Below are 55692 nucleotides of genomic sequence, written 5' to 3' on the forward strand. Positions count from 1 at the left end.
TATTTGCCTTGTCGAATACCTGGAGAGGTCGCGGGAAAAGTGAGAATCCGCGCAGAAGTTCCGCTCGAGCCATGGCATCATTCCGGGACTTCGACGCTTGCCGCGCACCGTCGTCTTCCGACCCTTCCGCACGGCGGGGCGGGACATCTCCTCATTGAAAGGATACTGATGAAACCTGTAGTCCAGGCCGCACTGGGTCTAACGCTGGTCTTTACCGCCCCTGCATTCGCCGCCGCCCCGGCGCCCGCGGCGCCAACGGCGGCGCCAAGCCCTGCACACGTCAAGGCCGCGCAGGATCTCCTTGCAGCGATGCAGGCCGAGAAGTTGATGCGCGGCGTCGCCGCACGCAGCCGCTACCAGAGTGAAGCGCAGCGGCAGGCGGTGTCCGCAAGGCTCGAGAAAACGCCGCCAACGGAGATCTATCGACGCCTTGCGGCGCCGGTAGCGCAGCTGGTTTCCGTGGATACCGCGACCGAAATGACCCGTTTCTACACGACATCCTATGGCAAGCAGGTCATCCACAAGAAGTACAACAGCGGCACCGAGATCATGATGCCGGGAATGAAGCCGGTCGTCCCGCCGGAAGAAAAGAAAGAGCGCAAGCGCGCCGCCTATGTCAAGGCGAGCAAGGAACTTGCGGATGCGGAACTTGCCATCGAGCGCGAGGCGTTCAAGCTCCTGCAAGAGATCAACAAGGAAAAGCGCTGAGACCTACGGCGCTCTTTCCAGGGCCACGACGATGAAGCGAGCACTGTGCATTTGCAGCCGGAGCCGCTTGCCTTGTCACACTGCCGGAAGCAAGGGCCGCCCGATTCCTGCGCGCCGCCGCGCAGGCGGCGCCAGGCAGCCGGCAGGGTCAGGACTGCGGCGCCATCCAGACCAGGTTCCACAGATGGCCGTCGATGTCCTCGAAGCCCTGGTCGTACATGAAGCCGTGATCCTCCGGCGGATGCGGCGTGCGTCCGCCGGCCGCCACCGCCTTGGCGATCAGGCTGTCCACTTCTTCCCGGCTCTCGCAACTCAGGCAGATGATGACCTCGTTGGCCTCCCTGGCTTGCACGAGGGGCTTGTCGATCAGCGACTTGAAGAAGGCTTCGGTCATCAGCATGACGTGGATGCTGTCCGGCACGACGTCCATGAAGGCCGCGTTCTCGTTGCTGAATCGTGGATTCATACGGAAACCGAGCGCGGAAAAGAAGGCCTTGGATTTGTCCAGGTCCTTGACGGCCAGGTTGAAAATGATCTGCTTGTTCATGACGTCCTCTCGTCGAGCGGTGGATGGGTAGGGGCCTGCAACTTGACGACGAATGAAGACGCATAAAATCGACAAGGAGGCGAAAAAATAACGCAGACCGGTTTGATCTACGTTAAACCATCCGTCCGCCCTTGACCCAGAATGGCCGAGTTCGCCACGCCTTCAGGAGCGCAGACGGGAATGCTGATGAGATGGATAGGTGCCTGCCTGCTGGCGCTCGGCCTCCTGCAGGGATGCTCGGACTACACCGTCGAGGCGCAGATCCACTCGCTCGGCGACGAGTTCTTCACGCCGCAAGCATGGGCCAGCGCCGACCAGGCCGGCCGCGGCCGCATGGTCGCCTCCTTCCTCAGCCAGTACCCGCCGCAGCGGCTCACCAGCGATGACGTCAGGGACCTGCTCGGCGCACCGACCGGCGCCGCCGACCATCCGGAAGACCTGGCTTACTTCGTCGGTCCCACCACCGTCGAAAGCCGCTACGGCAAGGGCTACCTGCTGATCTTCGTGATCGACCGGGAAACCGGACGGGTCGCGCAGGTGCGCATCTTCCCGCCGGTGACGATCGCCTGACGCCAGCGCATTGCCGCTATAGCCACTGCCCGGTTTTTCGTGCACACTATGTACCGCGCCTCCAGCGCATTCGTGCCGAACCGGGAATTTGATGAAACGCCTGCTGATCGTCCTGCTGCTCGTGATAATGCCGTTCCAGTCCGTCTGGGCGGCTGCGTGCGCCTGCTGCGTCGGCGGCGACGGCAAGGCCGTCCAGCAGACCAGCCAGTCGCTCGGCCAGCAGCAAGCCGACGATGGCGACGACGCCGCCGCCAAGCCCTGCTGCGACAACGGCTGCGACATCTGCCATCACTTGTCGGCCAGCGCGATCCCGTCCGCCAATCCCGACTTGCCCCTGCCGAAAGGCGCCCCGCACCTGCGCGGCGAACTGCGGCGCTACGTCTCGCACATCCCCGACCTGATCCCGCCGCCCGACCGGCCGCTCCGCGCCTGACCCGGCGGGAGACCCGATCCATCACGCCGCTTCGCGCGGCGCACGGTGCCCGCCGAACCTTGACCTGTTCGGAGCCACACCATGACATCCCTGTTGAAGCCGCTCACCCTGGCGGCAATCCTGTTCGCGGCCATCCTGGCGCCCGCCGCGGCACAGCATGACGCGCCCCTCACGCTGGCGGAGGCCATCGAGCTGGCCCTGCGCGCCAATCCCGCGCTGCGCGCCGCCGCCAGCGAAGTCGCCGCCAAGGACGGCGCGCTGGCGCAGGCGAAGGCCCTGCCCAATCCCGAGCTGGAAGTGCTGCGCGAAGGCCAGCGGCGCGAACGCCGCGCCACCACGGCCCAGCTGAGCATTCCCTTCGAACTGGGCGGCAAGCGCGCCGCCCGCGCCGACGCCGCGCGCGAAGAACGCGGCCTGGCGGCGCTCGCGCTGGCGGACTTGCGGGTCCAGGTGCGCGCGGATACCAGCGCCGCCTTTTATGAGCTGGCCGCCGCCATCGAACGCCACCGCATGGACCAGGAACTGGCTGCGCTCGCCGCCCGCGCCGCCGAGGCGGCGGCCAAGCGCGTCGAGGCGGGCAAGGTGTCGCCGGTCGACGAGACCCGCGCCCGCGTGGCCCAGGCCGGCGCACGGATCGAGGTCATCCAGGCGGCGCGCAACCTCGAGAGTGCGCGCATCCGCCTGGCGGCCCTGTGGGGCGGGGAGGGAGCCAGTTTGCAGATCGCCCTCCCGGCCGGCGACCTCCCGCCGGCCGTGCCCTTGCCGCAGCTCGCCGCCCGGCTCGACCAGGCGCCTGCCATGCAGCGCGCACGCGCCCAGCTCCGCCACCGCGAAGCGCTGGCGCAGGTGGAGCGCACGCGCCGCATCCCCGATGTCACGCTGATCGTCGGCGCCCGCCGCGAGGGCCTGGACGAACGCGACCAGGCCGTGGTCGGCGTCTCGCTGCCGCTCCCGCTGTTCAATCGCAACCAGGGCGCGCTGCTTGAGGCGCTGCGGCGCGTCGACAAGGCGCGGGACGAAGAGGAGGCCGAGCGTGTGCGCCTGCAGTCCGAGCTGGCCCAGGCCCACGCCCGCCTCAGGGCCGCCCTGGAAGAATCCGCGCTGATCGCGGCCGAGATCCTGCCGGGCGCGGAAAGCGCCTACCGCGCCGCCAGCCGCGGCGCCGAGCTCGGGAAGTTCGGCATCCTCGACGTGCTCGACGCCCAGCGCACCCTGTTCCAATCGAAGACCCAGTATCTGAACGCCGCCGCGGAGAGCCACCGCGCGGCGGCCGACATCGCTCGGCTGACCGGCACGTCCGCCGTCCAGGAGACCCCATGAACAAGCAGCAAATGAAAGTGGTGGCCGTCATGCTGGCGGTGGCCCTGGCCATCGCGGCCCTGGTGCTGGTGCGCGGCCGCGCGCCTGCCGCGCAGGACGAACACGCCGTTGAAAGCGAGCAGGAAGAACACAAGGACGACGGCGTGATCCGCTTCACCGACGCACAGGTAAAAGCCGCCGGCATCACGCTGCAGGACGCCGGTCCCATGCAGATGGAAACCTTCATCCGCATGCCGGGCCAGATCGCCCTCAACGAAGACCGCACCGCCCACGTCACGCCGCGCGCTGCGGGCGCTGTGGAAGCGGTGCCCGCCAACCTGGGTGACCGGGTGCGCCAGGGCGAGGTGCTGGCGGTGATCGCCAGCGCCGACGTGGCGGCCCAGCGCGGCGCGCTGGCGGCGGCGCAGCAGCGCCTGGCCTACGCCCGCAAGCTGCACGCGTCCGAGAAGCAGCTGTGGGAAGAACGGATCTCCGCCCGCCAGGACTACCTCAAGGCCGAGCAGGAACTGCACGAAGCGGAAATCGCCCTGCAGGGCGCGCGCCAGCAATTGCAAGCCCTCGGCACCAGCGCGGCGGGCAACTCCAACCGCCTGCAGATCCGCGCGCCGTTCGACGGGGTCATCGTCGAGAAGCACATCACCTTGGGCGAAATGGTGGGCGCCGACACCCGCGTGTTCACCCTGACCGACCTGTCCACCGTATGGGCCGACGTGGTGGTCCCGGCGAAGGACCTCGACATCGTGCGCGTCGGCACCGACGCCGTGATCCGCTCGATCGCCTCCAGCACCTCGGCGCCGGGCAAGGTGAGCTTCGTCAGTTCGCTGGTGGGCGAGGCCTCGCGCTCGGCCACCGCGCGCGTGGTGCTGGCCAATCCCGGCGCCGCCTGGCGGCCCGGCCTGGCGGTGAACGTCGACGTGGTCACCGGCGCCAGCCAGGTGGCGGTGGCGGTGCCGCGCGAAGCCATCCAGACCGACGACGGGCGCCAGGTGGTCTACAAGCGCGTGCCGGAGGGCTTCGTGGCCCAGCCGGTCGCCACCAGCCGCTCGGACGGGCGTTTCGTCGAAATCAGCTCCGGCCTGCGCGCCGGAGAGCGCATCGCCGCCGCCGGCAGTTTCGCCATCAAGGCGCAACAGGGTATAACCGCAGGCAAGGGCGCGGACGATCATCACTGACGGGAAGGCGAGCATGTTCAACCGCATCATCCGGGCATCCATCGCCCACCGCTGGCTGGTCATGCTGGCGGTGCTCGCCATGGCCATCCTCGGCATCTACAACTACCAGCGCCTGCCGATCGACGCCGTCCCCGACGTCACCAACGTCCAGGTGCAGATCAACACCCATGCGCCGGGCTACTCGCCGCTGGAGACCGAGCAGCGCATCACCTATCCGATCGAGGCCGTGCTGTCCGGCCTGCCGGGGCTGGAGCAGTTCCGCTCCCTGTCGCGCTACGGCCTGTCGCAGGTGACGGTGGTGTTCAAGGAAGGCACCGACATCCACTTCGCGCGCCAGCTGGTCAGCCAGCGCCTGCAGGACGCCAGCGGCCAGCTGCCGCCGGGCGCGGTGCCGGCCATGGGGCCGATCGCCACCGGCCTGTCCGAGATCTACCTGTGGACCGTGGAGACGGAGAAGGGCGCGCAGAAGCCGGACGGCACGCCCTACACGCCGACCGACCTGCGCGAGATCCAGGACTGGATCATCAAGCCCCAGCTGCGCACCGTGCCGGGCGTCACCGAGATCAATTCGATCGGCGGCTTCGACAAGGAATACCTGGTGGCGCCGGATACCGCCACCCTGTCGTCCTATGGCCTGGAACTGGCCGACATTGTGAGCGCGCTGGAGAAGAACAACAGCAATGTCGGCGCCGGCTACATCGAGCGCGAAGGGGAACAGTACCTGGTGCGGGCGCCCGGCCAGGCCGCCTCCACGAGCGACATCGGCAACATCGTGGTCACCACGGTCAACGGCATCCCGGTGCGGGTGCGCGACGTGGCCGAGGTGTCGGTGGGGCGCGAGCTGCGCACCGGGGCGGCCACCGAGAACGGGCAGGAAGTGGTGCTGGGCACGGTGTTCATGCTGCTGGGCGAGAACAGCCGGGCCGTCTCGCGCGCCGTCGACCAGCGCATGGCCGAGATCAACCGCAGCCTGCCCAAGGGCGTGAAGGCGGTCACGGTGTACGACCGCACCAACCTGGTGGAGCGCGCCATCGAGACCGTGCGCACCAACCTGCTGGAGGGCGCGGTGCTGGTGGTGGCCGTGCTGTTCCTGTTCCTCGGGAATATCCGCGCCGCGCTGCTGACCGCCATGGTGATTCCGCTGGCGATGCTGTTCACCTTTTCCGGCATGGTCGGCAACCGGGTCAGCGCCAACCTGCTCAGCCTGGGCGCCCTCGACTTCGGCATCATCGTCGATGGGGCGGTGGTCATCGTCGAAAACTGCGTGCGCCGCATCGCCCAGGCCCAGGCGAGGATGGGCCGGGTGCTTCAGCGCGAGGAACGCTTCGAGGAAGTGTTCCAGGCGGCCCAAGAGGCACGCCGCCCGCTCGTCTACGGCCAGCTGATCATCATGATCGTCTACCTGCCGATCTTCGCGCTCACCGGCATCGAGGGCAAGATGTTCCACCCGATGGCCTTCACGGTGGTGATCGCGCTGCTGGGCGCGATGATCCTGTCGCTGACCTTCGTGCCGGCCGCGGTGGCCCTGTTCATCGGCCGCAACGTGGTCGAGAAGGAAAGCCGCGCCATGCATGCCGCGCGCCGCTGGTACGCGCCCTGCCTGCGCTATGCGATGGCCAACCGCCCCGTGGCGCTGGCTTTCGCCGCCATCGTGCTGGCCATCTCGAGCCTGATGGCCACGCGACTGGGCATGGAATTCGCCCCCACCATGAACGAAGGCGACCTGGCCGTGCTCACGGTGCGCGTGCCGGGCACCAGCCTGAGCCAGTCCGTGAAGATGCAGCAGCAGATCGAGACCAGCCTGATGCGCGGCTATCCGGAGATCGAGCGCGTGTTCGCGCGCATCGGGACGGCGGAGATCGCGTCGGACCCGATGCCGCCCAGCGTGGCCGACGGCATCATCATGCTCAAGCCGGAACAGGACTGGCCGCGGCCGAAGAAGACGCGCGAGGAACTGCTGGCGGCGATCCGCCACACCCTCGATCAGCTGCCCGGCAACAGCTACGAATTCAGCCAGCCGATCCAGCTGCGCGTCAACGAACTGGTTTCCGGTGTGCGCAGCGACGTGGCGGTGAAGGTGTTCGGCGACGACTTGTCGGTGCTGAACGCCACCGCCATGCGCGTTGCGGCCGAACTGCGGAAGGTGAGCGGGGCGAGCGAAGTGCAGGTCGAGCAGACCACCGGCCTGCCGATGCTGCAAATCGAGGTCGACCGCGAACGCGCAGCGCGCATGGGCCTGAACATCGGCGACGTGCAGGAGATGATCGCCACCGCCACGGCGGGGCGCGCGGCCGGCATCGTGTTCGAGGGCGACCGCCGCTTCGACATCGTGGTGCGCCTGCCGGAAGCGGTGCGCGGCGATATCGACGCGCTCAAGCGGCTGCCGGTGGCGCTGCCAGCGAAAGAGGGGACGCCGCACAGCTTCATCACCCTTGGCGAGATCGCCAGCTTCGACCTGGCGCCCAGCCCCAACCAGTTCAGCCGCGAGCAGGGCAAGCGCCGCGTGGTGGTGACCGCCAACGTGCGCGGGCGCGACATCGGCTCTTTCGTCGCCGAGGCGCAGGAGCGCGTCGCGCAGAAGGTCGGCGTCCCGCCCGGCTACTGGACCAGCTGGGGCGGGCAGTTCGAGCACCTGGAGGCGGCCGCCAGGCGCCTCCAGCTGGTGGTGCCGGCCGCCCTGGCGCTGGTGTTCGCGCTCCTCTACCTGGTCTTCAACAACGCCAGGGACGGCCTGCTGGTCTTCACCGGCATCCCGTTCGCGCTCACCGGCGGACTGTGCGCCCTGTGGCTGCGCGGCATCCCGATGTCGATCTCGGCGGCGGTCGGCTTCATCGCCCTGAGCGGGGTGGCGGTGCTCAACGGCCTGGTGATGGTGTCCTTCATCCGCAGCTTGCGCGAGGGCGGCATGCCGCTGGCCCGGGCGGTGGAGGAGGGGGCGATGGCGCGCCTGCGCCCGGTCCTGATGACGGCGCTGGTGGCCTCGCTGGGCTTCGTGCCGATGGCGCTGGCGACCGGCACCGGAGCCGAGGTGCAGCGGCCGCTGGCGACGGTGGTCATCGGCGGGATCGTGTCGTCCACCGTATTGACGCTGTTGTTGTTGCCGGTCCTGTATGAATACGCGCATCGCAGGGCCGAAGGTGGGTCGCCAAAAGGTTAAAATGCACTGTCTTTCAAGTCATATTTCGGCGGCATTTTTTGTGTCGCGGCGTTTTGCCATCATTGCAGCAAAAATATCCGTCAGACAACTCAACCGTGCCATGTCCCTGATGGCATAAGTGGTATAGTTGGCCGTTTATCTCATTCGTGTAGCTACACGTGCACGAGAGACGCCGCGTACCCACCCGACAAATCAAAAAAAGGATAGTCCGATGACCACTAAGGATGACGCAACCCGTATCAGCCAGATGTTGCAGGAGAACCAGGCGGCGATCGGCGCCGATTGGCTGGCCCAGCTGGAAGCGCTGGCCGTGCGCGGCACCAGCGCGTCCCGCGAGCAGTTGCGTAACCACACCCAGCAATTCCTGGCCGCGTTCAGCGCCGCCACCCGTGCTGGCGAACTGGACAACATCGACCACCGCTCCTGGGACGAGGTGCGCGACCTGCTGGGCGAGATCTCATCCACCCGCGCCAAGTCGGGCTCCACGCCGAGCGAAACCGCGACCTTCGTGTTCTCGCTCAAGCAAGCCCTGTTCGCGCGCCTGCGCGCGGTCTTCGCGGCCGAGCCGGAAGCGCTGGCCACGGCCTCGTGGACCATCAACACCCTGCTGGACAAGCTGGGCCTGTACACCATCGAAGTGTTCCAGAAGACCAAGGACCTGATCATCGTGCGCCAGCAGCAGGAACTGCTGGAGCTCTCGACCCCGGTCGTCAAGCTGTGGAACGGCATCCTGGCGCTGCCCCTGATCGGCACCCTGGACTCGGCCCGCACCCAGGTGGTGATGGAAAACATCCTGCAAAAGATCGTTGACACCGGCGCCATGATCGCCATCATCGATATCACCGGCGTGCCGACCGTGGACACCCTGGTGGCCCAGCACCTGATGAAGACCATCGCCGCGGCGCGTCTGATGGGCGCGGACTGCATCATCAGCGGCATCCGCCCGCAGATCGCACAGACCATCGTGCACCTCGGCGTGAACCTGGAAGACGTGATGACCAAGGCCACCCTGGCCGACGCCTTCCTGGTCGCGCTCGAGCGCACCGGCACCGCCCTCATCGCCAAGCAGGCCGCCTGAGAGCCGCACCATGGAACGGATTCCTATCCTGCGCATGGGCGACCTGCTGCTCGTGACGATCCAGGTCGACATGCATGACCGTCTCGCCATGACCCTGCAGGACGACCTGACCGAACGGATCGTGCGCGACAACGCCAAGGGCGTCCTGATCGACATCTCCGCGCTCGACCTGGTCGATTCCTTCATTGGGCGTATGATCAGCAACACCGCCGCGATGGCCCGCGTGCTGGACGCCCAGACGGTCGTCGTGGGCATGCAGCCCGCGGTCGCGATCACGCTCGTCGAGCTGGGCCTGACCCTGCACGGCGTGAAGACCGCGCTCAACGTCGAAAAGGGCATGGCCCTGCTAGGAAAGAGCTACAAGTGATGGGTGACGCGCATACCAATGCAGTCCTGTTCGAGTCCGAGTTGCTGGATCGCCACCGCCAGCAGCGCACGGGGCGGGTGATCCTGCCGCTGCGTTCGGACGAGGACGTGGTCGGGCTGCGCAAGCAGGTGCGCGAACGTGCGGTGGCGATCGCTTTGTCCCTGGTCGACCAGACCAAGCTGGTCACCGCGGCCAGCGAGCTGGCCCGCAACACGCTCAAGTATGGCGGCGGCGGCGAAGTCTGCCTCGACGCCCTGTCGGACGGCGTGCGCCAGGGCATCGGACTGGTGTTCGTCGACGCCGGACCGGGCATTTCCGATCTCGACAGCGCACTGCGCGACGGTTTCACGACCGGCGGCGGCCTGGGCCTGGGCCTGGGCGGTTCCAAGCGCCTGGTCGACGAATTCGATATCGACAGCCGTCCGGGCGAGGGTACAGCCGTCTCGGTGGTCAAATGGAAACGCTGATCAGTTCACGGACGCCGCAGACCGTCTTCGCCATCCTGCATGCCAGCGACGTCTCGGCCGCGCGCCGCGCGGGCCAGCGGCTGGCCGATTCGCTCGGCTATACCGAAACGCGCGCCGGCCAGCTGGCGCTGATCATCACCGAGGCCGCCACCAACATCCTCAAGCATGCGGGCGAGGGCGAGGTCCACATCGGGCCCGCCCAGTCGGCGTCGGGCATCGGGATCGACGTGCTGGCCATGGACAAGGGACCGGGCATCGCCGACCTGGGCTACAGCCTGATCGACGGCGTCTCGACCGCCGGCACCGCAGGCACCGGCCTGGGGGCGCTGCGCCGCCTCTCCGACGAATTCGACGTCTACTCGGAACATGGCAAGGGCGCGGTTTTCTTCATGCGCCTGTGGCGCGACGTGCCGCCGCCGGAACACTGCGGGCTCGATGTCGGCGCGCTGTGGGTGCCGATGGCGGGCGAGGAGGACTGCGGCGACGGCTGGGCGGTCAGCTGCGGACGCCATGGCGCCAGCTTGCTGGCGGCGGACGGACTGGGGCATGGTCCGGAAGCGGCCAAGGCCGCCAACGCCGCGATCGGCGCGCTGGAAGCGCGTCCCGGCATCGAGGCGGGTGAGCTGATGCACGCCGCCAACGACGCCTTGCGCATCACGCGCGGGGCGGCGCTCGCCACCGCGCGCATCGATTACCGGAGCGACGAGCTGCGCTTCGCCGGCGTGGGCAACATCGCCGGCATCGTGACGGACGGCGTGCGCCGCGCCCTGGTCTCGCACAACGGCATCGTCGGCCACAACATGCGCAAGGTGCAGGAATTCACCCTGCCGTTCCCGGTCGGGGCCCTGTGCATCCTGCATTCGGACGGCATCCAGACCCAGTGGGACCTGGGCCGCTATCCGGGACTGGAAGGGCGCAGCCCGGCCCTGATCGCGGCGGTCCTGATGCGCGACTACATCCGCCGCCGCGACGACGCACTGGTGCTGGTCGTCAGGCGCCATGGCGCGCACCGCGGGATGGACCGATGAACGTCCAGCGCATCCTCAGCGTCGGCCTGGACAGCGACCAGGATGTGGTCCTGGTGCGCCAGCGCGCGCGCCAGATCTCGGCGCTGCTGGGCTTTTCGCAGCAGGACCAGGTGCGCGTCGCCACCGCCGTGTCGGAAGTGGCGCGCGGCGCCTGCCACCACGGCTCGGGCGGGCGCGCCCAGTTCCAGCTGCGCGACATGGCCGGCCGCCAGCACCTCGAAGTGCTGGTCAGCGCCGGCAACGGGCCGCCGGCCGCCGTCCTGCCGCCCGATGCCGAGGCCAATCCGCAGTCGCTGCACGAACTCGCCATCATCACCGCGCACCGCCTGATGGATGCCTGCGAGGTCGACCCCGGCGTGAAGGGCGCCACCACCGTCACGGTGCGCAAGGTGCTGCCGCCGCAAGAGCGCGTCACGCCCGCGCGCCTGGCCGAGATCGGCGCGCGCCTGGCCGACAGCCCGGTGTCCAACACTCTGCACGAACTGCAGCTGCAGAACCAGGAACTGCTGTCCACCCTGTCCGAGCTGCGCGAGCGCCAGGAAGACCTGCTCTCGCTCACGCGCGAGCTGGAAGACACCAACCGCGGCATCGTGGCGCTGTACGCCGAGATCGAGGACAAGGCCGAGCGCCTGCGCCGCGCCGACGAAATGAAGTCGCGCTTCCTGTCCAACACCAGCCACGAGCTGCGCACGCCGCTTTCCTCGATCCGCGCGCTGGCCCAGCTGCTGCTGGACCGCATGGATGGGGACCTCACCGTGGAACAGGAGCGCCAGGTGAAGTTCATCGCGAAGGCCGCCGGCGACCTGTCGGAATTGGTCAACGACCTGCTCGACCTGGCCAAGATCGAGGCCGGGCGGGTGCAGCTGGCGATCGAGCCGGTGGTGGTCGAGAACCTGTTCCGCACGCTGAAGGGCATGATGCGCCCGCTGGTGGACGAGGGCCGCGTGGAACTGATCTTCGAACCCTCCGGCATCGAAGAGCCTTTCTTCTCGGACGAAGGCAAGATCCAGCAGATCCTGCGCAACTTCATCTCGAACGCGCTCAAGTTCACCGAGCACGGCTCGGTGCTGGTGTTCGCGAGCTTCGACCAGGAAGCGGATAGCATTTCCTTCGGGGTGGCCGACACCGGCATCGGCATCAGCCCGGACAATTTGCAGTTGATTTTTGAAGAGTTCAGCCAGATCGAGCACCCGCTGCAGCGGCGCAGCAAGGGGACCGGGCTTGGACTGCCGTTGTGCCGCAAGCTCGCCGAGCTGCTCGGCGGCAGGGTCGACGTCGCCAGTACACCGGGCGTCGGCTCGACATTCACGCTCACCTTGCCGCGCCGGCCGCCGCAGCCGCCGGCGGAGAACGACGGAAACGAACCATGAACGCCAATTCGACCCTGATCCTCAACGTCGACGACAACGACGGCGCCCGCTACGCCAAGACCCGCATCCTGCAAAGCGCGGGGTTCGAGGTCACCGAGGCGGCCAACGGCACCGACGCGCTCGACATCGTCAAGCGCCGCGCGCCCGCCCTGGTGCTGCTCGACGTCAAGCTCCCCGATATCAACGGCATCGAAGTGTGCCGCCGCATCAAGGCCGATTCCGATACCAGCAAGGTGCTGGTGCTGCAGACTTCGGCTGCGCTGACCGGGCGCGCCGACAAGATCCGCGGCCTGGAAGGCGGCGCCGACAACTACCTGGCGGCGCCGATCGAAGCGGACGAACTGATCGCCAACGTCAACGCGCTGCTGCGCATGCGCCAGGCCCAGGTCGACCTGCGCGACAGCGAAGAGCGCTTCCGCCAGCTGACCGACAACATCGACGACGTGTTCTGGATGTTCTCCGTGCCCGGCCGCGAGCTGGTGTACGTGAGCCCGGCCTATGCCGACATCTGGGGCCGCAGCGCCGAGACCCTGGGCGAACAGCCGGGCGGCTGGCTGGACGCCGTCCACCCGGACGACCGCGCCGCCGCCGCGCGCCGCTGGGAAGCGCTGGCCACCGAGCACCACTATGACGAGGAATTCCGCATCACCGTGCCCGACGGCCAGACGCGCTGGGTGCGCGACCGCATGTTCCCGGTGCGGAATGCGCGCGGCCAGGTCTACCGCGTGGCGCGCGTGACCAGCGACATCACGGCGCGCAAGGAAATGGAAGCGCTGCTGCGCGCGGCCGACAGCAACAAGAACCAGTTCCTGGCCACCCTGGCGCACGAGCTGCGCAACCCGCTGAGCCCGATCCGCAACGCGGCCGCGCTGCTGGGCGCGACGGGCGAGATCGCGGGCGAGCGCCAGGCGCGCGCGCGCGAAGTGATCACCCGCCAGGTCGACCACCTGGCGCACCTGGTGGACGACCTGCTTGACGTGGCCCGCATCTCGGAAGGCAAGATCGTGCTGCGCACCGAGGAGGTGGACCTGGGCGGCGTGATCGGCCAGGCGATCGAGACCGCAGCCCCCCTGATTACCGCGCGCGGCCACCACCTGGAGGTCGTCCAGCCGGTCGAACAGGTGTGGGTGTCGGGCGATCCGGTGCGCCTGGCGCAGTCGATCGGCAACCTGCTGCACAACGCCGCCAAGTTCACTCCGCAGGGCGGCGAGATCACGCTCAGCGTGACGCTGGCGGGGGAGTGGGTGCGCATCGCCGTGCGCGACAACGGCATCGGCATCGCCGAGGACAACCTGCCGCGCATCTTCGGCATGTTCGCCCAGGTGGAAGTGCCGCCGGACCGCGCGCCGGAAGGCCTGGGCATCGGCCTGTCGCTGGTTTCGCACCTGATCGAACTGCACGGCGGCCGCCTGTCGGCCGATAGCCCGGGCATTGGCCTGGGCAGCACCTTCACCGTCGAACTCCCGGTGCTGCGCGTGACCCAGTCCGCGCAGCCGGACGGGAATGTCCAATGCACGCACAAGGAGGGCGCGGGTATGCGCGTACTGCTGGTCGACGACAACGTCGACGCCATGGAAATGATGGGCTTCCTGCTCGGCGAAATGGGCTACGAAACCTGCACCACCGCCGACGCCGGCCAGATCGAGGCGCTGGCGCTGCACCACAAGCCGGATGTGATCGTGCTCGATATCGGCCTGCCGGGCGTGGATGGCTACGAGGTGGCGCGCCGCATCAAGCGCAATCCGGTGCTGGCCAACATCCGCCTGGTGGCGCATACGGGTTACGGTTCGCCGGAAGACCGCCGCCGCGCGCAGGAGGCGGGCTTCGATGCCCACTTGGTCAAGCCGGCGGAGCTGGACGACCTCGAGAAGGCGCTGCGCGGCGACTAGGACGGGCTGCCGTATCGCCGGCCTGGCACCAGCAGGTGAGTGCAGGAAGGACGCGATGACGCCAAGCGCGCCGTCCTGGGCGCATCCGCGGGTTTTTTTTTGACAAGGTCCCCCTTCAACGATTCCGAGACAGTCGATGGCGACGCAAGGCGAATACGACTACTTCAAGAATATCGGCGCCGCCGGCATGCGGCACGCCAAGCACAAGCCGTGGTCGGACGAGCAGTGCGGCCTGTACCTGATGGAGCTGGGCGCGATGATGGGGCTGATGCCGCAAGGCGGCCGCCTGCTCGATATGGGCTGCGGCACCGGCTGGACCAGCGTGCTGTTCGCCAAGCGCGGCTACGACGTGGTGGGCGCCGAGCTGGTCCCGGAGGCGGTCGAGGCCGGCCGCCGCCTGCAGCAGGAGAACGGCCTGCGCAACCTGGATTTCGTCGTCGGCGATTACGAGTCGCTCGGGTTCAATGAAGAATTCGATGTCGTCGTGTTCTTCGACTGCCTGCACCACGCCGTCGACGAAGTGGCGGCGCTGCGCAGCGCCTACCGCGCATTGAAGCCGGACGGGATCTGCATCACGTCCGAGCCGGGTCGCGGCCACGAGCGCCGTTCGCGCGCCGTCGTGGAGGAGTACGGCGTGACCGAGCGCGACATGCATCCGGCCAAGATCATCCGGGCCGGCAGGCGGGTGGGATTTCGCGGCTTCAGCGTGCACCCGCACGCCTCGTATCTGTATATCGCCTTGTATCGCAAGGATTTGCGGGGCGCGGTCGGCAAGCTGCTGCGCTTTCCCGGCATGCGCCTTCTGGTCGGCATCGCCACGCTGCTGTTCTCGAAACACCAGGCCGGGATTACGGTGCTGCGCAAGTGAACGGCATTACCGTCACCGCAGGCGGTTTTAGTAAAAAGGTCTAAACTGCGCCGCTGTTCGCCATTTGACGCAACATGGGCTGCGGAATGTGCTTAACTCGCTCCTGAGCGCGCAGGCGTATTTTCAGAGCCACCACCATGAAGACCATCTTATCTCCCCTGGCGACTATGTTCGCATACGCCATGCTGCTTGCCGTGGCATGGACGCCGGCCGCATCGGCGGCGGGCAACCCAGCGGCGCCAATCAACGTGGCCACCTACAACCTGCGCTATGACAATCCCGATGATGGCCCGAACGCCTGGTCCGCCCGCAAGGACATGGTGAAGGCGCTGATCCGCTATCACGAATTCGACATCGTCGGCACGCAGGAAGGACTCGCCGACCAGATCGCCGACCTGGCCCAGATGGACGAATTCGACCATGTTGGCGTCGGCCGCGACGATGGCAATCGTGCGGGAGAGCATTCGGCGATCTTCTTCCGCAAGAGTCGTTTTGCGCTGCTGGCCAAGGGCGATTTCTGGCTCAGCGAAACGCCCGACCGTCCCTCGTTCGGCTGGGACGCCACATGCTGCCGCCGCCTCGCGTCCTGGGCGCGCCTGCGCGACCGCGTTACCGGCCGCGCGCTGTTCGTGTTCTCGGTCCATTTCGACCATGAGGGCGAAGTGGCCCGCCGCGCCTCCGCCGACCTGGTGTTACGCAAGATCGCCGAGATCGCCCGCGGCGAACCCGCCATTTGCGTGGGCGACTTCAATTCGACGCCAGGAACGGTGCAGATGCAGACCATGGCAAAGGCGATGCGCGATGCGGCCAAGGTCAGCAAGGCGCCGCCGTATGGGCCGGAGGGCACGTTCAACGCCTTCCGCCTGGATGCGGCCATGCTTGACCGGATCGACTATATCTTCGTCGACCGGCATTTCGACGTGCTCAAATATGCGGTGCTGAGCGACTCGCGCGACCGGCGTTATCCATCCGATCATCATCCGGTCGTCGCGCGGGTGATCCTGAAGTAGATGACGGACCGGCGGGGGCAAAGGCGCAGGTATCGCCAATTGCCCCTCGATGGACCAGGCGACGGTACCTCATCCGTTTTACGTGCTTCCACGCGCCTGTGAGGGTAATATCTGCCGCGAATCGACCTTCCCGCCCACCAGGGAGGGCGTTTCGCTTGCCGACCAACTCACGTTTATCCTCATGAATTCATCGTTCCGGCCTTTCGCCCAGCCATCCGGGCGGATTTTTCCAGCCCGCCTCCCTGCATGCCGCTTTGCGCTGGCCGCCGCGCTGCTGTTCGCCGCGGGCCCAGCCCCCGCGTCCATCGTGCCGGAGCTGCCGGACGTCCCGGACATCAAGGCCATCACCGACTACCAGCCCAAGATTCCGCTGCGGGTCTACTCGGCCGACAAGGTCCTGATCGGCGAATTCGGCGTCGAGCGCCGCGAGTTCGTGCCGATCGCGAAGATCCCGCCGCTGATGAAGGCGGCCGTGCTGGCCATCGAGGATGCGCGCTTCTACGACCATGGCGGCATCGACTGGATCCGCGTGCTGGGCGCGGCCAAGGCCAATCTCAGCGGTGGATCCCTGCAGGGCGGGTCGACGATCACGATGCAGGTGGCGCGCAACTTCTTCCTCACGCGCGACAAGACCCTGCCGCGCAAGCTGACCGAGGCGGCGCTGGCCTACAAGATCGAACGCGCGCTGAGCAAGGACCAGATCCTCGAGGTCTACATGAACCAGATCTACCTCGGCCAGCGTTCCTACGGGTTTTCCAGCGCCGCGCGCACCTATTTCGGCAAGCCGCTCGAGCAGCTGTCGCTGGCCGAATTCGCCATGCTGGCCGGCCTGCCGCAGAATCCCTCGCGCCACAATCCGGTCGCCAATCCCGAGCGCGCGCAGCTGCGCCAGCGCCTGGTCCTCAAGCGCATGTTCGAGCTGAAGAACATCACCGAGGCGCAGTACCGCCGCGCGCTGGCCGAGCCGCTGCACGTCAGGCGCGATGGTGCGGGACCGAGCGCCAAGGCGGAATACGTCGCCGAACTGGCGCGCCAGGCGGCCTACGCCCGCTTCGGCCAGGCGGCCTATGAGCGCGGCGTCACGGTCACCACCACCATCGTCGCGGCGGAGCAGGAGGCGGCCTACGACGCCGTGCGCCGCAACGTGCTGGCCTATGACCGGCGCCACGGCTACCGCGGCCCGGAAGCGCGCGTCAAGCTGCCCAAGGACGCCGAGGCGCGCGAGGAAGCGATCGCCGAGGCGCTGCAGAAGCGCCCGGCCATCGACGACCTGCTGCCGGCCGTCGTGACGTCGGCCTCGCCCAAGCGGGTGCGCGCCGTCGCCCAGGGCGGCGAGGACATCGAGATCGCCGGCGCCGGCCTGGGCTTCGCCGCCCCGGCCCTGGCTTCCAGCGCCAAGGCCGCCTTGCGGCTGACACCGGGCGCCGTCATCCGCGTCAGCAAGTCGGGCCAGGGCGGCTGGGCGATCACCCAGGTGCCCGAAGTCGCCTCCGCCTTCGTCGCCCTCGACGCCAACACCGGCGCCTACCGCGCGCTGGTCGGCGGCTTCGACTACCAGCTGCAGAAGTTCAACCACGTGACCCAGGCCTGGCGCCAGCCCGGGTCGAGCATCAAGCCCTTCGTCTACTCGGCGGCGCTGGAGCGCGGCTTCTTCCCCGGCACCCAGATCCTGGACGAGCCGCTCGAGGTGGCGAACGAGGGAGACTGGTCGCCGCGCAACGACGACGGCGTCTTCGAAGGCCCGATTACGGTGCGGCGCGCGCTCACGCATTCGCGCAACGTGCCCACCGTGCGCATGCTGCGCACCCTTGACGTCGACTACACGCGCGACTTCCTGCAGCGCTTCGGCTTCGACCCCGCGCGCCATCCGCGCAACCTGACCATGGCCCTGGGCACCGGTGCGGTGACGCCGCTGCAGATGGCGGGCGCCTATGCCGTCATCGCCAACGGCGGCTACCGCGTCGAGCCCTGGCTGATCGCGAAGATCCAGGACAAGGACGGCAGCGTGGTCGTGGACAATGCCCGCACCCGGGCGGGGCAGGAGCGGGTGCGCGTGCTCGATGCGCGCAACGCCTTCATCACCGACAGCATGCTGCGCGACGTGGCGCGCTTCGGCACCGGCGCCCAGTCCTCGGTGCAGCTCAAGCGCCTTGATCTCGCCGGCAAGACCGGCACCACCAGCAATGCCTTCGACGGCTGGTTCGCCGGCTACAGCGGCAGCGTGGTGGGCGTGGCGTGGATGGGCTACGACGAGCCGCGCTCGCTCGGCGGACGCGAGTTCGGCGCCACGCTGGCGCTGCCGATCTGGGTCGACTACATGCGGGTCGCGCTGGCCAAGACGCCGCCGCGCGCGCCCGTGGTGCCGGAAGGCGTGGTGCGCGCGGGCGAGGACTGGGTCTACGCGGAGTTCGCCGAGCCGCAGCCGGCGCCGGAAGGGGCGGCGACGGAGCCAGTGCTGTCCAACTGAACCCGCGGCGCGCTCAGGGCTGGACGGCGCTGTCCAGCCGGGAGCCCACGGCCGCCGCGGCCAGGATGCGGTCCAGCGCCTCGATGTCGATCGGCTTGACGAAATGGTGGTCGAAACCGGCCGCGTAGGCCTTGTGGATGTCCTGGGCCTGGCCATAGCCCGTGAGCGCGACCAGCACCACCCGGCCGCCGGCGGCGCTGCGCAGGCGGCGCGCCAGCTCGTAGCCGTCCATGCCCGGCAAGCCGATATCCAGGATATACACGGCGAAGGCTTCCGCGCCGCCGTGGCCGAGCGCGGCCTGGGCGTCGCCGGCGATGGCCACGCTGTGGCCCTTGGCTTCGAGCAGGTTGGCCAGCGCGCGCGCCGCATCCAGGTTGTCGTCGACGATCATCAGGCGTACCGGCGCCGGCGGGGCCGTGGCCGCTACGGCGGCATTGCCGGCCTGGCCGGGCCCTTGCGCGAGCAAGGGCAGGAACAGCGTGAAACGGGCCCCTTGCCCCAGACCTTCGCTATGGGCCTCCACGCGGCCTCCGTGCAGGGCCATGATGCTGCGCACCAGCGCCAGTCCCAAGCCCAGGCCGCCCTGCGAGCGTTCGGAGCTGCGCGAGGCCTGCCTGAACAGGTCGAACACATGGGGAAGCAGCTCGGCGTCGATGCCCATGCCGTTGTCCGCGACCTCGATCACCGCCTCGGATCCCAGCGTATCCACAGTGAGCGTGATGGCGCCGCCGGAAGGCGTGTATTTCGCGGCATTGTTCAGCAGGTTGCTCAATACCTGGATGAGGCGCACGCGGTCGCCGCGCACCCGCGCCTGCGGGCAGCGCACCTGTACCTCGAGCCGGTGGCCGCGGGCCTGGATCAGGGGCTGCGCCTGTTCGACGGCGCTGCCGGCGATGGCGCCGATCTCGACCTCGTCCTGCTCGATGGACACCAGTCCCCGGGTGACGCGCGAGACGTCGAGCAGGTCGTTGATCAGGGACTTCAGGTGGTCCACCTGGCGCACGATGACGTCGCCGGCGCGCCGCACGGCACGCTCGTTGTTGATCTGCAGCCCCAGGGTCTGCGCGGCGGCGGAGATGGGCGCGAGCGGATTGCGCAGTTCGTGCGCCAGCATCGCCAGGAATTCGTCCTTGGCGTGGTTCTGGTTCTCCGCCTCGCGCCGCGCATCGCGTTCGCTGACGAGCAGGGTTTCGCGCTCGCGCTCGAGGGCTTGCCGCGCTTCGTTCTCGCGCGCCAGCTTGACGCCGGCGTCGTGCAGGGCGGTCTGCAGCAGGTCGGCTTCCAGCACGCCTGAGCGCACCGGCGCGGGGATGCCGCCGACTTCGAGGGTCTTCGCCGCCGCCAGGGTCAGCTGGTAGGAACCGGTGATGCGGCGGGCGAACACGACGATGCCGGCGCCGGCGCAGCCGAGGGCGATCAGGAGGACCACGGCCGCGAACCAGGTCGCGTTACGCGCCGGGCTGTTGATCTCGTCGCGCGGCGCCGCGATCGCGACCGTCCACGCGGCGCGCGAGGTGTGCGTGAAGCTGTTGTAGGCCATGAAGCCGTCGCGCGTGCGGTTGATGATCCGTCCGCTGAACTGGCGCTGCGCCGCCTGGAACAGCTCCGGCCGGACAGGAGTGCCGACGAACTGGTGCTCGCGCACGTTGCGGGCGATGGAAATGCCGTCCGCGCCGAACACGCCGATCACCCAGGTGTCGGGCAGGTCCTTGTGCCGCAGCAGGGCGGTGATGTGCGTGTTGTTAAAGGTATAGGCGAGCAAATAGGTGCGGCCGCTCGGGGTTTTCACCGGAAGCTGGACCGATACCACCTTCGATTTCCCGGCGCGCCCAGGGCGCAGATTCGAAACGCTCGGTTCGCCACGAGCGATGGCCTCCAGCACCCAGGGATTCGGCCCCTGGTCGATAGGCTTACCGTAAGAAAGGTGAGTGTGGAGCAGCATGCGGCCCGCGTCGTCGAACAGGACGCCCCACGAATTCTCGGAGGTGATGGTCTTGCGCATCAGCGCGTGGAGCGATGCGTAGTCTTCGCTGGCCATCGCGTCGGTCTGGGCGATCACGCGCAAGGCGCCTTCCGCCTTGGCGAACTCCTTGTCGATCGACAGCGCGACCGAGTTCGCTTTCTCCGCGACGGCCTGCAGGCGCGCTTCCTTCTCGTCTTGCAACAGGAGCGACAAGCCCCACGCGGACAAGGCGAGAAGAGGGAGGAGGACGATCAGAATGATCGCAGTGAGGTAGCTACGCGTCTTCATCGGGGAATCGGGTTGTCTGCCGGCGAGTGAACCCTACACAGAATCTTGCAATTTTAACAGGGACGGCGTGAGAGGCTCACGCCAGCAGCGCGACCGCCTTCACCTGGGCCCAGACATGGGTTCCGGGGACGATGCCGAGCTCGCGCCGCGAGCGTTCGCTGATGCGCGCGAGCAGCGCGATCTCGCCGGTCTGCAGCCGCACCATCACCTGGCCCGCCGGGCCCGCGGGAGCCAGCTCGCGCACTTCGGCCGGCAGGATGTTGGCGATGCTGGTGGCGCGTGGACGCTCGAGCGCCAGGCTGACGTCGCGCGCCTGGATGCGGCAGCGCACCCGGCTGCCGGGCACGGCCTCGCGGCGGGCGGCGTAGAGCATCCCGCCGGGGAAGGACAGGCGCGCCATGCCGTCCTCGTCGTGGCCGGTGAGCACCGCGTCGACCACCACGCCCGCGTCCTCGTCGAAGGCGCCGGCCAGGTCGATGCGGGCCAGCAGTTCGCCCAGCGGGCCGCTGGCGCTCACCCGGCCGGCATCGAGCAGCACCAGGTGGTCGGCCAGGCGCGCCACCTCGTCCGCCGCGTGGCTGACGTAGACGATCGGCAGGGACAGCTCGTCGTGCAGGCGTTCCAGGTAGGGCAGGATTTCCAGCTTGCGCTTGAGGTCGAGCGCGGCCAGGGGTTCGTCCATCAGCAGCAGGCGCGGCGCGGCCAGCAGGGTGCGGGCGATGGCCACGCGCTGGCGCTCGCCGCCGGACAGGCGCGCCGGGTCCTGGCCGAGCAGGGGCAGGATGCCCAGCAGTTCGGCGACGGCGCCCAGCGAAGGCTGGCCTTCCTTGCGCCTGGCGCGCTTCTGTCCGAATTCGAGGTTGCCGCGCACGCTCAGGTGGGGGAACAGACTGGCCTCCTGGAACACATAGCCGACCGCGCGCTGCCAGGTGGGAACGAAGATTCCGCGCGCCTCGTCCTGCCAGATCTCGCCGCCCAGCGCCATATAGCCGCCCGGCGCGCGTTCAAGTCCGGCGATGGCCCGCAGCAGGGTGGTCTTGCCGGAGCCGGAATGGCCGAACAGGGCGCTCACGCCTTGCGCGGGCAGGTCCAGGTCGACGTCGAGCGCAAAGCCGCCGCGGTCGATATGAAAGCGCGCACGGATGCTCATCGGCGTACCCCGCGCATCGACTGCGGATAGAAGGTGTACAGCGCCAGCAGCACGATGAAGCTGAAGGCCAGCATGCCGCCGGCCAGCCAGTGGGCCTGGGCGTATTCCATCGCCTCGACGTGGTCGTAGATCTGGACCGAGACCACGCGCGTCTTGTCGGGGATGTTCCCGCCGATCATGAGCACCACGCCGAATTCGCCGATGGTGTGCGCGAAGCCGAGGATGGCGCCGGTCACGAAGCCGGGGCGGGCCAGCGGCAGGACCACCGACCAGAAGGTGTCCCAGGGCCCGGCGCGCAGGGTGGCCGCCACTTCCAGCGGACGCTCGCCGATGACCTCGAAGGCGTTCTGCAGCGGCTGCACCACGAAAGGCATCGAATACAGCAGCGAGGCGATCACCAGGCCGGGGAAGGTGAAGGCCAGGGTGCCAAGGCCGAGCAGGGCACTCAGGCGTCCCAGCGGCCCCTCCGGGCCCATGGCCAGCAGCAGGTAGAAACCCAGCACGGTGGGCGGCAGCACCAAGGGCAGGGCGACGATCGCGACCACCGCGTTCTTCAGGCGCGAGCGGGTGCGCGCCAGCCACCAGGCCAGCGGGGTGCCGAGCGCCAGCAGCAGGATGGTGACCAGGGAGGCGAGCTTGAGGGTCAGCCAGACGGCGGAAAAGTCAGCGGCGTCCGGCATCAGATCTCGTAGCCGAAAGAGCGGATCAGGGCTTGCGCCTTGTTGGAACGCAGGTAGTCGAGCAGGGCCTTCGCGGCCGGGTTGGCGCGTCCCTTGGCCAGCAGCACGGCGTCCTGGCGGATCGGTGCGTGCAGGTGGGCGGGCACGATCCATCCGGAGCCGGACGTGAATTGGCCGTCGCGCCAGACCTGGGACAGGGCGACGAAGCCGAGTTCCGCATTGCCGGTGCTGGCGAACTGGTAGGCCTGGGCGATGCTCTCGCCCTGCACGATGCGCGGCTGAACTGCCGCGCGCAGTCCCAGCTTGTCGAGCACCGTCATCGCGGCCGCGCCGTAGGGGGCGGTCTTGGGATTGGCGATGGCCAGGTGGCGGTAGTCCGCGCTCTTGAGGATGTCGCCGCTGCTCACCAGGCCCGCCTGCGCAGACCACAGCACCAGGCGGCCGACCGCATAGGTGTAACGGGTGCCTGCCACGGCCTGTCCCTCGGCTTCCAGCCTGGCCGGGGTCTCGTCGTCGGCGGCCAGCAGCACCTCGAAGGGCGCGCCGTTGCGGACCTGGGCGTAGAACTTGCCGGTGGCGCCGAAGGCGAGCAGGGCCTTGTGGCCGGTGTCCTTCTGGAACTGGGCGGCGATGGCCTGCATCGGCGCGGTGAAGTTCGCGGCTACCGCGACCTGGACTTCGCCGGCATGGGCGGAGAGGGCGCAAACGAGACCGGCAAGCAGGCTGGCAAGACGTTTCATGGCAAGGTGAGGGTGACGATCCAGGCGTGAGTGTATAACGGATGGGCGATTCGTGAAGGGGCAAAAAAAAGCCCCGCAGATCGTGCGGGGCCGTTCGGTCAGACCAGCTTACTTGTCGGTGACGGTGAACTCGCCGAAGGCCTTGAGCTGCTCGCCCACCGCCTTGGCGTCGCCCACCACGACGATCGACTGGTTCTCCGGCGCGAAGTACTTCTTCGACACCGCATTCACCTGTTCCGGCGTGACCTTCTGGATCAGCGGCACGTACTGGCCGAGGAACTCGGCCGGCAGGCCCACCAGCCAGTTGTTGGCCAGGGTTGTCGCCACGCCGCGCTGCAGCTGGTTGGTCAGCAGGTAGCCGCCCGCCAGGTAGCGCTTGTTCATCTCCATTTCCCTGGCCGGCACCGGCTCGGCGCCGATGCGCTTGTACTCGCTGAAGTACTCGTTCAGCGCCGCCGTGGTTACGTCGTTGCGCACTTCGGCGCCGCCCACGATTGCGCCGCCGGCGCGGTTCATGCGCGCACCGGCCGAGGCGCCGTAGGTATAGCCCTTCTCCTCGCGCAGGTTCATGTTGACGCGGCTCGAGAAGCCGCCGCCCAGGATGGTGCTGGCCAGGCGCAGCGGGATCTGGTCCTCGGCGCTGGCAGCGATGCCCGGGCTGCCCAGGCGCAGCGCCGACTGCACGCTGCCGTCGCGCTGCACCAGGATGCGGGCCGGCTTGGCGGCCACCGGCGCGCTGGCGGTTTCAGGGAGGGCTTCGCCGGAAGCCTTCCAGTCGCCGAAAGCCTTCTGCGCCAGTTTCATCGCTTCGGCTTCGCCGATGCGGCCGGTGATCACCAGCAGCGCGCGGTCCGGACGGAAGCGCTTGGCGTGCTCGGCGCGCAGCATCTCCTGGGTCACGGCGTTGATCGATTCCACGGTCGGGGTGGTGCGGCCGTAGGGATGGTCGCCGTAGACGGCGCGGTTGATGGCGCGTTCGGCGCGGAAGGCAGGCTGGGTCTCGGACACGCGCAGCGCCTGCAGCGCGTTGGCCTTGGCCAGCTGGATCTCGCTTTCCGGGAAGGACGGGGTACGCGCCACTTCGGCCAGCAGCTGCATCATGGCGCCGGCGTGCGAGGTGAGGGCGTTGGCCTGGATCACGATGCCGTCCGAGGTCGGGTTGGCGCCGACTTCGCCGCCCATGCCCTGGGCCGCTTCGGCGATGGCGCGCGAATCGCGCTTGGCGGTGCCTTCGTTGAGCATGCCGGACAGCATGGAGGCGAAGGCCGGGCGGGCCGGATTATCGGCCGCGTAGCCCGCGCCGCGGATGGCCAGCACGTAGTCCACGCGCGGCAGACCCTTGCGCGGCACGACCCAGACGGTCAGGCCGTTGGACAGGGTTTTCTTGGTGATCTTCGGCACCGGGACCGGCTTGTCGGCGCCATAGGCGGGCATGTCGGCCGGGGCGGTCGCCGGCGCTGCGAATGCGGCCGGGGCGAAGGCGAGCGAAACGGCAAATGCGAGCATCAGTTTCTTCATGATGCGCTCCTTATTTCGAAGCGCCGGCAGGCGCAGGGGTGGTCGGGGCGGCCGGCTGGCCGGCGGCGGCCATCATGGCGGCCGGCTTGCGGTCGATGACGGTGCGGTTGGCCGGCACCAGGTAGGTGCGCACCGCGCGCTGGATGTCGGCGGAGGTCACGCCTTCGATCCAGCCCGGGATCTTGTTGACCACGTTGGCGTCGCCCCACAGGGTCTGCAGCTTGGCCAGGGTGTCGGCGCGGTTGATGAAGCTTTCCAGCTTGTTGTTCCAGTCGGCGATCATGCGGGTCTTGACGCGCTTGAGGGTGGCGTCGTCCACGCCTTTCTCGGCGACCTTGGCGATTTCTTCGTCCATGGCCTTGAGCAGGGCGTCGGCGCTGCTGTTCGGCTTGTACAGCGCGAACACGGTCAGCAGGGTGGGGCCGTCGTATTCCCATGGGCTGGTGAGGCCGAACAGGGTGTCGACGTTGAGCGCGATTTCGCGGCCCTTGACCAGGCCCTGGTAGAACAGCGAGGCGTCGCCGCCGGCCAGCAGTTCGGCCAGCACGGCGATCGCGGCCTGGTCCTTGCTGCCGCGCTCAGGGACTTTCCATGCTGCGGCGATCGCCGGCACCTGGGCCAGGGCGTCGCTCTGCACCACGCGCTTCTCGACGGTGTTCAGCGGCTCGCTAAAGTCGCCCGGCTTCGGAGTGGGACGGGCCGGGATCTTGCCGAAGTATTTCTGCGCCAGCTCGAAGCCCTGCTGCGGGGTGATGTCGCCGGCGATCGCCAGCACCGCGTTGTTCGGGCCGTAGTAGTCGCGGTGGAAGGCGCGCACGTCGTCCAGGTTGGCGTTCTCGAGATCCTGGAAGCTGCCGTAGCCGTCGTGGTTGTTCTCCCACTTCTGGAACGCCTGCTGGCTGATGTCGATCCACATGAAGCCGCCGTAAGGCTGGTTCTTCACGTTGACGCGGATCTCTTCCTTGACCACGTCCTGCTGGTTCTTCAGGGTCTTCTCGTTGAAGTCCAGGGTCTTCATCCGGTCGGCTTCCAGCCACAGGATCGGCTCCAGCGCCGACACCGGCGCGGTTTCGATGTAGTTGGTGAAGTCCGGACGGGTCGAGCCATTGTTGCGGCCGCCGCCTGCGGTGATGGTGGTGTCGAACACGCCCTTCGGCGCATTCGGGGTGCCCTGGAACATCAGGTGTTCGAACAGGTGGGCGAAGCCGGTGCGGTTCTTCGGCTCCAGGCGCATGCCCACGTGGTAGACCACGGAGACGCCGACGGTCGGCGAAGTGCGGTCTTCCGAGACGATGACGGTCAGGCCGTTATCGAGTTTCTTGACGTTGACCGGAAGGGTCCACTGGTCTTTCGGTGCGGCGGCTGCCGACAGCGAAAGGGTGAGCCCGGCCAGCAAAACAGGTAATTGGCGCATGCGCATTGGTGACCTCGAATAGGAACTCTGGGAAGTGAGCTGTTGACGGCCGTTTTGCGGACCATCAGGCTCCGCATCTTAGCGCAATGTCATGTCAACAAGTAATGTTTTTATAGCATATGCATGTGAGATTATTCCGTTCATCCATAGTGCATCCGTCTCCGCCATGCGCGCCCTGTTCCGCGTTTTATGCAGTTCGTCGCAAGCCGCTGCGCAGCGGCCTGGTCCCGCGATATAGTTGCAACATGCTAAGGTATGATGCCGGGCAGGCCACGAGCGGCCCAGGCAAGAACGAGACGAGAAAGGACGCTGGATGAATCACCTGATCAAGCTGGGCGTGGCGCTGGCCAGCCTGTGCGCCACATTCGGGATCGCGCATGCCGCGCCGGAGGTGGTCACGGAAATGCGCCCGGTCGATGCGCGCGTGGTGCGCGTCAAGCTCGACGGCGTGGTCGACATGAAGATCCGCCAGGGCAGCAACGCCACCCTGGTGCTCACCGGCGATCCGCGCCTGCTGGGCAAGACCACCACCTTGCAGAGCGGCGATACGCTCAACATCGACACCGAGACCCGTGGCGTCGGCCTGAACATCGGACGCGGTTCCGGCCTGCGCGCGGAGCTGGTGCTGCCGAGCCTGCGCGAAGTGTCGTCCGAAAGCGTCGGCTCCACCGAGGTGAGCGGGTTCTCCGGCGACGAACTCGAGCTGACGCTCGATGGGGCCGGCTCGATGAATGTATCATCGAACTACCGCGTGGTGACGGCCAACCTGGGCGGTGTCGGCAGCATGCGCGTGCACGGCATCAACAGCGAGAGCATCGACCTGAACCTGCACGGCGCCGGCTTCGTGACCCTGTCGGGCCGCAGCAAGAGCCTCAAGGCCGAGCTCGGTGGACTGGGCGGCCTCGATGCCCAGCAGTGTACGGCCGAGAACGTCACGCTGGACCTGTCCGGCCTGGGCAATGCGACCGTGACCGCCAACCACAACGCCAAGCTGACCCTGTCGGGGATGGGCTCGGTGACGGTGTACGGCAAGCCGCAGAACCGCAAGGTCGAGGTCGAAGGGCTGGGCAAGGTCAGCTGGAAGTAGTAAAAAACAAGAACAAGAAAACAAGAACAAAACAACGGGAGTCCTGAACAAGGACCAAGGATACGCAGAGATCCCGATTCCATGCACGAGACATGAAAAAACACATCGTAGCGTTCGCAGTCGCGTTCGGCCTGCACCTCAGTGCCCAGGCCGGCTTCGCGGAAGGCGCGAGCGCCTATAACGCCCGCAACTACGCGCTGGCGCTGAAGGAGATCAGTCCGCTTGCCAGGGCCGGCAACGCGGACGCCCAGCATTTGCTGGGCCTGATGTATTACATGGGCCGCGGCGTCACGCGCGATTACAAGCAAGCCTTTTCCTGGCATCACAAAGCAGCGCTGCAGGGCAAGGCCGACGCGCAGTACGTGGTGGGGGCGATGTACTACACCGGCAACTCGGTGCCGCAGGACCAGAAGCATGCGGTGACCTGGTTCCGCCGGGCGGCGGAGCAGGGACATGCCGAGGCCCAGCACGCGCTGGGGCTCATGTACCGCTATCACCAGGCCGGGATGCCGCAGGACATGGTGCTGGCCTACATGCTGTGGAACCTGGCGGCGGCCGGCGGCAACCGCAATGCGGTCGACCAGCGCGCGGCGATCTCGCGCCAGATGACCCAGGAACAGATCGAGGAAGCCCAGGCGCTGTCGCGTACCTGGCGGCCGGGGACGCCGCTGCCGACGGCCTCGCGGACGGGAGTCGGGTCCTGAGAATCGCAGCCGGCGGTTCCGGCCGGCATCCTAGCGCCGGTCGGCTTTCGCCCGCTCCAGGTAGGCGCGCAGCTCGTCGAAGGTGACGGCGCCGCGGCGCCTGGTGTCGATGGCGTCGAAATGGCTGGCGACGAAACCGAAGCTTTTCGCCTCTTCGGCAGTCAGGCTGCCGTTGCCGTCATGGTCGGCCGCCTTGAACTGAGCCTTCAGCTTGGCCAGCGCCTGCGCGCGCAGCTCGGCGCCCGCCGCCGGCGATTCGGCCGGCCGGACCCGCAGTGCCGGCGGGACCTGGGCGTCGTTGCCCAGCGGCGCCTGCGCGGCAGCGGCCCCCGCCGCACTCGCAAGCAGGATAAAAAGGTGCATGGTCTTCATGGTGCCACCGATACGCTGTTGTAGAAGGCGCGCAAGTCGGCCTTCTGGAGGCGGCGCACGCTGTCGTCGAGATAGCTCATGTGCCCGCTGTTGTAGTTGCGAATCTGAATGCCGGCGCCGGCGCCCAGCCGCGCCAAGTCCAGCTCGGTCTGGTAAAACGGCGTCGCAAGATCATGATAGCCGCTCATGGCGATCACTTTCAATGCGGGATTGAGGGTCATGGCCGCGGCCAGGTCCGGTATCGTATCCGGCAGCGGCTTGCCGTCGTGCGTGAAGCTCCAGAGGTTGAGGACATTGTTGGAGCTGAGGTAGGGCGTCGTCGCCGTATAGCGCAGTTCGTCCTTGAGATAGGTGCTGATCGTGCTGACGAAAGCGTTGCCCACCAGGTTGATCGAGGGGTCGCCGTTTCCCAGCGCGCTGCCGACGGGCGCCTTCACCCGCGCGTCGTAGCGTCCGATCACCTGGCCCGGCAGCAGGCGCGCGCGGTAGGCGCCCGGCGCCATCGACAGATCCTGGCGCCAGCTTAGCGCCGGCACCCCGGTATAGGCGGCCAGCTGGGTCACGGTGGCGTCGCTCGGCGGCGTGCCGCTGGCGAGGAAGGCGCCGACCTCGCTGCGGTAGGCGCCTGCGGCGAAGTCGCGCACCTGCTGCAGCACCGACGAGAAGTCGGTCGGCAGGCTGCCGTTCTGGTGGTAGGCGGACACGGCCGCATAGCTCGGGAGATAGCCTTCGCAGCTGAGCTGGCCCGGGTCGAACACGCCGCAGTTCGAGTTGTAGTTCATGGCGGCCGACTGCAGCATCACGCCGGCCACGCGCACGCCGGCGCTCTCGAGCAGGTTGGACAGCACCGCCGTGCGCGGCGCGCCGTAGGATTCGCCGAACAGGTAGACCGGCGACGCTTGCCGGTTGTTGGCGGCGAGGTAGCGGCGCACGAAGTCGCGGAAGGCCGCCGCGTCCTGGTCCACGCCCCAGAACTGGGCGTTGGTGCGCGGCGAGATCGCCTGCGAGTAGCCGGTGCCGATGGCGTCGACGAAGACCAGGTCGGAATGGTCCAGCAGGGTTTCCTGGTTGTCGACCAGCTGAGGCGGAGCAGGGGGAGGCTCGGTGGACGGGAAGCCGGTCGCCAGCCTGCGCGGCCCGAAGGCGCCGAGGTGCAGCCAGATCGAGGCCGAACCCGGGCCGCCGTTGTAGAAGAAGGTGAGCGGGCGCTGCGCCGCCGGCTGGGCGCCGGCGGTGTAGGCGACATAAAAGAAGGATGCTGCCGGCTGTCCGGTGGCGAGGTCGGTGGCTGTCAGGTGCCCGGTGGTGGCGGTGTAGTCGAGCGGGCGGTCGTCGAGAGTGATGCGGGCCGCGACCGTGGCGGCGCGCTCTTCCGCAGCTGTCAGCGACGCCGTTGCCGCGCCAGAGTAGACCACCGGATCGGCGTAGCTGCCGGGCAGCGTCGCGACCGGTGGCGGCTGAGGCGCCGGGGCAGCCGCCGGGGCGCTGTCGCCACCCCCGCCGCACGCGGCCAGGGTGGCCGCGAGCAGGGCGCTGGCCAGGCTGGATAGGGAGCCGGCGCGGCGCGGCGCTTGCGCGGAAGGGGGAGTGGCCATGATCGTCCTCGAGGGAAACTGGCGGGCATGATGTCAATTATGCACCTGATGAGAAAGAACTCAACAGTAATTACAACGATGCAGGTTCGTGTCCGGGTCGATGTTCAAGATGGGCATCCGATCACGTGGAGAAGCTGGCTGCGGCAGTGTATGGATGAAAAGGCAAACATGGCGGTGTTTCTGGACGACGAGCGCGTAACCCCGGAAGGCTGGGTCCGTACCTACTGGCCCGACGAGGTCATTGCCCTGCTCAAGACCGGACAAGTGACCGAGCTGTCGCTCGACCACGATCTGGGTGACGACGAGCGCGGTACGGGCTATACGGTGCTGTTATGGCTGGAGGAGCAGGTAGTCACTGTCGGCATGGCGCCGCCGGCAATCAGCGTGCACTCAGCGAATGCGTCGGCAAGATTGAAAATGGAAGCAGCGATCGCGTCGATCAAGCGGCATGCGAGAGAGTGAAGTGCTCGCGGCGCGGGTCATGTGTCGAGCTGGTGTCAAAGCTCAAGCCGACGCATGGCAAGAACCTGTTTGCCGCTTGTCAAGGGGGTGAGCAGCCGCTTCTCCCCGGATGACGTGAAGTGCACCATTAGTGTTGCTGTTAAGGCAAGCCAAGCGGGTTCCCGGCGACGCCCACGCCCCGCGTGCCGTACAATTGCGCTTTTTTCAATATGGAGCCGTCCATGCGCGCCATCGAAATCACGCAGCCCGGCAAGCCGGAGGTCCTCCAACTGTGCGAGCGTCCGCTGCCGCAGCTGAAGGAAGGCGAAGTCCTGATCAAAGTGCATGCGGCCGGCATCAACCGGCCCGACGTGCTGCAGCGCCTCGGCCACTATCCGGTGCCGCCCGGCGCATCAAGCCTGCCGGGCCTGGAAGTGGCGGGCGAGATCGTCGACGGCGAACTCGGCGCCAGCGGCTTCAGGAAAGGCGACATGGTCTGTGCCCTGGTGCAGGGCGGCGGCTATGCCGAATTCTGCGCCGCGCCGCTGGAACAGTGCCTGCCGCTGCCGCCCGGCCTCACGCCGCTGGAGGCCGCCACGCTGCCGGAAACATTCTTTACCGTCTGGAGCAATGTGTTCGACCGCGCCCGCCTGGTCGAGGGCGAGACCCTGCTGGTGCAGGGCGGCAGCTCGGGCATCGGCGTGACCGCGATCCAGCTGGCCAGGGCCCTCGGCCACCGCGTGTTCGCCACCGCGGGTTCCGACGACAAGTGCCGCGCCTGCGAGGAGCTCGGCGCCGAACGCGCCATCAATTACAAGACCGAAGATTTCACGGCCGTTGTCAAGGAACTCACGGCTGGGCGCGGTGTCGATGTGATACTGGACATGGTGGCCGGCGACTACGTGGCCCGTGAAATCAATTGCCTGGCCGACGATGGCCGCCTGGTCGTGATCGCGCTGCTGGGCGGCGCCAAGGCCAGCCTGGACATGGGCCAGGTGCTGCGCCGCCGCTTGACCATCACCGGCTCGACCCTGCGTCCGCGCCCGGTGGCCTTCAAGGCGGCCATCGCGCGCCAGCTGCGCGAGCGGGTCTGGCCGCTGTTCGGCGAAGGCAAGCTGAAGCCGGTGATCTACCGCAGCTTCCCGCTGGAACAGGCGGCCGAGGCGCATGCGCTGATGGAGTCCAGCACCCACGTCGGCAAGATCGTATTGCAAGTGTTGTAAGCCAGCACTTGTATGGGAAGGCGGCGCAGGGCAGGGGCTATCAGCTCAGCCATTGTTTGACCGCCACATTTTCGACCGCTAAAATAGCGGGTTATTTGACCGTGGGGTACTATGCGTCCCAAACTCGTTGTAGGCAACTGGAAGATGAACGGCAGCCGCGAAGCCAACACCGCGCTGCTTACCGGTATTCTCGAAGGCCTTGATGGCAAGGCCGCCGCGTGCGCGGTCTGTGTTCCCTCGCCCTATCTGTTCCAGTGCGAACAACTGCTCCAGGGTAGCAAGCTGGCCTGGGGCGCCCAGGATGTCTCGGCCCAGCCGTCCGGCGCCTTCACGGGCGAAGTGGCGGCCTCGATGCTGCTCGATTTCCATTGCCGTTACGTGATCGTCGGCCACTCGGAGCGCCGCGCCTACCACGGCGAGTCGAACGGGCTGGTGGCGCGCAAGGCCCAGGCGGCCCTGGCTGCCGGCCTGACCCCGATCGTCTGCGTCGGCGAAACCCTGGCCGAGCGCGAAGCAGGGCAGACCGCCTCCGTGGTCGGCGCCCAGCTCGACGCCGTGCTGGAACTGCTGGGCAAGGATGCGGTCGCCAGGATCGTCGTCGCCTACGAGCCGGTCTGGGCGATCGGCACCGGCAAGACCGCCACGCCGGAGATGGCGCAGGAAGTGCATGCGCAATTGCGCGCCCAGCTGCGTGCCTGCAACGCCGGCGCGGCCGACAGCGTCGCCATCCTTTACGGCGGCAGCATGAAGCCGGACAATGCAGCCGACCTGATGGCGCAGCCGGACATCGACGGCGGCCTGATCGGCGGCGCGGCCCTGAAGGCGGCGGACTTCCTGGCGATCATCCGCGCAGCCAGCTGAAGAATTTATACACGTAGTTAAACTTTGCCTTGAAATGGAATTGCAATGAACACCTTGTTCAATCTGATTATTGTCGTGCAGGTCATCTCGGCCCTGGCCATCATCGGCCTGGTGCTGGTCCAGCACGGTAAGGGCGCCGACATGGGCGCGGCCTTCGGCTCGGGCGCCTCGGGCAGCCTGTTCGGCGCATCGGGCTCGTCGAACTTCCTGTCGAAGTCGACCGCGGTGGCCGCTGCGGTCTTTTTCGCCTCGACCCTGGCGCTGGCCTATGCCGGCAACAACCGCACCAGCACCGAAGACGAAGGCGTGATGGGCCGCGTGACCGTGCCGTCGACCCAGGCCCCGGCCACCGGCGTGCCGGCCAACGCGGGCGCCAATGTGCCGGCCACCGCTCCGGCTCCGGCTGCCCCGGCTCCGGCCGCGGACGTGCCGACCCTGCCGGCCGCTCCGGCAAACCAGGCTGCCCCGGCGGCTCCGGCTCCGGCAGGCAAGTAATACCCCAAGGGTTGGCGGTGCTGCCGTCAGCCCTGTTGGCAAGACAGCATCGCGCCTTCGTCGTGACCCGGCATTGGCCTGATGAATGAAGAGGTGCCGTGCGCACCTGTTCGCAAATAGCTGTAGAATGCGGCCTCGCAGGCGACCCTGCCCGCGGCGAGCTTCGCGACAATGATGGCCGGTACCGGCCCTCGACAGTGATGGACCCTGGTGCTCCTCCTCCAGAACCTCCTCCTAAAGTTGAGAAATTGCGAAATATCCTTGTAGTAGCGCAATTTGTGCATTGAAAAAAAGTAGTAAGGCAGGGTAAAATACTGGTCTCCAGCCGACGTGGTGAAATTGGTAGACACGCTATCTTGAGGGGGTAGTGGCGCAAGCTGTGCGAGTTCGAGTCTCGCCGTCGGCACCAAGATAAAGAAGAGCCAGCTAGGGCGATGAGCAACCGCTCTCCTGCCTGAGCTGGCTTTTTTGCGAGGATCAGTCGTACGGTCCTGGTGGCAACCCTCATGCCAGGTTCGCGCGACTCGGCGCTGCATCCCCCGCAGTGTGTCTTTAACCGATCGTTCAAATAGGCTTCATCGTGAACCTCGAAAATTATTTCCCCGTTCTTCTCTTTATTCTGATTGGCGTCGGCGTCGGTGTCGCCCCGCAGGTGCTCGGCCGCCTGCTCGGTCCGCACCGCCCGGATGCCGCCAAGCTGTCCCCGTATGAATGCGGCTTCGAAGCCTTCGAAGACGCGCGCATGAAGTTCGACGTCCGGTACTACCTGGTCGCGATCCTGTTTATTTTGTTTGATCTGGAAACGGCATTCTTCTTCCCATGGGGCGTCTCGATGCGCGAACTGGGCTGGACTGGCTTCGTCACGATGATGGTGTTCATCGCCGAATTCGTCGTCGGTTTCTGGTACATCTGGAAGAAAGGTGCCCTTGATTGGGAATAAGCCATGGCAATTGAAGGCGTATTAAACGAAGGTTTCATTACCACCACAGCCGATAAGCTGATCAACTGGGCGCGCACGGGATCGATGTTCCCGATGACGTTCGGTCTGGCATGCTGCGCGGTCGAGATGATGCATGTGGGCGCCGCCCGCTACGATCTCGACCGTTTTGGCATTGTGTTCCGCCCATCGCCGCGCCAGTCGGACGTCATGATCGTCGCCGGCACGCTGTGCAACAAGATGGCTCCCGCACTGCGCAAGGTCTACGACCAGATGGCCGAGCCGCGCTGGGTCATTTCGATGGGCTCCTGCGCCAACGGCGGCGGCTACTACCACTATTCGTACTCGGTGGTGCGCGGCTGCGACCGCATCGTTCCCGTCGACGTCTACGTGCCGGGCTGCCCGCCGACCGCGGAAGCGCTCCTGTACGGCATCATGCAGCTGCAGAACAAGATCAAGCGCACCAATACCATCGCGCGCTAAAAACAGCGATTTACCATGACGACTAAACTCGAAACCCTTGAACTCGCCCTGAAAAATGCACTGGGCGAGGGCGCAGCAATCAGCTCGGCGCTGGGTGAAGTGACCGTGGTGGTCAAGGCCGCCGACTACCTGCAAGCCATGCAGACGCTGCGCGACGACCCGAGCCTGCGCTTCGAAGAACTGATCGACCTGTGCGGCGTCGACTACTCGCAATATGGCGAGGGCACCTGGGACGGCCTGCGCTTCGCGGTCGTGACCCACCTGCTCTCGATCGAGCACAACTGGCGCGTGCGCGTGCGCGTGTTCTGCCCGGACGACGACATGCCGCTGGTCGAATCGGTGACCGGCATCTGGCGTGCGGCGAACTGGTACGAGCGCGAAGCGTTCGACCTGTACGGCATCCTGTTCGACGGCCACGGCGACCTGCGCCGCATCCTGACCGACTATGGCTTCATCGGCCACCCGTTCCGCAAGGACTTCCCGATCTCGGGCTATGTCGAGATGCGCTACGACCCTGAACAGAAACGCGTGATCTACCAACCCGTGACGATCGAGCCGCGCGAGAACATCCCGCGCGTGATCCGCGAAGAAACCTACGGGACGAAATAATGGCTGAGCTTAAGAATTACACCCTGAACTTTGGTCCGCAGCACCCGGCAGCGCACGGCGTGCTGCGCCTGGTGCTGGAACTCGACGGCGAAGTGATCCAGCGCGCCGACCCGCACATCGGCCTGCTGCACCGCGCGACCGAGAAGCTGGCCGAGACCCGCACCTACCTGCAGTCGGTCCCGTACATGGACCGCCTGGACTACGTCTCGATGATGTGCAACGAGCACGGCTACGTGCTGGCAGTGGAAAAGCTGCTGGGCATCGAAGCGCCGGTGCGCGCGCAGTACATCCGCGTGATGTTCGACGAAATCACCCGTATCCTGAACCACCTGATGTGGCTGGGCGCGCACGCGCTGGACATCGGCGCCATGGGTCCCTTCCTGTACGCCTTCCGCGACCGCGAAGACCTGTTCGACGTCTATGAAGCCGTGTCGGGCGCGCGCATGCACGCGGCCTACTACCGCCCGGGCGGCGTCTACCGCGACCTGCCGGACGCCATGCCGCAGCACCGCGAATCGCCGATCCGCTCGAAGAAGGCCATCGACGACCTGAACCGCGACCGCCAGGGCTCGGTGCTGGACTTCATCGACGCGTTCACGAAACGTTTTGATGGCTATGTCGACGAATACGAGACCCTGCTGACCGATAACCGTATCTGGAAGCAGCGTACCGTGGGCATCGGCGTGGTCTCGCCGGAAGACGCGAAAGCCATGGGCTTCACCGGCGCCATGCTGCGCGGCTCGGGCATCGCCTGGGACCTGCGCAAGCAGCAGCCGTACGCGGTCTACGACAAGATGGACTTCGACATCCCGGTCGGCACCAACGGCGACTCCTACGACCGCTACCTGGTGCGTATCGAAGAGATGCGCCAGTCGAACCGCATCATCAAGCAGTGCGTGAAGTGGCTGGCCGTGAATCCGGGCCCGGTCATGATCGACAACAACAAGATCGCGCCGCCGAACCGCATGGACATGAAGTCCAACATGGAATCGCTGATCCACCACTTCAAGCTGTTCACCGAAGGCTTCCACGTGCCGGAAGGCGAGGCGTATGCGGCGGTCGAGCACCCGAAGGGCGAGTTCGGCATCTACATCGTGTCCGACGGCGCCAACAAGCCTTACCGCCTGAAGATCCGTACCCCGGACTATGCCCACCTGCAGAGCCTGGACGAAATGGCGCGCGGCCACATGATCGCGGACGCCGTCACCATCATCGGCACGCAGGACATCGTGTTCGGCAGTATCGACCGATAAGAAGGACGCTAGATTATGTTATCGCAGGAAACCTACAAGAAGATCGATCGCGAGCTGGCCAAGTACCCAGCCGATCAACGCCAGTCGGCCGTGATGGCCTCGCTGGCCCACGCCCAGGTCGAACTGGGCTGGCTGTCGCCGGAAACCATGCAGGAAATCGCCGACTACATCGGCATGCCGGCGATCGCCGTGCAGGAAGTGGCGACCTTCTACAACATGTACAACATCAAGCCGGTCGGCAAGCACAAGATCACCGTGTGCACCAACCTGCCTTGCGCATTGTCGGGCGGCGAACGCGCCGGCCAGCGCCTGAAGGACAAGCTCGGGATCGATTATCGCGACACCACTCTAGATGGCCAGTTCACCCTGATCGAAGGCGAGTGCATGGGCGCGTGCGGCGACGCACCGGTCATGCTGGTGAATAACCATCGCATGTGCTCGTTCATGAGCGACGAGAAGATCGACGCCCTGGTAGAGGAACTCAAGAAATGACCAGCCTGCACGACCGTCACATCAATCCCCTGATCCTGAAGGATCTGAACGGCGACAACTGGCGCCTGGCCGACTACGTCAAGCGCGGCGGCTATTCGGCCCTGCGCCGCATCATCGAAGAGAAGATCGCGCCTGAAGCCATCATCGCCGACCTGAAGACCTCCGGCCTGCGCGGCCGCGGCGGTGCGGGCTTCCCGACCGGCCTGAAGTGGAGCTTCATGCCGCGCCAGTTCCCGGGCCAGAAATACCTCGTCTGCAACACCGACGAAGGCGAACCGGGCACGTTCAAGGACCGCGACATCATCCGCTACAACCCGCACGCGCTGATCGAAGGCATGGCCATCGGCGCCTACGCGATGGGCATCACCGTGGGCTACAACTACATCCACGGCGAGATCTTCCAGGAATACCTGCGCTTCGAGGAAGCGCTGGAAGAGGCGCGCGCCGCCGGCTTCCTGGGCGACAAGATCATGGGTTCGGAATTCTCGTTCCAGCTGCACGCCCACCACGGCTACGGCGCCTACATCTGCGGCGAAGAGACCGCGCTGCTCGAGTCGCTGGAAGGCAAGAAGGGCCAGCCGCGCTTCAAGCCGCCGTTCCCGGCCTCGTTCGGCCTGTACGGCAAGCCGACCACCATCAACAACACCGAGACCTTCGCGGCCGTCCCCTTCATCCTGAACATGGGCGCCGAGAACTACATGGGCCTCGGCAAGCCGAACAACGGCGGCACCAAGATCTTCTCGATCTCGGGCGACGTCGAGCGTCCGGGCAACTACGAAGTCCCGCTGGGCACCCCGTTCGCCAAGCTGATGGAGCTGGCCGGCGGCATGCGCGGCGGTAAGAAGATCAAGGCCGTCATCCCGGGCGGTTCCTCGGCTCCCGTGATCCGCGGCGAAGTCATGATGGACACCGACCTCGACTACGATTCGATCGCCAAGGCCGGCTCGATGCTGGGCTCGGGCGCCGTGATCGTCATGGACGAGACCCGCTGCATGGTCAAGTCGCTGCTGCGCCTGTCGTACTTCTACTACGAAGAATCCTGCGGCCAGTGCACGCCGTGCCGTGAAGGCACCGGCTGGATGTACCGCATGGTCCACCGCATCGAGCACGGCAAGGGCCGTCCTGAAGACATGGACCTGCTGAACAACATCGCTTTCAACATCAAGGGCCGCACCATCTGCGCCCTGGGCGATGCAGCAGCGATGCCGGTCGAAGCGATGATCAAGAACTTCCGCGAGGAATTCGAATATCACATCGAGCACAAGCACTGCCTCGTGCCCGCATACCTTTAAACCAGGTCAGGTAACGATCAAATGGTTGAAATTGAATTAGACGGCAAGAAAGTCGAAGTCGCACCAGGTTCCATGGTGATGGACGCCGCAAACAAACTCGGGACCTATATCCCGCACTTCTGCTATCACAAGAAATTGTCGATCGCAGCGAACTGCCGCATGTGCCTGGTCGAAGTGGAGAAGGCGCCGAAGCCGATGCCTGCCTGCGCGACCCCGGTCTCGCCGGGCATGATCGTGCGCACCCACAGCGACAAGGCCGTGCAGGCCCAGAAGTCGGTGATGGAGTTCCTCCTCATTAACCACCCGCTGGATTGCCCGATCTGCGACCAGGGCGGCGAATGCCAGCTGCAGGACCTGGCCGTCGGCTACGGCAAGAGCGGCTCGCGCTACGAAGAAGAGAAGCGCGTGGTGGCCCCGAAAGAGGCCGGCCCGCTGATCTCGATGGAAGAGATGTCGCGCTGCATCCAGTGCACCCGTTGCGTGCGCTTCGGCCAGGAAGTGGCCGGCGTGATGGAATTCGGCATGGTCGGCCGCGGCGAGCACTCGGAGATCACCACCTTCGTCGGCAAGACCGTCGACTCGGAAGTGTCGGGCAACATGATCGACCTGTGCCCGGTCGGCGCGCTGACCAGCAAGCCGTTCCGCTACACCGCGCGTCCGTGGGAACTGCAGCGCCGCCGTTCGGTGTCGCCGCACGATTCGCTGGGCACCAACCTGATCGTCCAGGTCAAGGGCGGCAAGGTCATGCGCGTGCTGCCGCTGGAAAACGAAGCCATCAACGAATGCTGGATCTCGGACAAGGACCGCTTCTCGTACGAGGCGCTGGACAATGCCGACCGCCTGGTCAACCCGATGATCAAGCAGGGCGGCGTGTGGCAGGAAACCGACTGGCAGACCGCGCTGGAATACGTGGCCCACGGCCTGCGTAACATCCGCCACGAGCATGGCGCCGACAGCATCGCCGCCGTCGCCACCGCCAGCTCGACCCTGGAAGAACTTTACCTGCTGAACAAGGCCGTGCGCGGCATCGGTTCGGACAACATCGACTTCCGCCTGCGCCAGAGCGACTTCGGCCTCACCGGCCAGGTCACCCCGTGGCTGGGCATGCCGATCGCCGCACTGAGCAAGCTCAAGCGCGCGCTGGTCATCGGTTCGAACCTGCGCAAGGACCACCCGCTGGTCGCCACCCGCCTGCGCGCCGCCACCAAGGCCGGCGCCAAGCTGTCGCTGGTGGGCGCGTCGAACGACGACCTGCTCATGCCGATCGCGAACAAGCTGATCGCCGCGCCGACCGACTGGCTGGCAGCGCTGTCCGAAGTGGTCGTGGCTGTCGCCGCCGCCAAGGGCGTCGCTGCGCCGGCTGGCTTCGACGGCATCGAAGCCGGCAACGCCGCCAAGGGCATCGCCGCTTCGCTGGTCGTCGCTGGCGACGTGGAACTGCCGGGCGCCATCCTGCTGGGCAATGCCGCAGGCAACCACCCGCAAGCTTCCAAGATCCACGCCGCCGCGCAGTGGATCGCCGAAGCAACGGGATGCACCTTCGGCTACCTGGTCGAAGGCGCCAACACCGTGGGCGGCTACCTGGTAGGCGCCACCTCGGGCAAGAACGAAGCCGTGTTCGCTTCGCCGAAGAAGGCCTATGTGCTGCTGAACGCCGAGCCGGAACTGGATGCGGCCAACCCGCAGCAGGCCCTGGCCGCGCTGCAGGGCGCCGAGATGGTCGTGGCGATGTCGCCGTTCAAGCACGGCATGGACTACGCCGACGTGCTGCTGCCGGTCTCGCCGTTCACCGAGACCGCCGGTACTTTTGTGAACTGCGAAGGCCGCGCACAGAGCTTCAACGGCACCGTGCGTCCGCTGGGCGAGACCCGTCCGGCCTGGAAAGTGCTGCGCGTGCTGGGCAACCTGCTGGGCCTGTCGGGCTTCGACTACGAGACTTCGGAATCGATCCGCGACGAAGCGCTGGGCAAGGGCAACACCGACCTGTCCGCCAAGCTGAGCAACGCCGCCAAGCTGGCGCCGGAAGCAGGCAAGTACGCTAGCGCCGGCCAGCTCGAGCGCGTCACCGACGTGCCGGTCTACTTCACCGACGCGCTGGCGCGCCGTTCGGAGCCGCTGCAGCGCACCGTAGCCTCGAACGCGCCGCTGGTCTCGCTGTCGAAAGCCGTCGCCGAACAGCTCGGCGTGAAGGCGGGCGACACCGTCAAGGTGACCCAGGGTTCCGGCAGCGCGGTCCTGGTGGCCGACGTGGATGCGGGCCTGCCGTCGAACGCCGTGCGCGTCGCCGCCGGCCATCGCGCGGTCGCGACCCTCGGCGCCATGTTTGGCGAAATCAAAGTTGAAAAAGCAGGGGAGGGCAAGTAATGGCAACGCCCGGTTATATCGATAGTTTCTATGAATTCGGCGCCGCCAGCCCGATCGCGCCGGTCTGGCCGCTGATCTGGACCGTCCTGAAAATCGTGGTGGTCCTGCTGCCGCTGATGGGCCTGGTCGCCTACCTGACCCTGTGGGAGCGCAAGCTGATCGGCTGGATCCAGATCCGCGTGGGCCCGAACCGCGTGGGTCCGGGCGGCCTGCTGCAGCCGATCGCCGACGCGCTCAAGCTGCTGCTCAAGGAAATCGTCATCCCGACGAAAGCCACCCGCAGCCTGTTCGTGATCGGCCCGATCATGACCATCATGCCGGCCCTGGCCGCCTGGTCGGTCGTGCCTTTCGGCCCGCAAGCGGCGCTGGCGAACGTCAACGCCGGCCTGCTCCTGCTGCTGGCGATTACTTCGATGGAAGTCTACGGCATCATCATCGCCGGCTGGGCCTCGAACTCGAAGTACTCGTTCATGGGCGCGATGCGCGCCTCGGCCCAGATGATCTCCTACGAAATCCCGATGGGCTTCGTGATGGTCGTGGTGCTGATGGTCTCGGGCAGCCTGAACTTCTCGGACATCGTGGCAGGGCAGGGCGTCGGTACCTTCGCGTCCATGGGCCTGACCTTCCTGTCGTGGAACTGGCTGCCGCTGCTGCCGCTGTTCATCATCTACTTCGTCTCCGGCCTGGCCGAGTGCAACCGCCACCCGTTCGACGTGGTGGAAGGCGAATCGGAGATCGTCGCCGGCCACATGGTGGAATATTCGGGCATGTCCTACGCGATGTTCATGCTGGCGGAATACGCCAACATGATCCTGATCGCGACCCTGGCATCGATCATGTTCCTGGGCGGCTGGCAAGCACCGTTCGGCTTCCTGGAATTCGGCCCGGTCGGCGGCTTCTTCTGGCTGTTCGCGAAGATGTTCCTGCTGGTCTCGATGATGATCTGGGTCCGCGGCACCTTCCCGCGTTACCGCTATGACCAGATCATGCGCCTGGGCTGGAAAGTCTTCATTCCGCTGACCCTGATCTGGCTCGTCCTGGTGGCTGCCGTGATGCAGTCCCCGTGGAACATTTGGAAGTAAGGAAGCAGAAATCAAATGAATCGAGTTAAAGAAATCCTCGGCAGCCTGATGCTGTCCGAACTCTTCAAGGGCCTGGCCCTGACCGGCAAGTATGCGCTGTCGCGCAAGATCACGGTCCAGTACCCGGAAGAGAAGACCCCGATGTCGAACCGCTTCCGCGGCCTGCACGCGCTGCGCCGCTATCCCAACGGGGAAGAGCGCTGCATCGCCTGCAAACTGTGCGAGGCGGTCTGCCCGGCCATGGCCATCACGATCGAGTCGGCGCAGCGCGAAGACGGCACCCGCCGCACCACGCGCTACGACATCGACCTGACCAAGTGCATCTTCTGCGGCTTCTGCGAAGAGTCCTGCCCGGTCGATTCGATCGTCGAGACCCACGTGCTGGAGTACCACGGCGAAAAGCGCGGCGATCTCTACTACACCAAAGAGATGCTGCTGGCCGTCGGCGACCGCTACGAAGCCGACATCGCCGCCGCCCGCCAGGCGGACGCGAAATACCGATAAGAAGAGGCTGTCAAAGTCATGGAATTTACAACTGCTTTGTTCTACGTGTTCGCGGCCGTGATGGTGGTGGCCAGCGTGCGCGTCATCACCGCCAAGAACCCGGTCCACGCCGCGCTGTTCCTGGTGCTCGCCTTCTTCAACGCGGCCGGCATCTGGCTGCTGCTGAAGGCCGAGTTCCTCGCCATCGTGCTGGTGCTGGTCTATGTCGGCGCCGTCATGGTGCTGTTCCTGTTCGTCGTCATGATGCTCGACATTAATATCGACCGCATGCGCGAAGGCATCTGGGGCCACCTGCCGCTGGCGGCCAGCATCGGCGCACTGATCGTGCTCGAAATGGGCGCCGTCCTGTACCGTTCGTTCAGCCAGTTCGAGCAGTCCGCTGCCGCTGCCGGCGCCAACATCGGCGGCACCAAGGAGCTGGGCCTCTTGATCTACACCAAGTACATCTACGGCTTCGAAATCGCCGCCGTGGTGCTGCTGGTGGCGATCATCGCCGCCGTCGCCCTGACCCTGCGCAAGCGCAAGGACACCAAAGCAATCGACCCGGGCCTCGCGGTTCGCGTCAAGCGTAACGACCGCCTGCGCATCGTCAAGGTGGAAGCGGTCAACCAGCGCGCCATCGATGCTGCCAATGCTGAAAAAGCAGCCGCAGCCGCTGCCGCCGCCGCACCGAAGGAGGCACAATGACTTTGTCGCTCGCACACTACCTGGTCCTGGGCGCGATCCTGTTCGCGATCTCGGTGATCGGCATCTTCCTGAACCGGAAGAACATCATCATCCTGCTGATGGCCATCGAACTGATGCTGCTGGCGGTGAACCTGAACTTCGTCGCGTTCTCGCACTACCTGGGCGACGCGGCGGGGCAGATCTTCGTGTTCTTCATCCTGACCGTCGCGGCCGCCGAATCGGCAATCGGCCTGGCGATCCTGGTGGTCCTGTTCCGTAACCTGGACACGATCAACGTGGAAGACCTCGACAGCCTGAAGGGCTGATGTCGGCTTGGTAAACAATAACGAATAAGGTTCAACATGGCGGGGCAAATTCTCAACCCTAATCTTTTACTGGCGGTGCCCCTGGCGCCGCTCGCAGGCTCGGCGATCGCCGGCCTGCTCGGCACCAAGTTCTTTGGCAATGTCGTCGGCCGCAAGGTGTCGCATACCGCGACCATCCTGGGCGTGCTGATCGCGCTGATCATCTCGGTCCAGACCCTGATGGCGGTGCTCGACGGCGCCAGCTTCAACGGCGACATCTACACCTGGATGACGGTCGGCACCCTCAAGATGGCGGTCGGCTTCCAGATCGATACGCTGTCGGCGATGATGATGTGCGTGGTGACCTCGGTGTCGCTGATGGTCCACATCTACACGATCGGCTACATGGCCGAGGACGAAGGCTACAACCGCTTCTTCTCGTACATCTCGCTGTTCACCTTCTCGATGCTGATGCTGGTCATGTCCAACAACTTCCTGCAGCTGTTCTTCGGCTGGGAAGCGGTGGGCCTGGTCTCGTACCTCCTGATCGGCTTCTGGTATACCCGCCCGACCGCGATCTTCGCGAACATGAAGGCCTTCCTGGTCAACCGCGTGGGTGACTTCGGCTTCATCCTGGGCATCGGCCTGCTGCTGGCAGCCTCGGGCACCATGCAGTACAACGAAGTGTTCGCGCAAGCCGACAAGCTGGCCGGCATGACCGTGCCCGGCCTGGGCTGGCCGCTGCTGACCGCCGCCTGCATCTGCCTGTTCATCGGCGCGATGGGTAAATCCGCGCAGTTCCCGCTGCACGTCTGGCTGCCGGACTCGATGGAAGGCCCGACCCCGATCTCGGCGCTGATCCACGCCGCGACCATGGTTACCGCCGGCATCTTCATGGTCTCGCGCATGTCGCCGCTGTTCGAGCTGTCGGATACCGCACTGTCCTTCGTGATCGTGATCGGCGCCATCACCGCGCTGTTCATGGGCTTCCTGGGCATCATCCAGAACGACATCAAGCGCGTCGTCGCTTACTCGACCCTGTCGCAGCTGGGCTACATGACCGTCGCGCTGGGCGCCTCGGCCTACTCGGTGGCCGTGTTCCACCTGATGACCCACGCCTTCTTCAAGGCGCTGCTGTTCCTCGGCGCGGGTTCGGTCATCATCGGCATGCACCACGACCAGGACATGCGCAACATGGGCGGCCTGCGCAAGTACATGCCGATCACCTGGATCACCTCGCTGCTCGGCTCGCTGGCCCTGATCGGCACCCCGTTCTTCGCCGGTTTCTACTCGAAGGACTCGATCATCGAAGCAGTGCACGCTTCCAATATCCCCGGCGCAGGCTTTGCGTACTTCGCGGTGCTGGCCGGCGTGTTCGTGACCGCCTTCTACTCCTTCCGCATGTACTTCATGGTGTTCCATGGCGAATCGCGCTGGAACAACCCGCAGCCGCATAGCGAAGGCCACGATTCGGACGCGCACCACGAAGAAGACGAACACGGTGACGACCACCACCACCACGGCCTGCAGCCGGGCGACAAGCCGCACGAGTCGCCTTGGGTCGTGACCCTGCCGCTGGTCCTGCTGGCGATCCCGTCGGTCATCATCGGCTACATCGCGATCGGCCCGATGCTGCACGGCGACTTCTTCAACAATGTGATCTTCGTCGGCGAGAACCACGGCGCGATGGAAGCCCTGCGCGAAGAATTCCACGGCGCCGCCGCCATGGCGATCCACGGCCTGCAGACCGCACCGTTCTGGCTCGCCCTGGCCGGCGTGGCACTGGCTTACTACTGCTACATGGTCAACCCGCGCGTGCCGGCCTGGTTCTACGCCAAGTTCAAGCCGCTGCACACCCTGCTGGACAACAAGTACTACATGGACAAGTTCAACCAGTTCGTGTTCGCCGGCGGCGCGCGCGCCGTGGGCGGCGGCCTGTGGAAAGTGGGCGACCGCGGCCTGATCGACGGCCTGATGGTCAACGGCAGCGCCAAGCTGGTGGGCTGGTTCTCGGGCATCACCCGTGTGGCCCAGACCGGCTACCTCTACCACTACGCGTTCGTGATGATCGCCGGCGTGCTGGGGGCCCTGCTGTACTTCTTCCCGTTCTGGCGCGGTTAATCAGAGGCAGAGAAAACAAAAATGATGCAGTCAACGATTTCTACATTTCCACCTTACCTGAGCCTCGCGATCTGGCTTCCGGTGCTGTTCGGCCTGATCGTGCTGGCCGTCGGCCGCGACAAGAATGCCGGCCTGACCCGCATGCTGTCGCTGGTCGGCGCCGTGGTCAGCTTCCTGCCGACCCTGCCGCTGATCGCGAACTTCGACAATGCCGCCCACGGCATGCAGTTCTATGAGTCCGCATCCTGGATCGAACGCTTCAACGTGTTCTACAAGCTGGGCGTGGACGGCCTGTCGCTGTGGTTCGTGCCGCTGACCGCCTTCATCACCATCATCGTGGTGCTGGCGGCGTGGCAGGTGATCGAGGAGCGCGTGGCCCAGTACATGGGTTCCTTCCTGGTCCTGTCGGGCCTGATGATCGGCGTGTTCTGCGCCATGGACGGCCTGCTGTTCTACTTCTTCTTCGAAGCCACCCTGATCCCGATGTACATCATCATCGGCGTGTTCGGCGGCCCGAACCGTGTGTATGCGGCATTCAAGTTCTTCCTGTACACCTTCTTCGGCTCGCTGCTGACCCTGGTCGCGATCGTCTACCTGTACAACATGTCGGGTTCCTTCGACATCCTGGAATGGCACCGCCTGCCGCTGACGATGAAGGAGCAGGTCCTGATCTTCATCGCCTTCTTCATGGCCTTCGCCGTGAAGGTCCCGATGTGGCCGGTGCACACCTGGCTGCCGGACGCCCACGTGGAAGCGCCGACCGGCGGTTCCGTGGTGCTGGCCGCGATCATGCTGAAGCTGGGCGCCTACGGTTTCCTGCGCTTCTCGCTGCCGATCACCCCGGACGCCTCGCACTACCTGGCCCCGGTCGTCATCGTGCTGTCCCTGATCGCCGTGATCTACATCGGCCTGGTGGCCCTGGTCCAGAAGGACATGAAGAAACTGGTCGCTTACTCGTCGATCGCCCACATGGGCTTCGTCACCCTGGGCTTCTTCATGTTCAACGACCTGGGCGTGCAGGGCGGCCTGATGCAGTCGATCTCGCACGGCTTCGTGTCGGGCGCGATGTTCCTCTGCATCGGCGTGCTCTACGACCGCGTCCACTCGCGTGAAATCGCCGACTACGGCGGCGTGGTCAACACCATGCCGAAGTTCGCGGCCTTCGCCGTGCTGTTCTCGATGGCCAACGCCGGCCTGCCTGCCACCTCGGGCTTCATCGGCGAATTCATGGTCATCCTGGGCGCCGTCGAATTCAACTTCTGGACCGGCCTGCTGGCTGGCACCGCCCTGATCCTGGGCGCCGCCTACTCGCTGTGGATGGTCAAGCGCGTCGTGTTCGGTGCCATCGTGCACAAGCACGTGGCCGAGCTGACCGACCTGAACGGCCGCGAGTTCGCCATCCTGGGCGTCCTGGCCATCGCCACCCTGTGGATGGGCCTGTACCCGGCGCCGATCGCCGAAACCCTGCAGACTTCGGTCGCGGACCTGCTGCAGCACGTTGCAGTCAGCAAGCTGCCCTAATTAAGCCATGAACGAAATGACTACGACTATGCAAGCGGCGACCGACGTCAACCTGGCGCCGGTCTATGCTGAAATCTTCCTGCTGATCGCGGCTTCCGCGATCCTGCTGATCGACATGTTCCTGAAGGAGGGCAAGCGCACCCTGACCTACGCGCTGACCCTCCTGACCATCGCCGGCTGCGGCGTGCTGACCATGGCCGACTTCAACACCGGCGCGACCGTGTACACCTTCAATGGCATGTACGTGGCCGACCCGATGTCGAACCTGCTCAAGCTGTTCACCTACCTGGCCACCGCCATGACCCTGGTGTATTCGCGCCAGTACGCGGGCGACCGCAGCATGATGTCGGGTAACCTGGGCGGCGAGTTCTATGTGCTCGCGCTGTTCTCGATGCTGGGCCAGATGATCATGATCTCGGGTAACAGCATGCTGTCGCTCTACCTGGGCCTGGAACTGATGTCGCTGTCGCTGTACGCCCTCGTGGCCCTGCGCCGCGACCACGCCGTCTCGACCGAAGCCGCGATGAAGTACTTCATCCTGGGCGCGCTGGCCTCGGGCTTCCTGCTGTACGGCATCTCGATGATCTATGGCGCCACCGGTTCGCTGGACATCACCACCATCGGCCAGGTGACTGCCGACGCCGAAGCGGGCAACCGCACCATCCTGGTGTTCGGCCTGGTGTTCCTGGTGGCCGGCCTGGCCTTCAAGCTGGGCGTGGTGCCTTTCCACATGTGGGTGCCGGACGTCTACCAGGGCTCGCCGACCGCCGTGACCCTGCTGCTGGGCGGCGCACCGAAGCTGGCGACCTTCGCCATGGTGATCCGCGTGCTGGTGGAAGCACTGCCGTCGGTCGCCTTCGACTGGCAGCAGATGCTGATGGTCCTGGCCGTGCTGTCGCTGGCCTTCGGTAACATCACCGCGATCGCGCAGACCAACATCAAGCGCATGCTGGCTTACTCGACCATCGCGCAGATGGGCTTCGTCCTGCTCGCCATGGTGGTGGGCGTGGTCGACGGCAATACCGAGAACGCCGCCGGCGCCTACAGCGCCGCGATGTACTACGCCATCACCTACGTGCTGACCACGGTCGGCAGCTTCGGCCTGATCATGATGCTGGCGCGCGCCGGCCACGAAGCCGAGCACATCGTCGACTTCAAGGGCCTGGGCAAGCGCAGCCCGTGGTTCGCGATCGTCATGACCATCATGATGTTCTCGCTGGCAGGCGTGCCGCCGATGGTGGGCTTCATGGCCAAGTGGGCCGTGCTGCAAGCCGTCGCCAACGCCGGTATGGTGTGGCTGGCCGTCGTGGCGGTGATGTTCTCGCTGATCGGCGCCTACTACTACCTGCGCATCGTCAAGACCATCTGGTTCGACGACGCGGTGGACACCAACGCGATCCACACCCCGGCCGACATGCGCGCCGTGATGTCGCTCAACGGCATCGCCGTCGTGGTGCTGGGTATCGTTCCGGGCTGGCTGCTGGCGGTGTGCTACACCACCATGCAGGCGACCCTCGCAAAATAAGCTGGTGGACGTTTCACTGGCAGTCTGGCTGGTGGTCGCCCTGTCCGTGGCGGCCGCCAACCTGCCTTTCCTCACCGAGCGCGTGTTCGGTTTCATTCCCCTGCCTCCCGGCGAGGGACCCACGCCCGGTGGCGAAGCGCGTGTCAAGCGCTTCCATGTGCGCCTCCTCGAGTTAATTGTTTTATACTTCCTTGTCGGCGCGGTAGCCCGGCTGCTGGAATCCCGGATCGGCGGCGCGTTCGCCCAGAACTGGGAGTTCTATGCGGTCACCGCCTGCCTGTTCCTCGTGCTGGCGTTTCCCGGTTTCGTGATTCGGTACCTGCGCAAGCGGCGTTCCTGATTTCCCGTTGGGGGATGCGCGGCCGAAGGTCCCTGTTCCCCCAACTGGAGTCTGCATGTCCGTGGAATTGAAAGAAACCCGCCTCGACGGCGGCGTCGTCTACGATGGTCCCTTCCTCAAGGTCGAACGCGACCGCATCCGTCTCCCCGACGGCTCGACCAGCCACCGCGAATTCATCCGCCACCCCGGCGCCGTGGTGATCCTGCCGCTGCTGCCCGACGGCCGCGTGCTGCTGGAGCGCCAGTTCCGCTATCCGAACGCCCAGGTCTTCATCGAGTTCCCGGCCGGGAAGATCGACCCGGGCGAAGACCACCTGGACTGCGCCAAGCGCGAGCTGGAAGAAGAGACCGGCTATACCGCGGCCAAATGGCGTTTCGTATGCACCATCCACAACGCCATCGCCTATTCGGACGAGCACCTGGAGCTGTTCCTGGCGGAAGAACTCACCGCCGGCGAGCAGAAGCTGGACGACGGCGAATTCCTCGAGACCTTCGCGGTCACCGTTCCCGAACTGCTGGGCATGGTCCAGCGCGGCGAGATCACCGACGTCAAGACCATCATCGGCGCCTTCTGGCTGGAAAAGATCCTCTCGGGCAGCTGGACGCCCGCCTGATGCGATGAGGCTGCTGCCTGCGCTCTTGCTGTCGTGCTGGATACCGCACGCAGCGGCGCAGGCGCGCACCGAGTTGCAGGCGCGCTGCGAAGACACGCTGGGCAGCACGGTGTCGGTCCTGGCCAGCCGCCAGCAGGGCTACCGGCTCGACCATTCCCGTTCCTACCACGACCTGACGCGCATGAAGGGCAGCGCGCGCAGGAACGCCTATGTCCTCGGCCTGACCCACACCGAGTCGCGGGTCAGCATCAAGGTCGAGGGCAAGATGCTGAGCGACCCGGCCACCGGCTACGAATGCATCGCTCCGCGCGTCGAGGTGCTGCTGTCCTACCTGCCCATCGTCGTCTACGTGGGCCGCGAGTTTCCGGCGGGCTCCTGCGCCTACCAGGAGGTGCTGGCCCACGAGATGCGTCATCTCAACACCTACCTCGACTACCTGCCCAAGGCCGAGGCCAGGGTGCGTGCGGCGCTGGCGCAACGCTTCCAATCCAAGCCCCTGTACGCGCGGCTCGGCCAGGCGCAGACTCTGCTCCAGCGTGAGCTCGATACCGGCTGGATGTCCTATATTAAAAGCGAGATGGCGCGCGTCGAGACCCTGCAGGCGGCCATCGATTCGCCGCAGGAATACGCCCGCCTCGGCAAGGTTTGCGCAGGTGAGGTACAGTCTCTGATTAAAGAGGCAAGACGAAGCAAGACGTAATGACAAACACAGCAATTCCGAAATACGTGGCATTGATTCCGGCGGCCGGAGTCGGCGCGCGCATGGCCGCGGGCTGCCCCAAGCAATACCTGCCGATCAACGGCAAGCCCATGCTGCGCCACACGATCGAGGCCTTCCTGTCCAGCCCCCTGGTCGCCCACACCTATGTGGTGGTCAGCCCCGGCGACGCCTACATCGACGCCATCCTGCCGGAGCAGGGCGTTACCGTATTGCGCTGCGGCGGCGCCACCCGCATGGAATCGATCCGCAACGGCCTGCACCAGCTGAGCACGACGCTGACCGAACACGACTGGGTGCTGGTGCACGACGCCGCGCGGCCAGGGCTGAACGCCGAACTGATCGCGCGCCTGATCGGGGAGACCGGCGCGCATCCGGTCGGCGGCCTGCTGGCCTTGTCGGTGGTCGACACCGTCAAGCGCAGCGTGGCGGACGAGGTGACGACCGTGCCGCGCGACAGCCTGTGGCTGGCCCAGACCCCGCAGATGTTCCGCCACCGCCTGCTGCTGCGCGCGCTCGAGGCGGCCACCGACCCGAATGCGATTACCGATGACGCCAGTGCGGTTGAAGCGCTCGGACTGGCCCCCAAGTTGGTGGAAGGGCATCCGTGCAACCTGAAGGTGACGCTGCCGGCCGATATCCGGATCGCCGAGATGTACCTGGCCGCGTCCCAACCGATTGAGAAGAACTGACAACGATATGACACTCGCATCCTACAATCCCACTCCGCCGTTCCGCATCGGAACGGGTTACGACTGCCACGCACTGGTCGAGGGGCGCAAGCTCATCGTCGGCGGCGTGACGATTCCCCACCGCCTGGGCCTGCTCGGCCATTCGGACGCCGACGTGCTGCTGCACGCCATCATCGACGCGATGCTGGGCGCGGCCGCGCTGGGCGACATCGGCAAGCACTTCCCGGACACCGATCCGATGTTCGCGGGCGCCGATTCGCGCACCCTGCTGCGCGAGGTGGCGCACCGCGTGCTGAACGCCGGCTACACCATCGGCAACATCGACGCGACCATCATCGCCCAGGCGCCCAAGATGGCGCCGCATATTCCGCAGATGGTGTCGCGCATCGCCGAGGACGTTGGCGTGTCGCCGCAGCAGGTCAACATCAAGGCCAAGACCAACGAAAAGCTGGGCTTCCTCGGCCGCGAAGAGGGCATGGCGGCGGAAGCGGTCGCACTCCTGATCCGGGCGGAATAATGCTCGCCAGACAATTGGGTGTAACTGCACTATAATTGTCTTCCCCCACGCGTCGGTGGGCGCGCCAGACCGGGCGGACAGCCCGGGTGGCGAACGCCCGCCCCGCGTTCCGCGCCAAGGAGACAAGCATGAGCACCCCCACCCAAGCCGAGATGACCCCACGCGCCGCCTGGGCGCTGATCCTGGCCGCCAGCGCCATCCTCATGATCACCATGGGCGCGCGCCTGACCACCGGGCTGTTCCTGTCTCCGATCAATAGCGCCACCGACCTGGGCATCGCCAGCATCAGCTTCGCGATGGCCGTCGCCCAGCTGCTGTGGGGCGCCTCGCAGCCCATCTTCGGCGCGGTGGCCGACAAGTACGGACCGGGCCGGGTCCTCGTGCTCGGCGGCCTGATGCTGGCCGCCGGCACCGCCGCCACGCCCTTCATGAGCAGCGAGTGGGGCCTGATCTTCTCGATGGGCGTGCTCTCGGCGGCGGGAGCGGGCGCAGGCAGCTTCTCGATCCTGATCGGCGCCACCGCCCAGCGCCTGCCGGCCTCGCGCCGCGCCTTCGCCTCCGGCTTCATCAATGCCGGCGGTTCCTTCGGCCAGTTCGTGTTCGCGCCGCTGATGCAGGCCATCATCGCGGGCGCCGGCTGGGTCTGGGCCATGTTCACCATGGCCGCCGCTACCTTGCTGACGATTCCGCTGTCCTGGCCGCTGCGCCGCAAGCCGGCCGCAGCCGCTGCTCCCGTGAGCGGCAGCGCGATCCCCTTGCCGGCATCGATCACCCTGACCGAACAGCTGCGCCAGGCCATGCGCGACCGCAGCTACCTGTGCCTGCACGCGGGCTTCTTCACCTGCGGCTTCCACATCGCCTTCCTGGTCACCCACCTGCCGGGCGAGGTGGCCCTGTGCGGCCTGCCGGCCGGGGTCTCGGCCACCGCGCTGGCCCTGATCGGCCTGTTCAACATCCTCGGCAGCCTGCTGGCCGGCGCGCTGTCGGCGCGCTACCGCATGAAGAACCTGCTGGCCCTGATCTACGGCGGCCGCGCGCTGATCATCATCGCCTATCTGCTGGCGCCGAAGACCGCCTGGACCTTCTACATCATGGCCGCGGCGCTGGGCTTCACCTGGCTCGCCACCGTGCCGCCGACCGCCGGGCTGGTGGGCAAGCTGTTCGGCATGCGCTACCTGGCCACCCTGTTCGGCCTGACCCTGCTGTCGCACCAGATCGGCGGCTTCTTCGGCGCCTGGCTGGGCGGCCTGTCCTTCGTGCACAGCGGCGACTACACCTGGATGTGGTACGCCGACATCCTGCTGGCCCTGGCCGCCGCCCTGGTCAACCTGCCGATCCGCGAGGCGGCGCCCCAGCCGGCGGCCGGCCTGGCTCCGGATGGCCGTATCCCGGCGAAAGGCTGAGCATGGCGCGCGAGGCCTGGGCCTACCGCGACGTGGCGGTCGAGTCGGTGTTTGACGCGCATAGCGGCCGCCTGCGCATCCGCCCCATGCCCGGCCAGGCCTACGCGACCAGCCTGCGCGTGCAGTGCTCGCGCGCGCTCTGCGATCCCGAGCGGTATCCGGCCGGCACGCGCTTCCTGGTCTCGGCCAAGCTGACCGACCGCCAGGGCGGCGAGCCTTTCCTGTATGCCTGGCACGGCGATCCGGTGCGGGTGCTGGGCAAGCGCCAGGCCGCCGTCTTCCTCGAGCAATACCGCCGCCTGCGCCTCTAGGCAAAAATGGTTACCATCTGGACTCCATCACCGCACTCAACCGGAAAGGAGCATCATGGCAACTCGGAACATCGCCGTCGTCGTCGGCAGCCTGCGCAAGGAATCGTTCACCCGCAAGGTGGCCCAGACCCTGATCGAACTGGCCCCGCCATCCCTGCGGATGGAGATCGTCGAGCTCCGCGATCTGCCGCTGTATAACGAGGACGACGACACCGCCACGCCGCCGGCCGCGTTCACCGCCTTCCGCGAGCGCATCCGCCAGGCCGACGGCGTCCTGTTCTGCACCCCCGAGTACAACCGCTCCATTCCCGGCGCGCTGAAGAACGCCATCGACGTCGGCTCGCGTCCCTACGGCAAGGCCGCCTGGACCGGCAAGCCCTGCGCCATCGTGAGCGTGTCGCCGGGCGCGATCGGCGGCTTCGGCGCCAACCACCACCTGCGCCAGACCCTGCCTTTCCTGCAGATGCCGACCATGCCGGCGGAAGCCTACCTGGGCAGCATCGCGGGCAAGTTCGACGGCGCGCGCCTGAGCGACGACTCGACCCGCGCTTTCCTGCAGACCTATATCGACAACTTCGCCGCCTGGGTGGACCGCCATGCATCCTGACGCGCCTCATGCCATTCCGGTTCGCGGGCTCGACCACCTGGTGCTGCGGGTGACCGACCTGGAGCGCATGGTGGGCTTCTACGGCCAGGTGCTGGGCTGTCCGGTCGAGCGCCGCCAGGATGAAATCGGCCTGGTCCAGCTGCGCGCCGGCAGTGCCCTGATCGACCTGGTGCCGGTCGACGGCAAGCTGGGCCGCGCGGGCGGGGCCGCGCCCGGCCGCGAGGGCCGCAACCTGGACCACCTGTGCCTGCGCGTCGAGCCTTTCGACGAAGCGGCGATCCGCGCCCACCTGGCGGCCCACGACGTGGCCGCGGGGCCGGTGGAGTCGCGCTACGGCGCCGAAGGCGAGGGCCCCTCGATCTACCTCCAGGATCCGGAGGGCAACACGGTCGAGCTCAAGGGGCCGCCAAGCCGATGAGCCCGCTGGCGACGCCCACGCCGCAAGAACTGCCCGATGTGCTGGGCCGCCCTGCGGGCGGCTGGCGCCGGACCATGTTCGACGTCATCTTCGGGATTGACACGCCGGCGGGGCGCCGCTTCGACATCATCCTGGTGTTCGCCATCCTGCTCAGCATCCTGGTCGTGGTGCTCGACAGCGTGCCCTCGATCGGCGGACGCTATCCGGGGCCGATGGCGGCGCTGGAATGGGCCTTCACCTTGCTGTTCACGCTGGAATACGTGGCGCGCCTGGCCTGTGTCGAGCGCCCCTTGCGCTACGCCACCAGCTTCTACGGCGCGATCGACCTGGTGTCGGTCCTGCCGACCTATTTCTCGCTGCTGGTGCCGGGCAGCGAACTCCTGATCGACATCCGCATCCTGCGCCTGCTGCGCGTGTTCCGCATCTTCAAGCTCACCCTCTACATCGAGGAATACACGCGCCTGGGCGAGGCCCTGGCCGCGAGCCGGCGCAAGATCCTGGTGTTCCTGTCGGTGGTGCTGATGCTGATCCTGATCCTCGGCACCGTGATGTACGTGGTCGAGGGGCCGGAGAACGGTTTCACCAGCATCCCGCTGGCAATGTACTGGGCCACGGTCACCATGACGACCGTCGGCTATGGCGACATCGCCCCCCAGACCACACTGGGACGCGGCATCGCTTCGTTCATGATGCTGCTGGGCTGGGGCATCCTGGCGGTGCCGACCGGCATCGTGACGGCCGAGATGACGGCGCGCCGCAACGACCGCCGCGGCGGGGCCGAGCGCCCGCGTCCGCGTCCGCGCCGCAGCTGCGGCGCCTGCGGCAGCGTCGGGCACGAAGCCACCGCCAGGTTCTGCAAGGACTGCGGCGCGCCGCTGTCCCCTGCGGCGCCGGACGCGCCGCGCTGAGCGGGCCGTAGCGGGACCTTGGACACGTTTGGCGCACATCAAGCGCCGCGCGGGTCGCGGCGCTAGCCTACTAGGCTCGTGCCGCAGCGTGGGCCCATGGACGCGCCACGGCACGCCGTCCAATCATCCATTCAGTGAGGAACCGCATGTACCCATTTCCCCAATCCGTGACGCCGGCTGTGCGCAGCCACATGGACGCGCAGGCTGCGTTCGTAAACGAGATGTCGAAGTCCCTGTTCCGTTCCTTCCAGCACATGTGCAACCTGAACATCCAGCTGGCCCAGACCCTGCTGGAAGAAACCACCCTGGCCAGCCAGCAGGTGCTGAGCGCCGACCGCCAGACCGAGATGATCAGCGCCGCCGCGTCGCGCGCCCAGCCGACCTCGGAGAAACTGCGCGCCTACCAGCAGCACATCGCGCGCCTGGCGGCGGAGGCCCAGGTCGAGCTGGCGCGCGTGACCGAGCAGCATGTGCAGAACACCACGCGCACCGCGCGCACCCTGGTCGATGAAGTGGCGCGCAGCACCGCCGAGGAAACCGAGCGCGGCATACGCTCGCAGCAGGAAGCGCTGCGCGGCATGGCCGATCCTTTTGTCCGTCCCAATGGCGAGGCCCAGCGCATGGCGGAGGGCAGGGGCGGGGCCCCGGCTACCCAGCAAGCCGCCCAGGCGCAGGCCGGCAAGGAAGGGCGTCCGACCGGCAGCACGGCCCATTAGGCCGCCTTTGCTTCTGCTTCGGCCTGTTTGCTGCGCCCGCCCGCTTGCACTGGCAGCGGCGCCAGGCCGAAGAACGGGCGCAGCAGGCGCACGCGCCGCACGGCCTCGAACAGGACGAAGCAGCCGGCGATGGTGAGCACGGCCAGCAGCAGCGCTTCCAGCCCCGGCGGCAGGCGCAGCGGCTTGAAAGCGTGCGCCATGACCACGATCAGGGTCTGGTGGGCGATGTAGACCGGGAACACCGCTTCGGTGAGGTAGCGCCGCGCCGGGCCGTCGGCGTCGAGGTGGCGGCGCGCGAAGCCGCAGGCCGCCA

General features: G+C 66.5%; 56 protein-coding genes and 1 tRNA gene (1 of these 57 only partly in view). 47 read left to right on the forward strand and 10 right to left on the reverse strand.

All coding sequences use genetic code 11. The features are described from left to right. The first annotated feature begins 168 nt into the window (after positions 1–168). Positions 169–708: a hypothetical protein gene (locus KBW95_RS05095; RefSeq protein ID WP_229429562.1), complete on the forward strand. Its 540-nt coding sequence runs from the start codon at positions 169–171 to the stop codon at positions 706–708. Positions 709–856: 148 nt separating this feature from the next. On the opposite strand, the gene KBW95_RS05100 is transcribed toward KBW95_RS05095, so the two are convergent. Continuing rightward, positions 857–1255, reverse strand: a complete 399-nt coding sequence (locus KBW95_RS05100) for a VOC family protein (protein ID WP_211523302.1) — start codon at positions 1253–1255, stop codon at positions 857–859. A 186-nt stretch (positions 1256–1441) separates the two neighbouring features. Here KBW95_RS05100 and KBW95_RS05105 point away from each other — a divergent pair, with 186 nt between their 5' ends. The 14 genes from KBW95_RS05105 to KBW95_RS05170 all read left to right on the forward strand — a co-directional run bounded on the left by KBW95_RS05105 (position 1442) and on the right by KBW95_RS05170 (position 18451). Next, positions 1442–1825, forward strand: a complete 384-nt coding sequence (locus KBW95_RS05105) for a hypothetical protein (RefSeq protein ID WP_211523301.1) — start codon at positions 1442–1444, stop codon at positions 1823–1825. Between the two features lie 91 nt (positions 1826–1916). Then, a complete protein-coding gene (locus tag KBW95_RS05110; protein WP_211523300.1) occupies positions 1917–2258 on the forward strand; it encodes a hypothetical protein in 342 nt (113 codons plus the stop codon). Between the two features lie 81 nt (positions 2259–2339). After that, positions 2340–3578: a TolC family protein gene (locus KBW95_RS05115; RefSeq protein ID WP_211527641.1), complete on the forward strand. Its 1239-nt coding sequence runs from the start codon at positions 2340–2342 to the stop codon at positions 3576–3578. Beyond that, entirely contained in the window at positions 3575–4750 is a 1176-nt protein-coding gene (locus KBW95_RS05120) for an efflux RND transporter periplasmic adaptor subunit (protein WP_211527642.1), read from the forward strand. Before KBW95_RS05115 ends, KBW95_RS05120 begins: the two co-directional genes overlap by 4 nt. 13 nt (positions 4751–4763) lie before the next feature. Then, a complete protein-coding gene (locus KBW95_RS05125; protein WP_211527643.1) occupies positions 4764–7907 on the forward strand; it encodes an efflux RND transporter permease subunit in 3144 nt (1047 codons plus the stop codon). A gap of 211 nt (positions 7908–8118) precedes the next feature. Beyond that, complete coding sequence (locus KBW95_RS05130) at positions 8119–8985, forward strand: STAS domain-containing protein (RefSeq protein ID WP_211523296.1); 867 nt, start codon at positions 8119–8121, stop codon at positions 8983–8985. A gap of 10 nt (positions 8986–8995) precedes the next feature. Beyond that, a complete protein-coding gene (locus KBW95_RS05135) occupies positions 8996–9352 on the forward strand; it encodes an STAS domain-containing protein (RefSeq protein ID WP_078030744.1) in 357 nt (118 codons plus the stop codon). Next, complete coding sequence (locus tag KBW95_RS05140; protein ID WP_211523295.1) at positions 9352–9819, forward strand: anti-sigma regulatory factor; 468 nt, start codon at positions 9352–9354, stop codon at positions 9817–9819. Before KBW95_RS05135 ends, KBW95_RS05140 begins: the two co-directional genes overlap by 1 nt. After that, positions 9807–10847, forward strand: coding sequence for an ATP-binding protein (locus KBW95_RS05145; RefSeq protein WP_211523294.1), 1041 nt, complete (start codon positions 9807–9809; stop codon positions 10845–10847). The genes KBW95_RS05140 and KBW95_RS05145 overlap by 13 nt, the downstream gene beginning before the upstream one ends. Further along, positions 10844–12217, forward strand: coding sequence for a sensor histidine kinase (locus tag KBW95_RS05150; RefSeq protein ID WP_211523293.1), 1374 nt, complete (start codon positions 10844–10846; stop codon positions 12215–12217). Before KBW95_RS05145 ends, KBW95_RS05150 begins: the two co-directional genes overlap by 4 nt. Then, entirely contained in the window at positions 12214–14106 is a 1893-nt protein-coding gene (locus KBW95_RS05155; RefSeq protein ID WP_211527644.1) for a response regulator, read from the forward strand. The genes KBW95_RS05150 and KBW95_RS05155 overlap by 4 nt, the downstream gene beginning before the upstream one ends. A gap of 136 nt (positions 14107–14242) precedes the next feature. Next, positions 14243–14974 carry a class I SAM-dependent methyltransferase gene (locus KBW95_RS05160; protein WP_211523291.1) on the forward strand — a complete coding sequence of 244 codons (732 nt, stop codon included), beginning with the start codon at positions 14243–14245 and terminating at the stop codon, positions 14972–14974. Between the two features lie 137 nt (positions 14975–15111). Continuing rightward, positions 15112–15984, forward strand: coding sequence for an endonuclease/exonuclease/phosphatase family protein (locus KBW95_RS05165; protein ID WP_211527645.1), 873 nt, complete (start codon positions 15112–15114; stop codon positions 15982–15984). Between the two features lie 181 nt (positions 15985–16165). Beyond that, positions 16166–18451 carry a penicillin-binding protein 1A gene (locus KBW95_RS05170; RefSeq protein WP_211527646.1) on the forward strand — a complete coding sequence of 762 codons (2286 nt, stop codon included), beginning with the start codon at positions 16166–16168 and terminating at the stop codon, positions 18449–18451. A 13-nt stretch (positions 18452–18464) separates the two neighbouring features. Here KBW95_RS05170 and KBW95_RS05175 read toward each other — a convergent pair whose 3' ends face one another. The 6 genes from KBW95_RS05175 to KBW95_RS05200 all read right to left on the reverse strand — a co-directional run bounded on the left by KBW95_RS05175 (position 18465) and on the right by KBW95_RS05200 (position 26204). Further along, on the reverse strand, positions 18465–20702 hold the full coding sequence (locus KBW95_RS05175; RefSeq protein WP_211527647.1) for an ATP-binding protein: 2238 nt from the start codon (positions 20700–20702) through the stop codon (positions 18465–18467). 76 nt (positions 20703–20778) lie between these two features. Further along, positions 20779–21852 carry a molybdenum ABC transporter ATP-binding protein gene (gene modC / locus KBW95_RS05180; protein ID WP_211527648.1) on the reverse strand — a complete coding sequence of 358 codons (1074 nt, stop codon included), beginning with the start codon at positions 21850–21852 and terminating at the stop codon, positions 20779–20781. After that, on the reverse strand, positions 21849–22532 hold the full coding sequence (modB, locus tag KBW95_RS05185; RefSeq protein ID WP_211527649.1) for a molybdate ABC transporter permease subunit: 684 nt from the start codon (positions 22530–22532) through the stop codon (positions 21849–21851). Before modB ends, modC begins: the two co-directional genes overlap by 4 nt. Further along, complete coding sequence (gene modA / locus KBW95_RS05190) at positions 22532–23272, reverse strand: molybdate ABC transporter substrate-binding protein (protein WP_211527650.1); 741 nt, start codon at positions 23270–23272, stop codon at positions 22532–22534. The genes modB and modA overlap by 1 nt, the downstream gene beginning before the upstream one ends. Before the next feature lie 108 nt (positions 23273–23380). Next, on the reverse strand, positions 23381–24790 hold the full coding sequence (locus KBW95_RS05195; protein WP_211527651.1) for a pitrilysin family protein: 1410 nt from the start codon (positions 24788–24790) through the stop codon (positions 23381–23383). Positions 24791–24800: 10 nt separating this feature from the next. Next, complete coding sequence (locus KBW95_RS05200) at positions 24801–26204, reverse strand: pitrilysin family protein (protein ID WP_229429563.1); 1404 nt, start codon at positions 26202–26204, stop codon at positions 24801–24803. A gap of 313 nt (positions 26205–26517) precedes the next feature. On the opposite strand from KBW95_RS05200, the gene KBW95_RS05205 reads away from it, so the two are divergent. Continuing rightward, positions 26518–27291 (forward strand): GIN domain-containing protein, encoded by a 774-nt coding sequence (locus KBW95_RS05205; RefSeq protein WP_211523282.1) that lies wholly within the window; start codon positions 26518–26520, stop codon positions 27289–27291. A 92-nt stretch (positions 27292–27383) separates the two neighbouring features. Continuing rightward, positions 27384–27995: a tetratricopeptide repeat protein gene (locus KBW95_RS05210; RefSeq protein WP_211523281.1), complete on the forward strand. Its 612-nt coding sequence runs from the start codon at positions 27384–27386 to the stop codon at positions 27993–27995. A gap of 30 nt (positions 27996–28025) precedes the next feature. Here KBW95_RS05210 and KBW95_RS05215 read toward each other — a convergent pair whose 3' ends face one another. Both KBW95_RS05215 and KBW95_RS05220 read right to left on the reverse strand, forming a co-directional pair. Beyond that, positions 28026–28367, reverse strand: coding sequence for an EF-hand domain-containing protein (locus KBW95_RS05215; protein ID WP_211527652.1), 342 nt, complete (start codon positions 28365–28367; stop codon positions 28026–28028). Continuing rightward, entirely contained in the window at positions 28364–29962 is a 1599-nt protein-coding gene (locus tag KBW95_RS05220) for a S10 family peptidase (RefSeq protein ID WP_211527653.1), read from the reverse strand. Before KBW95_RS05220 ends, KBW95_RS05215 begins: the two co-directional genes overlap by 4 nt. A 39-nt stretch (positions 29963–30001) precedes the next feature. On the opposite strand from KBW95_RS05220, the gene KBW95_RS05225 reads away from it, so the two are divergent. The 30 genes from KBW95_RS05225 to KBW95_RS05370 all read left to right on the forward strand — a co-directional run bounded on the left by KBW95_RS05225 (position 30002) and on the right by KBW95_RS05370 (position 55379). Continuing rightward, a complete protein-coding gene (locus KBW95_RS05225) occupies positions 30002–30424 on the forward strand; it encodes a cyclic-phosphate processing receiver domain-containing protein (protein ID WP_307727635.1) in 423 nt (140 codons plus the stop codon). A 221-nt stretch (positions 30425–30645) separates the two neighbouring features. Beyond that, on the forward strand, positions 30646–31626 hold the full coding sequence (locus KBW95_RS05230) for an NAD(P)H-quinone oxidoreductase (protein ID WP_211527654.1): 981 nt from the start codon (positions 30646–30648) through the stop codon (positions 31624–31626). Between the two features lie 111 nt (positions 31627–31737). Beyond that, a complete protein-coding gene (tpiA, locus tag KBW95_RS05235) occupies positions 31738–32487 on the forward strand; it encodes a triose-phosphate isomerase (protein ID WP_211523277.1) in 750 nt (249 codons plus the stop codon). Between the two features lie 45 nt (positions 32488–32532). Continuing rightward, positions 32533–32982 (forward strand): preprotein translocase subunit SecG, encoded by a 450-nt coding sequence (gene secG / locus KBW95_RS05240; RefSeq protein WP_211523276.1) that lies wholly within the window; start codon positions 32533–32535, stop codon positions 32980–32982. A gap of 324 nt (positions 32983–33306) precedes the next feature. Beyond that, a tRNA-Leu gene (locus tag KBW95_RS05245) sits at positions 33307–33391 on the forward strand. Between the two features lie 171 nt (positions 33392–33562). Beyond that, positions 33563–33922: an NADH-quinone oxidoreductase subunit A gene (locus KBW95_RS05250; protein WP_026354735.1), complete on the forward strand. Its 360-nt coding sequence runs from the start codon at positions 33563–33565 to the stop codon at positions 33920–33922. 3 nt (positions 33923–33925) lie between these two features. Further along, entirely contained in the window at positions 33926–34402 is a 477-nt protein-coding gene (locus tag KBW95_RS05255; RefSeq protein ID WP_020654624.1) for an NADH-quinone oxidoreductase subunit B family protein, read from the forward strand. Between the two features lie 15 nt (positions 34403–34417). Beyond that, entirely contained in the window at positions 34418–35011 is a 594-nt protein-coding gene (locus KBW95_RS05260) for an NADH-quinone oxidoreductase subunit C (RefSeq protein WP_211523275.1), read from the forward strand. Continuing rightward, on the forward strand, positions 35011–36264 hold the full coding sequence (locus KBW95_RS05265) for an NADH-quinone oxidoreductase subunit D (protein ID WP_211527655.1): 1254 nt from the start codon (positions 35011–35013) through the stop codon (positions 36262–36264). Before KBW95_RS05260 ends, KBW95_RS05265 begins: the two co-directional genes overlap by 1 nt. Positions 36265–36279: 15 nt before the next feature. Continuing rightward, positions 36280–36756, forward strand: a complete 477-nt coding sequence (gene nuoE / locus KBW95_RS05270) for an NADH-quinone oxidoreductase subunit NuoE (protein ID WP_211523273.1) — start codon at positions 36280–36282, stop codon at positions 36754–36756. Then, positions 36753–38048: an NADH-quinone oxidoreductase subunit NuoF gene (gene nuoF, locus KBW95_RS05275; protein WP_211520220.1), complete on the forward strand. Its 1296-nt coding sequence runs from the start codon at positions 36753–36755 to the stop codon at positions 38046–38048. The genes nuoE and nuoF overlap by 4 nt, the downstream gene beginning before the upstream one ends. Positions 38049–38069: 21 nt before the next feature. Further along, positions 38070–40412 carry an NADH-quinone oxidoreductase subunit NuoG gene (gene nuoG, locus KBW95_RS05280; protein WP_211527656.1) on the forward strand — a complete coding sequence of 781 codons (2343 nt, stop codon included), beginning with the start codon at positions 38070–38072 and terminating at the stop codon, positions 40410–40412. After that, positions 40412–41494, forward strand: a complete 1083-nt coding sequence (nuoH, locus tag KBW95_RS05285; protein ID WP_211523271.1) for an NADH-quinone oxidoreductase subunit NuoH — start codon at positions 40412–40414, stop codon at positions 41492–41494. Before nuoG ends, nuoH begins: the two co-directional genes overlap by 1 nt. Before the next feature lie 15 nt (positions 41495–41509). Continuing rightward, a complete protein-coding gene (nuoI, locus tag KBW95_RS05290; RefSeq protein WP_211523270.1) occupies positions 41510–41998 on the forward strand; it encodes an NADH-quinone oxidoreductase subunit NuoI in 489 nt (162 codons plus the stop codon). Positions 41999–42016: 18 nt separating this feature from the next. Next, positions 42017–42685, forward strand: a complete 669-nt coding sequence (locus tag KBW95_RS05295) for an NADH-quinone oxidoreductase subunit J (RefSeq protein ID WP_211523269.1) — start codon at positions 42017–42019, stop codon at positions 42683–42685. Next, entirely contained in the window at positions 42682–42990 is a 309-nt protein-coding gene (nuoK, locus tag KBW95_RS05300; protein ID WP_211520215.1) for an NADH-quinone oxidoreductase subunit NuoK, read from the forward strand. Before KBW95_RS05295 ends, nuoK begins: the two co-directional genes overlap by 4 nt. A gap of 36 nt (positions 42991–43026) precedes the next feature. Further along, on the forward strand, positions 43027–45090 hold the full coding sequence (gene nuoL / locus KBW95_RS05305; RefSeq protein ID WP_211523268.1) for an NADH-quinone oxidoreductase subunit L: 2064 nt from the start codon (positions 43027–43029) through the stop codon (positions 45088–45090). Positions 45091–45111: 21 nt separating this feature from the next. Further along, positions 45112–46611, forward strand: a complete 1500-nt coding sequence (locus KBW95_RS05310; RefSeq protein ID WP_211523267.1) for an NADH-quinone oxidoreductase subunit M — start codon at positions 45112–45114, stop codon at positions 46609–46611. Positions 46612–46627: 16 nt separating this feature from the next. Continuing rightward, positions 46628–48136: an NADH-quinone oxidoreductase subunit NuoN gene (nuoN, locus tag KBW95_RS05315; RefSeq protein WP_211523266.1), complete on the forward strand. Its 1509-nt coding sequence runs from the start codon at positions 46628–46630 to the stop codon at positions 48134–48136. Between the two features lie 4 nt (positions 48137–48140). Continuing rightward, on the forward strand, positions 48141–48476 hold the full coding sequence (locus KBW95_RS05320; RefSeq protein ID WP_211523265.1) for a DUF2818 family protein: 336 nt from the start codon (positions 48141–48143) through the stop codon (positions 48474–48476). A gap of 55 nt (positions 48477–48531) precedes the next feature. Then, positions 48532–49089: an NUDIX domain-containing protein gene (locus tag KBW95_RS05325; RefSeq protein WP_211523264.1), complete on the forward strand. Its 558-nt coding sequence runs from the start codon at positions 48532–48534 to the stop codon at positions 49087–49089. Positions 49090–49093: 4 nt separating this feature from the next. Beyond that, the gene (locus KBW95_RS05330) at positions 49094–49789 is read left to right on the forward strand and encodes a hypothetical protein (RefSeq protein ID WP_211523263.1); all 696 of its coding nucleotides are present in this window, start codon (positions 49094–49096) and stop codon (positions 49787–49789) included. Beyond that, on the forward strand, positions 49789–50499 hold the full coding sequence (gene ispD, locus KBW95_RS05335; protein WP_211527657.1) for a 2-C-methyl-D-erythritol 4-phosphate cytidylyltransferase: 711 nt from the start codon (positions 49789–49791) through the stop codon (positions 50497–50499). The genes KBW95_RS05330 and ispD overlap by 1 nt, the downstream gene beginning before the upstream one ends. Before the next feature lie 7 nt (positions 50500–50506). Next, positions 50507–51016, forward strand: coding sequence for a 2-C-methyl-D-erythritol 2,4-cyclodiphosphate synthase (gene ispF, locus KBW95_RS05340; protein WP_211523261.1), 510 nt, complete (start codon positions 50507–50509; stop codon positions 51014–51016). Between the two features lie 128 nt (positions 51017–51144). Next, a complete protein-coding gene (locus KBW95_RS05345) occupies positions 51145–52419 on the forward strand; it encodes an MFS transporter (protein WP_211527658.1) in 1275 nt (424 codons plus the stop codon). Positions 52420–52421: 2 nt separating this feature from the next. After that, positions 52422–52730 (forward strand): hypothetical protein, encoded by a 309-nt coding sequence (locus KBW95_RS05350; protein WP_211523259.1) that lies wholly within the window; start codon positions 52422–52424, stop codon positions 52728–52730. 52 nt (positions 52731–52782) lie between these two features. Then, on the forward strand, positions 52783–53337 hold the full coding sequence (locus tag KBW95_RS05355) for an NADPH-dependent FMN reductase (protein ID WP_373888760.1): 555 nt from the start codon (positions 52783–52785) through the stop codon (positions 53335–53337). Further along, complete coding sequence (locus KBW95_RS05360) at positions 53327–53755, forward strand: VOC family protein (protein WP_211523257.1); 429 nt, start codon at positions 53327–53329, stop codon at positions 53753–53755. The genes KBW95_RS05355 and KBW95_RS05360 overlap by 11 nt, the downstream gene beginning before the upstream one ends. Beyond that, on the forward strand, positions 53752–54663 hold the full coding sequence (locus KBW95_RS05365) for an ion transporter (protein ID WP_211527660.1): 912 nt from the start codon (positions 53752–53754) through the stop codon (positions 54661–54663). Before KBW95_RS05360 ends, KBW95_RS05365 begins: the two co-directional genes overlap by 4 nt. Positions 54664–54809: 146 nt before the next feature. Next, positions 54810–55379: a phasin family protein gene (locus tag KBW95_RS05370; protein WP_211523255.1), complete on the forward strand. Its 570-nt coding sequence runs from the start codon at positions 54810–54812 to the stop codon at positions 55377–55379. Here the strand turns inward: KBW95_RS05370 and KBW95_RS05375 are convergent. Beyond that, positions 55376–55692, reverse strand: partial view of an acyltransferase family protein gene (locus KBW95_RS05375; protein WP_211527661.1) — the 3' portion only. The gene runs 904 nt beyond the window's last position; 317 of the gene's 1221 nt are visible here — the last part of the coding sequence; its start codon lies off the right edge, out of view; its stop codon occupies positions 55376–55378. The genes KBW95_RS05370 and KBW95_RS05375 overlap by 4 nt on opposite strands.

It is taken from the genome of Massilia sp. ZL223, assembly GCF_018119395.1.
Lineage (GTDB): Bacteria > Pseudomonadota > Gammaproteobacteria > Burkholderiales > Burkholderiaceae_D > Telluria.

What these genes read in the sequence shown, in the direction of transcription:
- KBW95_RS05095 (WP_229429562.1), top strand. Translation starts at nt 169, where the DNA reads ATGAAACCTGTAGTCCAGGCCGCACTGGGTCTAACGCTGGTCTTTACC.
- KBW95_RS05100 (WP_211523302.1), bottom strand. Translation starts at nt 1,255, where the DNA reads ATGAACAAGCAGATCATTTTCAACCTGGCCGTCAAGGACCTGGACAAA.
- KBW95_RS05105 (WP_211523301.1), top strand. Translation starts at nt 1,442, where the DNA reads ATGAGATGGATAGGTGCCTGCCTGCTGGCGCTCGGCCTCCTGCAGGGA.
- KBW95_RS05110 (WP_211523300.1), top strand. Translation starts at nt 1,917, where the DNA reads ATGAAACGCCTGCTGATCGTCCTGCTGCTCGTGATAATGCCGTTCCAG.
- KBW95_RS05115 (WP_211527641.1), top strand. Translation starts at nt 2,340, where the DNA reads ATGACATCCCTGTTGAAGCCGCTCACCCTGGCGGCAATCCTGTTCGCG.
- KBW95_RS05120 (WP_211527642.1), top strand. Translation starts at nt 3,575, where the DNA reads ATGAACAAGCAGCAAATGAAAGTGGTGGCCGTCATGCTGGCGGTGGCC.
- KBW95_RS05125 (WP_211527643.1), top strand. Translation starts at nt 4,764, where the DNA reads ATGTTCAACCGCATCATCCGGGCATCCATCGCCCACCGCTGGCTGGTC.
- KBW95_RS05130 (WP_211523296.1), top strand. Translation starts at nt 8,119, where the DNA reads ATGACCACTAAGGATGACGCAACCCGTATCAGCCAGATGTTGCAGGAG.
- KBW95_RS05135 (WP_078030744.1), top strand. Translation starts at nt 8,996, where the DNA reads ATGGAACGGATTCCTATCCTGCGCATGGGCGACCTGCTGCTCGTGACG.
- KBW95_RS05140 (WP_211523295.1), top strand. Translation starts at nt 9,352, where the DNA reads ATGGGTGACGCGCATACCAATGCAGTCCTGTTCGAGTCCGAGTTGCTG.
- KBW95_RS05145 (WP_211523294.1), top strand. Translation starts at nt 9,807, where the DNA reads ATGGAAACGCTGATCAGTTCACGGACGCCGCAGACCGTCTTCGCCATC.
- KBW95_RS05150 (WP_211523293.1), top strand. Translation starts at nt 10,844, where the DNA reads ATGAACGTCCAGCGCATCCTCAGCGTCGGCCTGGACAGCGACCAGGAT.
- KBW95_RS05155 (WP_211527644.1), top strand. Translation starts at nt 12,214, where the DNA reads ATGAACGCCAATTCGACCCTGATCCTCAACGTCGACGACAACGACGGC.
- KBW95_RS05160 (WP_211523291.1), top strand. Translation starts at nt 14,243, where the DNA reads ATGGCGACGCAAGGCGAATACGACTACTTCAAGAATATCGGCGCCGCC.
- KBW95_RS05165 (WP_211527645.1), top strand. Translation starts at nt 15,112, where the DNA reads ATGAAGACCATCTTATCTCCCCTGGCGACTATGTTCGCATACGCCATG.
- KBW95_RS05170 (WP_211527646.1), top strand. Translation starts at nt 16,166, where the DNA reads ATGAATTCATCGTTCCGGCCTTTCGCCCAGCCATCCGGGCGGATTTTT.
- KBW95_RS05175 (WP_211527647.1), bottom strand. Translation starts at nt 20,702, where the DNA reads ATGAAGACGCGTAGCTACCTCACTGCGATCATTCTGATCGTCCTCCTC.
- modC (WP_211527648.1), bottom strand. Translation starts at nt 21,852, where the DNA reads ATGAGCATCCGTGCGCGCTTTCATATCGACCGCGGCGGCTTTGCGCTC.
- modB (WP_211527649.1), bottom strand. Translation starts at nt 22,532, where the DNA reads ATGCCGGACGCCGCTGACTTTTCCGCCGTCTGGCTGACCCTCAAGCTC.
- modA (WP_211527650.1), bottom strand. Translation starts at nt 23,272, where the DNA reads ATGAAACGTCTTGCCAGCCTGCTTGCCGGTCTCGTTTGCGCCCTCTCC.
- KBW95_RS05195 (WP_211527651.1), bottom strand. Translation starts at nt 24,790, where the DNA reads ATGAAGAAACTGATGCTCGCATTTGCCGTTTCGCTCGCCTTCGCCCCG.
- KBW95_RS05200 (WP_229429563.1), bottom strand. Translation starts at nt 26,204, where the DNA reads ATGCGCCAATTACCTGTTTTGCTGGCCGGGCTCACCCTTTCGCTGTCG.
- KBW95_RS05205 (WP_211523282.1), top strand. Translation starts at nt 26,518, where the DNA reads ATGAATCACCTGATCAAGCTGGGCGTGGCGCTGGCCAGCCTGTGCGCC.
- KBW95_RS05210 (WP_211523281.1), top strand. Translation starts at nt 27,384, where the DNA reads ATGAAAAAACACATCGTAGCGTTCGCAGTCGCGTTCGGCCTGCACCTC.
- KBW95_RS05215 (WP_211527652.1), bottom strand. Translation starts at nt 28,367, where the DNA reads ATGAAGACCATGCACCTTTTTATCCTGCTTGCGAGTGCGGCGGGGGCC.
- KBW95_RS05220 (WP_211527653.1), bottom strand. Translation starts at nt 29,962, where the DNA reads ATGGCCACTCCCCCTTCCGCGCAAGCGCCGCGCCGCGCCGGCTCCCTA.
- KBW95_RS05225 (WP_307727635.1), top strand. Translation starts at nt 30,002, where the DNA reads ATGCACCTGATGAGAAAGAACTCAACAGTAATTACAACGATGCAGGTT.
- KBW95_RS05230 (WP_211527654.1), top strand. Translation starts at nt 30,646, where the DNA reads ATGCGCGCCATCGAAATCACGCAGCCCGGCAAGCCGGAGGTCCTCCAA.
- tpiA (WP_211523277.1), top strand. Translation starts at nt 31,738, where the DNA reads ATGCGTCCCAAACTCGTTGTAGGCAACTGGAAGATGAACGGCAGCCGC.
- secG (WP_211523276.1), top strand. Translation starts at nt 32,533, where the DNA reads ATGAACACCTTGTTCAATCTGATTATTGTCGTGCAGGTCATCTCGGCC.
- KBW95_RS05255 (WP_020654624.1), top strand. Translation starts at nt 33,926, where the DNA reads ATGGCAATTGAAGGCGTATTAAACGAAGGTTTCATTACCACCACAGCC.
- KBW95_RS05260 (WP_211523275.1), top strand. Translation starts at nt 34,418, where the DNA reads ATGACGACTAAACTCGAAACCCTTGAACTCGCCCTGAAAAATGCACTG.
- KBW95_RS05265 (WP_211527655.1), top strand. Translation starts at nt 35,011, where the DNA reads ATGGCTGAGCTTAAGAATTACACCCTGAACTTTGGTCCGCAGCACCCG.
- nuoE (WP_211523273.1), top strand. Translation starts at nt 36,280, where the DNA reads ATGTTATCGCAGGAAACCTACAAGAAGATCGATCGCGAGCTGGCCAAG.
- nuoF (WP_211520220.1), top strand. Translation starts at nt 36,753, where the DNA reads ATGACCAGCCTGCACGACCGTCACATCAATCCCCTGATCCTGAAGGAT.
- nuoG (WP_211527656.1), top strand. Translation starts at nt 38,070, where the DNA reads ATGGTTGAAATTGAATTAGACGGCAAGAAAGTCGAAGTCGCACCAGGT.
- nuoH (WP_211523271.1), top strand. Translation starts at nt 40,412, where the DNA reads ATGGCAACGCCCGGTTATATCGATAGTTTCTATGAATTCGGCGCCGCC.
- nuoI (WP_211523270.1), top strand. Translation starts at nt 41,510, where the DNA reads ATGAATCGAGTTAAAGAAATCCTCGGCAGCCTGATGCTGTCCGAACTC.
- KBW95_RS05295 (WP_211523269.1), top strand. Translation starts at nt 42,017, where the DNA reads ATGGAATTTACAACTGCTTTGTTCTACGTGTTCGCGGCCGTGATGGTG.
- nuoK (WP_211520215.1), top strand. Translation starts at nt 42,682, where the DNA reads ATGACTTTGTCGCTCGCACACTACCTGGTCCTGGGCGCGATCCTGTTC.
- nuoL (WP_211523268.1), top strand. Translation starts at nt 43,027, where the DNA reads ATGGCGGGGCAAATTCTCAACCCTAATCTTTTACTGGCGGTGCCCCTG.
- KBW95_RS05310 (WP_211523267.1), top strand. Translation starts at nt 45,112, where the DNA reads ATGATGCAGTCAACGATTTCTACATTTCCACCTTACCTGAGCCTCGCG.
- nuoN (WP_211523266.1), top strand. Translation starts at nt 46,628, where the DNA reads ATGACTACGACTATGCAAGCGGCGACCGACGTCAACCTGGCGCCGGTC.
- KBW95_RS05325 (WP_211523264.1), top strand. Translation starts at nt 48,532, where the DNA reads ATGTCCGTGGAATTGAAAGAAACCCGCCTCGACGGCGGCGTCGTCTAC.
- KBW95_RS05330 (WP_211523263.1), top strand. Translation starts at nt 49,094, where the DNA reads ATGAGGCTGCTGCCTGCGCTCTTGCTGTCGTGCTGGATACCGCACGCA.
- ispD (WP_211527657.1), top strand. Translation starts at nt 49,789, where the DNA reads ATGACAAACACAGCAATTCCGAAATACGTGGCATTGATTCCGGCGGCC.
- ispF (WP_211523261.1), top strand. Translation starts at nt 50,507, where the DNA reads ATGACACTCGCATCCTACAATCCCACTCCGCCGTTCCGCATCGGAACG.
- KBW95_RS05345 (WP_211527658.1), top strand. Translation starts at nt 51,145, where the DNA reads ATGAGCACCCCCACCCAAGCCGAGATGACCCCACGCGCCGCCTGGGCG.
- KBW95_RS05350 (WP_211523259.1), top strand. Translation starts at nt 52,422, where the DNA reads ATGGCGCGCGAGGCCTGGGCCTACCGCGACGTGGCGGTCGAGTCGGTG.
- KBW95_RS05360 (WP_211523257.1), top strand. Translation starts at nt 53,327, where the DNA reads ATGCATCCTGACGCGCCTCATGCCATTCCGGTTCGCGGGCTCGACCAC.
- KBW95_RS05365 (WP_211527660.1), top strand. Translation starts at nt 53,752, where the DNA reads ATGAGCCCGCTGGCGACGCCCACGCCGCAAGAACTGCCCGATGTGCTG.
- KBW95_RS05370 (WP_211523255.1), top strand. Translation starts at nt 54,810, where the DNA reads ATGTACCCATTTCCCCAATCCGTGACGCCGGCTGTGCGCAGCCACATG.